A 55970-nucleotide genomic window follows, 5' to 3' on the forward strand; every position below is an offset into this window, starting at 1 on the left:
CGCAGCGTCACGTGCCAAGCTCGATCACAACGCTGCGCCTGCTGCTGAGCGTCGCACTCGCAAGCGCCCTGGGTCATTGCCCGCATTGCCATTGGATAAGTCCGAGACTAAACTTATGACACAGTAAGACTAGCGACGATACACCACCGAACCACGCGCAAGCTGATGAAAGTGGCCGACGAAACCGCCAGGGGCCGCGTGGTGTCTGTGCGTGAAGGCGGCTACAGCCTGGGGCCTGACCAGCGGCACGGCGGCGCAGGTGCGCGCGCTGAGGGGCGGCTGCGGGGCGGCTGCGGGCGTGGCGCTCCTCTAAAATAGCGCCCATGGAACGCAAACTCCGGATCGGCCAACCCATCACTCCCGAGGAGTTCGACGAACTCTCCGACGCGCAGCTTGAGCGTCTTGTGCCCAAGGCGCACAGGGAGTTTTTTCCCGGCAAGGATGACTGCGCCGACGGCTATTTTTATTTGCACGACGGCACCGCGTGGAGTTTCTACAAGGGAGGGTTCCTGGATGACTGATCTGGCCAAAGAGTTCGCGCCTGCGGGCACGCTGCGCGCTTCGCTGAACATGGGCAACCCGGTACTGGCGCACAGCCACACGGCCACGGAAAAGCCGGCCGGCGTCACCATCGACCTGTCGCGTGAATTTGCGCATGAGCTGGGCGTGGCGGTTGATTTTTTGCAGTTCGACACCGCCGCCAAATCGGTCGCTGCGCTGGCCAGCGGCGAGGCCGACATCGGCTTCATGGCGATTGATCCGCTACGCGCCGAGACCACGCATTTCACGCCGGCCTATGTGCAGATCGAGGCTTACTACCTCGTTCCTGGAGGCTCGCCGATTCAGACCAACACCGACGTGGACCGCGCCGGCACGCGCATCGTGATGGGCGCGGGAAGTGCCTACGGCCTGTACCTGCAGCGGCACATCCAGCACGCCACACTGGTGCCCGTGCCGACCTCGGAAGCCGTGGTCGATGCCATGCTCAAGGACGGCATGGAAGTGTCGGCCGGCGTGAAGCAGGGTCTGGAGGCGGACGCCCATCGTGTCGGCGGCGTGCGCCTGCTGGGCGAGCGCTTCATGGTGATCAATCAGGCGATGGCCATGCCGAGGGCGCGCAGCGCTGCAGCGGCCGCCTTTCTGGATGATTTTGTCGCCCGCATGAAACGCAGTGGCTTTGTTGCTGCTTCGCTCGCGCGCCATGCGATTGTGGGCGCTACCGTCGCCGACCATTGACCTCCTGCTGGCCAGGGCGCTCTTCTTTTGATAGCTGTGAGCGACCGCCGGTAATGGAGAAAGGTCCATTTGGCGACGTGGACAGGAACGAGTCTGCGTTTTCCCCTCAGCAGATGCACGCTCTATGCGTCTTTTGACATCAAGGACAGCGTGACCGAACCCAGTATGCATCGCTCACGAAACTCGGAAGGCGTCATCCCACAACGCTCCCGGAAGAACCGGTTGAAAGGACCGGTGGATCCAAACCCGGCTCGATCAGTGGGATGTTTAACAGATCCAGCCATAAGGGAGGGGCCGTTCGCTGGAGGTAGACCTCGACCATGATCACGGCCAGGCGGTAGAAACCGAGCGCGCCAATCACGGAAATTTCACAGGTTGACAAACAATCTAACAAACGTTAGATTAATGGCATGAGACAAATCAAAGACCATTTGTACGAGCAGGTTGCCCGTATCGGCAAGGCTGTGGCCAGCCCCAAGCGCCTGGAGCTTATTGAGCTGCTGTGCCAGGGCGAGAAAACCGTCGAAGTGCTCGCGGCGCAGTCTGAAATCAGCGTCAAGCTCGCGAGCGCCCACCTGAAGCAGCTGCGCTTGGCGCGACTCGCCGAGACGCGCAAGGAGGGCAAATACGTCCTGTACCGCCTGGCCAGCAACAGCGTGGCCGACCTCTGGGTGAACCTGCGGTCCGAGGCGGAGGAGCGACTCGTCGAGCTCCAGATGGCGCTGGCCTCCATCGTCAATCATGGCGATGAACTGGAGGGCGTCGACCGCGCCGCCATCCTGAAGAAAGCCAAGGCCGGTGAGGTCCTGGTTCTGGACGTACGGCCGCAAGAGGAGTTCGCCACCGCGCATTTGCCACATGCCCGCTCGCTGCCCATGGACGAACTGCGCAAGCGGCTGAAAGAGCTTCCCAAAGATGTGCCGGTCGTCGCCTATTGCCGCGGGCCCTTCTGCCTGATGGCCAGGGATGCGGTCGAGCTGTTGCGCAAGAAGGGTTACAGCGCGTTTCACCTGACCGACGGCGTGGCGGAATGGCGCGCCAGTGGCCTGCCCATCGAACAGTCAAGCTGAGGTATCGCCATGAAGACACTGCTCATCCTGAACGACGCACCCTACGGCAGCGAGCGCACTTACAACGGCTCCCGCCTGGCCGGTGCACTGGCCAAGCAAACCGGCAATGAGGTTCGTATCTACCTCATTGGTGACGCAGTGTCGGCTGCGCACCGGCTCCAGAAGGTGCCCAGCGGCTTTTACAACCTCGAAGTCATGCTCGGCGCGGTGGTGAGCCACGGCGGCGTCATCGGTGTTTGCGGCACCTGCATGGACGCACGCGGTATCGGTACCGACGACCTGGTCCCCGGCGCGCACCGAAGCACCATGGACGAACTCAGCCATTGGACGGTCTGGGCCGACAAAGCCCTGGTGTTCTGATTCAGGAGACAAACATGTTCTTTAAACAACGACCGGCGGAAAACGCCACCCTCTCTTACTTTTTTGGCTGTGCAGGCCTGGCGAAAGCGGTGGCCGTTGACGTGGTTGCCGGTGACGAAGACTGGTTCCTGGCCGAGGCAGAGAAGGCGGGCGTCAGGATTGCCCACGTCATCGACACCCATGTGCATGCCGATCACTACTCGGGCGGCCCGGCACTGGCAGGGTTGGCCGGTGCGCCGTATTACCTGCACGAGAGCAACAAGGAGCGGGTTTCCTTCGGGTTCGCGCCGTTGACGGATGGCCAGCGTCTGGAGGCGGGCAATGTGGTGATCGACGTGCTGCACACGCCGGGTCATACGCCAGACAGCATCTGTCTGCTGGTGCGCGACCTGCGGCGGAGCAACGAGCCCTGGTTCGTCATCAGCGGCGACACCTTGTTTGTGGGCGCGGTGGGCCGCCCCGACCTGGCAGGCCGCGCGCGGGAGATGGCGGGCCAACTGCACGACAGCCTGCATGCCAAACTGCTGACCCTGCCCGCCGACCTTGAAATCTATCCCGGTCACCAGGCCGGCAGTGCCTGTGGCGCCGGCTTGTCCGGTAAGCCCGCATCGACCATAGGTTTCGAGAAACGCTTCAACCCCGTGCTGTCGATGTCGCGCGAAGCCTTCGTGAACGCAGTCACGGCAGACATCCCGCAGCCGCCCCAGGACATGGCCCGCATCATGGATGCCAATCTGCATGGAACGGCCCCGGAGCCGGCGCTTGCCTGAGCCGGGCGCAGATGGACTACGGTATCCGCACCAACCTCGGCCAGGTGCTGCAGCAGTTGCTGCAGGTGCTGTTCGTGGGCATGACCATCGGGATGATGCGCAACGTGGTTCCGGCGCTGGCTGAGACCGAGTTTGGCGTACCGCGTGGCTCCTTCATGCTGTTGGTGGCTTTTGTCGTTGCCTTTGGTTTCGTCAAGGGCGCAATGAACTTCGTCGCAGGCCGCCTGGCCGAGCGCCTGGGCCGTCGGCGCGTGCTGCTGGTGGGCTGGCTGGTGGCGCTGCCCATTCCGCTGGTCGTTTACTTCGCAACGTCCTGGAGCTGGATTGTGCTGGCAACCATCCTGCTGGGTGTGAACCAGGGCCTGACCTGGTCAATGACACAGACGGCCAAGCTCGACATCACCCGCGCCGACCAGCGCGGGCTGGTCATCGGGCTCAACGAGTTTGCCGGTTATGTAGGTGTTGCCATTGCCGGTGTGGTGACGGGTTATGCCGCCTCGCTGCTGGGCCCCCGCGAAGGTCTGCTGTGGTTTGGTGCGGTCGTCATCGGCCTGGCAACGCTGCTGGCCTGGTTGGGCGTGAAGGAGACGCTGCCCTGGGCCCATGCCGAAGTTAAACGCCACGCGGCAGCACCTTTGGAACAAGCTTTTCGGCCGCGTTATCCGACGGGTGTCAGTGCGCAGCCATCGACCCGGGAAATGTTTGCCCTCATGAGCTGGCGAGACCGCCGCATGGCAGCGCTGTGCCAGGCGGGAATGGTCGAGAAGTTTGTTGATGCGCTGGTCTGGGCGTTCTGGCCGCTCTATCTGCATCAGCAAGGCGTCAGCCTGCCCGGCATCGGCTGGATCGTCGGTGTTTACGGTTTCACCTGGGGCGGCGCCCAGCTTGTCACCGGCAGGCTGTCCGACCGTGTGGGCCGGCATCACCTGAACGCCTGGGGCATGTGGCTGTGCGGCGCTGGCGTTGCGCTGCTGCCGCTGGGCCACGGGTCGGCGTGGTGGAGCGCCTCCGCCGCAATTGCCGGACTCGGCATGGCCATGCTGTACCCCAACCTCAGCGCGGCGGTGGCCGACATTGCCCACCCTAGCTGGCGTGCTTCTGCGATTGGCATTTACCGTTTCTGGCGCGACCTCGGTTACGGCATCGGTGCCCTGGGCTTGGGTGCGGCTGCGGCCTTGGGCGGTCGCATCGAAAGCGCTTTCTGGTTTGTTGCCGTGGCGATGTTGCTGTCTGGTGCCGTGCTTTACCACTGGGGCGAAGAGACCCATCCCCGGCTCAACCCCGCGAATTGATTGACCCAAACCCACTTCAACCTGGAGACATCCCTTGACCCTGAACTTCTTCACCATGGGTTCGCGCCGCCTGGCCGTGTCCGCCGCCCTGGCCGCGTGCGCCGCGCTACCGCTGGCCGCGCACGCCCAGCTAGACAAGGCCAGTACCGAGGCGCTGGAGTCCTACTTTGAATTTGCCGACTACAACAGCGGCACCATTGCAGCCGAACAGATTCCGTCAGAGGACTACAAGCGCTTGTATGTGCTTGACGTGCGTGATGCGGGTCAATTCGCGAAGGAGCACATCCCGGGCGCGGTCAACATTGAATGGCGCAAGGTCTTCGCCGAGCGCTCTAAACTGCCCAAGGACAGGACCATTCTGGCGTACTGCAATACCGGTTCGTTCTCTGGTCAGGTCGCCATGGCGCTGCGAATGGCAGGTTACGAAAACGTGCGCATCCTGCACGGCGGCTACGCAGAGTGGAAAGCCCGCAGCGGGCTGGATGCGTATGCCCGCGCCACCAAAGACCGCAAGTGAACCGTATAACAGAAAGACAAGCATGAAAACCACAACCAAAACTCTGGCTGTCGCTGCGATAGTGTTGCTTTCGCATCTGCCGGGCCTGGCCCAAAACCCGCCCGGCCCGATCGAAATCGATGGCCGCAAGGTACTCACTCTGGTGAGCAACGACCCGCCGGGTCTGCGCTGCAATAACAACATCCAGGTCGCCGCCGAGCTGGCCAACGCCTACAAGGTGCCCATCCTCGTGTACCCGGTGTCGTTCATGCCGCCGGGTACCAAGGCGCCCATCGTGTGGTTCGGGGGTGAGAACATCGCGCAGAGCGGCGGCAAGCTGAACGGCATGATTTTCTACACCGAACTGGCGGACCGCTTTGAGGTCGAAGGTGTCGCCAAGCAGGACAAGACAGGTCTGTTGCTGACCCCCAAGGTCAACAGCAGCTTCGAGGCCTTGAAGCAAAGCATCAAGGGCCAGTGAGCCGCGTTGTGGGCTGCGACAGCGAGAAAATCCGCGTTTTACGCGACCACCTTCAGCTGAGTCAGGCCGTGCTGGCTTCTGTTTTGAACACCAGCCTGTCAACCGTGCGCAAATGGGAAGGCGGCGAAAAGCACCCCCAGTGGCACCCCTCTGAAATTGCTCAGTCTGCTGGACCGCAAAGGCCTGGAAGCGGTTCTTTGACGAGTTGGGATCAGGGTGAGGTTTAGTTACCGATAAAACGCTTCGACCTTGCCTTTCAGCTTGATCATCAGCGGCTGGCCCTTGCGGTCCAGCGCCTTGCCGGCCGGCACCTTGACCCAGCGCTCGCTGATGCAATATTCCTGGACATCGGAGCGCTCCTTGTCGTTGAAGCGGATGCCCACCTCATGGTCGAAAACGGCGGCGACGTGGTGGGGGCTGCGCGGGTCAACGGACAGACGGTCGGGGGAGGGGGCAGTGGGGGGCGTTTAGTGGCTTCGTTCATGGATATTTTTTCAATTAACGCGAATCGGTAGTAATTTTCCGTGATGTGGTCTTGCCGGCCTCAGCCCGCCAAACCCGCAAAGACATTCTGTACATCGTCGTTCGCATCGATGGCGGCGAGGAAAGCTTCCACTTCTTCCATAACCGAGGCGCTCAGAGTGGTGGGGTCCACCGGGTTCTTGGCCTTGTAGCCGAGCTTGGCGGACAACACGGTGAAGCCCTGCGCCCGCAATGCGCGGCTGACCAGATCAAGATCGGTGGCGTCGGTGAAAAACATCGTCACGCCTTCTTCGTCGCCGGGCTCAAAGTCCTGGGCACCAGCTTCAATCGCGGCCAGCTCGGGGTCGGCGCCCGTTGCCGTGGGCTCGGCCTCGATCATGCCGACATGGTCGAAATCCCAGGACACCGAGCCGGAGGTGCCCAGCTGCCCCTTGCGGAACAACACGCGCATTTCGGGGGCGGTGCGGTTCAGGTTGTCGGTCAGGCATTCGACCATGACGGGGACGCGGTGCGGTGCGAAACCTTCGTAAATCACGTGTTCATAATGAACCGTATCTCCCGTGAGGCCGGCACCTTTCTTGATGGCGCGCTCCAGGGTCTCCTTGGGCATGGAAACCTTGCGGGCCTGCTCGACAACCAGCCGCAGGCGTGCGTTCGATGCCGGGTCGGCGCCATTGCGCGCCGCGATCATGATGTCCTTGGCCAGTCGGCCAAACAGTTTGCCCTTGGCATTGGCTGCCAGTTCCTTGCCTTTTGCTTTCCACTGCGCGCCCATGCTTGAAATTCCTTGGTGTTGCGGCGCTTGCATGCGCCTGGCTGGTTCGGGGTGATGGGGTCATGCGCGTTTTTTGAAATGCCGCGCATCACCCAAGGCTTCTGGTTATACACCCATCCCCGGGGCGGTTCCGGCCGTCTGCGGAGGGGCGGGCGTAGGGGACCCTATTCCTGGCCGGTTAAACGCAGACTCGTCTACCATCCGAAAATGAGAGCCATGCCGCCGTGGCCGCCACTTGCCTAAACCCGGACCGAAAAACAGGCCATGCCCACTCCAGCGCCTCACCGGCCCCAGCCCCCCAGCGGCATGCCCGAGGCATTTTCCCGCCAGGGCCTGAGTGCAGGCGAGGCCGCACGCCGCCTCGCCGATCAGGGGCCCAACCTGCTGCCCGGCAGCGAACCCAAGTCCACCGCTGCCATCGTGCGCGAAGTGGTCACCGAACCGATGTTCCTGATGCTGCTGGCCGCCGGTGGCATCTACCTGGCGCTGGGCGACCGGGGTGAGGCGCTGTTCCTGTTGAGCTTTGTGTTTGTGGTCATCGGCATCACGCTGGTGCAGGAGCGCAAAACGCAGCGCGCGCTGGAGTCGCTGCGCGACCTGTCGGCCCCGCGTGCCCTGGTGATACGGGACGGCCAGGAGCAGCGCATTGCCGGACGCGAGGTGGTGCTGGGTGACTTGCTGGTGTTGCACGAGGGCGACCGCATTGCCGCCGATGCGCTGCTGGTGGACGGCCAGCTGGAGGTTGATGAATCGCTGCTCACGGGCGAGGCCGCGCCTGTGACCAAGCTGCCGGCACTGGGGGCCGGGGATGCCACCGCCCCCGCGCCGGGCGGCGACGGCACGCCAGGCCTGTTTGCCAGCACCGTGGTCACGCGCGGCGTGGGTCTGGCCGAGGTTTGCGCCACCGCTGCCCACACCGCGGTCGGGCGCATCGGCACCGACCTGGCCGCCACCACCGAGCCGCCTTCGGCGCTTCAGCAGCGATCGCGCAAGCTGGTGCGCCAGCTCGGTGTGGCCGCGCTGCTGCTGGCCAGCGCCCAGGTCCTGCTGGGCTGGTGGTGGAACGACCGGCCGCTGCTGGAGAGCCTGCTCTCCGGCATTGCGCTGGCCATGGCCATCCTGCCCGAGGAGATCCCGGTCATCCTTACCGTTTTCCTGGCGCTGGGCGCGTGGCGCATCTCCCGGCACAAGGTGCTGACGCGGCGCGTCACCGCCGTTGAGGCGCTGGGCGCCATCACCGTGCTCGCTGTGGACAAGACCGGCACGCTGACGGTGAACCGCATGGCGGTGGCCGAGCTCGCCACGGCCGACGCGAACTTCCGGCCGGAAGATGCCGACAGCCTGGTCGAAGAATTCCACCCACTGGTGGAATTTGCCATGCTGGCCACGCCCGGTGATCCGTTCGACCCGATGGAAAAGGCCATCCAGCATTTTGGCCACCACTGGCTGGCCGGTACCGAGCATGTGCACCACGGCCGCCAGCCCGAGTTTGAATACGCGCTGTCCGGAGAAATTCTGGCTATGACGCGCGTGTTTGCCAGTGCCGACCCCTCGCAGCACCTGCTGGCCACCAAGGGTGCGCCTGAGGCCGTGGCCGACCTGTGTCACCTCGACGCGGCGCAGCGCGATGCCATCGGCCGGCAGGTGGAAATCATGGCAGAACGCGGTCTGCGCGTGCTCGGCGTGGCGCGCGGGCGCTGGAGCGGGCAAGCCACCGCGCCGGACGCGGCGCCACCCTGGCCGCAAAGCCAGCACGATTTCGATTTCGAGTTTCTCGGCCTGGTCGCCCTGGCCGACCCGCCACGCGCCGAGGTGCCTGCCGCGCTGGCCGAATGCCGGCAGGCCGGTGTGCGCGTGATCATGATGACCGGCGACCACCCCGCCACGGCCCTGGCCATCGCGCGCCAGGTCGGCCTGTCGGAGCGCCCCGACTTGATGACCGGCGCCGAGATCGAAGCCCTGGACGATGCCGCCCTGCGCCAGCGGCTGCGCCATGTGGACCTGTGCGCGCGCCTGAAACCCCAGCACAAGCTGCGCCTGGTGCAGATGCTGCGCACCGATGGCGAGGTGGTGGCCATGACTGGCGACGGCGTCAACGACGCGCCCGCACTCAAGGCCGCAGACGTGGGCATTGCCATGGGCGAGCGTGGCACCGACGTGGCACGCGAGGCCGCCGCGCTGGTGCTGCTCGACGACAGCTTTGCGCGCATCGTGGCCGCCATCCGCCAGGGCCGGCGCATTGACGACAACATCCGCAAGGCCACGCGCTTTGTGTTTGCCGTGCACGTTCCCATCATCGCACTGGCGCTGGTGCCCACGCTGCTGCAATGGCCTGCGTTGTTGCTGCCGGTGCATATCGTGCTGCTACAGCTGTTGATCGACCCGACCTGTGCGGTGGTTCTGGAGGCTGAGCCTGAAGCCCCCGGCCTGATGGAGCGTCCGCCCCGCCCGGCGAGCGACTCCCCCTTTGCGCCGGCTGCGCTCGCCTACGCGGTGTTGCAGGGCGTGGGCATCGCGGTAGTGCTGCTTCTATGCACCGCGTGGTTGAGCGCCCATGGCGGGAGTGCTGCGCAAATCCGGACAGTTGTGTTTGGCACGCTGGTGCTGAATGTACTGCTGCTGATTTTGGCCAACCGCAACCCGGCCCGACCTGCCTTTCTGTCGGCAATGGCGCCAACGACCTGGCTATGGCGCATTGCCTCTGCGATGGTCACGCTATTGGTGGCGGTGCTCGACCTGCCGTGGCTGCGGGGCCTGATGGGGCTTGATGGGGCTTGCCCTGCCGGGCGCCCGGGAACTGGCGCTCGCGGCCGTGCTGGTGGCACTGTGTCTGGTCTGGCTGGAACTGGTGCGGATGCTGGGGCAGCGCCTGGGTCGTGCAAGGCGTGGCAACTAGAGCCCAGCTGAACCCTGTTGTGCGATTCATGCCCTGTGGACTTTGCCCACAGGCATGGCGGTCATGTCCGCGCCGGTATGCCCAGACCCTTGATGACCGCCGGCCGCGCCACAAAGGTTTCCAGCACACGCAGCACGTTCGGAAAGTCCTTGATGCCGACCAGCTCACCGGCCGCGTAGAACCCGATCAGGTTGCGCACCCAGCCGAAGGTGGCGATGTCGGCGATGGTGTAGTCGTCGCCCATGATCCAGGTCCGGCCGGCCAGCCGCCGCTCCAGCACACCGAGCAGCCGTTTCGATTGGGCCACGTAGCGGTCGCGCGGGCGCTTGTCGTCGTAGTCCTTGCCGGCGAACTTGTGGAAGAAGCCGAGCTGGCCGAACATCGGGCCGATGCCGCCCATCTGGAACATCAGCCACTGGAGGGTTTCATAACGGCCGGCGGCGTCAGGCGGCAGGAATTTCCCGGTTTTTTCGGCCAGGTAGATCAGGATGGCACCGGACTCGAACAGGCCCAGCGGCTTGCCGCCCGGGCCGTTCGGGTCGAGGATGGCCGGGATCTTGTTGTTGGGGCTCAGCGAGATGAACTCCGGTGACATCTGGTCGTTGGTGGCAAAGTCCACCAGGTGCGGCTCGTAGGGCAGGCCGGTTTCTTCCAGCATGATCGAGACCTTGACGCCGTTGGGCGTGGGCAGTGAATAAAGCTGGATGTGCTCGGGATGCAGTGCCGGCCATTTACGGGTGATGGGAAAGGCGGAGAGATCGTTCATGGCGGGGTGGTGCTGTCCGGGGTCGGCTGTTGTTTGAACGGCAACTGTAGCCCAAGCCCGCGACAGGTGTGTTCGTATTCCGCGCTGCGGCGGGACCGCCGGTGTGACAGGCTTTTGGCGACGCGGCCCGGTCAAACGCGGTTGCGCAGGGTGAAGAAACCCCGGTACAGCGCCACACTGATCACCATGCCCCAGGTCATGCCGACGATCATGCCGCCCAGCATGCCCGGCAGGGTACTTGTGCCGGTGGACAGTTGCCAGCGCGAAAACCACAGCGCGCCCGCAGTCATGCCGGCCAGCATCCAGCCGGAACACAGCAGGTTCTGTGCAAACAGCGAACACAGATACCGGCCACAGTGCGGCCTGAGCAGCCGCAGGCTGGGGATGGCGAGCAGCCCTCCGGCCAGCATGCCCGCGTGCATGCCGGGCAGCAATTCAAGGTGCAGCCGGAAGCTGTCCACGAAACCAAGAGAAGCTGATTGTGCGCACAGGCTGTCCAGTCTGGCGGGGCCTGCATGGTAGATGTCGTAGAGCAGGCCCAGCAACATGCCGCCGAAGCCGAGCGACAGCATCACATGGGGCGGTGACAATCCGGCGCGTTGCGGTCGGACCCAGGCCAGGGCGGCGCATCCTGCCGCCACCGCCGCAAGTGTGAGAACAACAATCGCGGGGAGGTTTTTGTTGCCCACCGGGCCGTACTGACCAAGCGACCAGAGTGTGAGCCCAGCCAGCAAAACCAGAAGGGCCGGGGTCAGGGCGGCCGAGCCGATGCCGCGCGCCAGCCAGTGAGGGTGGGTATTCATCGGTGGAGAGTCATTGAAGCCATCCTGCCGTCAGGGGTGAGCGCGCAGGGCGTCTGAATTCGGGTAAACCCCATGGCAACACCGACGTGGCCGCATCAACATCCTGTAGCTGGTGGACAAAAGAGGGGAGCAGTTGCTTCTTCATGAACCAAAACTTTAGCCGCTGCATGGCTTTGCCGCCCAGCGTGTTAACGAAGCGCGCCTGGAATGCATGAGTGTCCGTTTGGGGGCACGAAAGCGGTTTGCGGTGGCGCTGGCTTGACTACAACATGGTATTTTGATGAAAACCTGCCCCACTGGCTCCGCTTCCGCCGCACCTTCAAGTTCATGGCTTTATCTGCTGGAGCGATTTGACGTCGGCGTGGTTCATCTCGACCTCGAATTGCGGGTAATGGGCATGAATGACTATGCGCGGCGCAGCTTGCCCGTGCAGGACAAAATGCCGTTTGGCAAGCTCGTGACCTCTTTTCATCCCGAAGCAGCCCAGGCCAAGGTGAAGTTTCTGCTGGGGCAAGCGGAGTGCCCGGTGAACAACGCGCCGCCCATGGCCATGATGATCAATATTCCGGACCGGGTGTTGTTGATCAAGGTGTCCAAGATCGGGGATGCCCAGGGCGCCACCACGGGCTATACCCTGGTTTTCTATGACATCACCGAGGTGGTGAGCCAGGAGGTGGATGGCGGCGCCACGCGTAGCACGCGTGAAGGCGGGCAAAAGCGTCAATTGCGCAAGATTCCGACCATCAAACAAAACAGGGTGCTGCTGGTGGATGTGCCCAGTGTCTCGTTTATCCGCTCGGAAGGGCATTACACCTGGGTGCATACCGGTCATGGCAGCCAGTTCTGCAACCTCAATATTGGTGACCTGGAGAGCCGGCTCGATCCGCAGCTGTTCCTGCGGGTGCATCGCAGCTACATCGTCAACCTGTCCCATGTGGATGAAATCGTGCGTGGCGACGGCCGCATGACGCTGCGCATGATGGGGTCCCCGCCGGTCGAGATTCCGGTGTCGCGCGCAAGTGCGCCGCGCCTGATGGAGCACCTGGGGCTGACAGACGCGGTTGCGGTCAAGGCCTGATCTTTCGGTTGGCCGAAAACCGGTTTTTCACGACGTATTTTTCATTCGTGCGCTCTCGTTGCCGTTCGTGCGGCGTGAACGACGGTTGATTGCTTAGCTTCCCCAGCTGAATCGGCTGGCGCTAGAGTGCGCTTCTAAAGGTCCTCGGGCCGTATAAGGAGACAAAGTGATTCCCCCCTCATTTGCCTACCATGCGCCTCGCTCCATTGGCGAGGCGCTTTCGCTGCTGACTGAGCTGGGCGACGATGCCAAGCTTCTGGCCGGCGGACACAGCCTGTTGCCCATGATGAAGCTGCGTTTTGCCCAGCCGGGAGCGCTGATTGACATCAACCGGATTCCCGAATTGCGTGGCATCCGGGAGGAAGGCGGCCAGATCCGCATCGGCGCGATGACGACTGAAAACGAGCTGATAGCTTCCAGACTTTTGCAGGACCGCCTGCCGCTGTTGCCCGAGGCGGCCCTGCTCATTGCCGACCCTCAGGTGCGTAACCGCGGCACCATCGGCGGTGACATTGCCCACGGCGACCCCGGCAACGACCATCCCGCGATAGCGATGGCGCTGGATGCTACGTTTGTACTACAGGGGCCGGCTGGTGAGCGTCGGGTTTTGGCCGTTGATTTCTTCCAGGGCACCTACATGACGGCGCTGGCCGAGAACGAAATTCTGACCGCCATTCTGGTGGCTCCGTTCCTGCCCGGTACCGGTTATGCCTATCAGAAGCTCAAGCGTAAAACGGGGGACTGGGCGACCGCCGGTGCGGCAGTGGTTCTGCGCATGGCCGGTGGCGTGGTGACGCAAGCCAGCATAGCTCTGACCAATGTGGCGCCGACTGCGCTGCGCGCCCGTGATGCCGAGGCGGCCCTGATCGGCAAGCCCGTGAATGACGCCACGCTGGACGCTGTGGCCAAGGCGGTGCGCGCTGTCTGCGACCCGGCGGAGGACCTGCGTGGCGACGTTGAGTACAAGACAGCGATGGCGGGCCAAATGACCAAGCGAGCGATCAGCGCCGCTGCCGCCCGCTGCCGCTGAACCCAAAGAAGAACAGGAGACACAAGCGATGACCAAGAAAATTGTTTCAATGACCATCAATGGCCGCAAGGTGGAAGAGGCGGTCGAACCGCGCACACTGCTGGTGCATTTTCTGCGCGAGAAGATGAACCTGACCGGTGCACACATCGGTTGCGAAACCAGCCACTGCGGTGCCTGTACGGTGGACATCGACGGTCAATCCGTCAAGTCTTGTACCCATCTGGCCGTGCAGTGTGATGGCAGCGACATCAAGACCGTCGAGGGCTTGGCCAATGCCGGTGTTCTGCATGCGGTGCAGGAGGGCTTCTACAGGGAGCACGGGCTGCAATGCGGCTTCTGCACCCCGGGCATGCTGATGCGTGCTTACCGTTTCCTGCAGGACAACCCCGACCCGACCGAGGAGGAAGTGCGTTCCGGCATGTCGGGCAATCTGTGCCGTTGTACCGGTTACCAGAACATCGTCAAGGCTGTGCTGCACGCAGCCCGGGCACTGCAACAAAACAAGGTCGCCGCGTAAGCGCGGACGTCCATCAAGGAGACAGGTATGAACGCACCAATGAGTGACCGTGAAAAAGCCCTGATGGGCATGGGTGAGTCCCGCCTGCGCAAGGAAGATGCGCGCTTCATCCAGGGCAAGGGCAACTACGTCGATGACATCAAGCTGCCCAACATGGTGTTCATGGACATCGTGCGCTCGCCGGTGGCCCATGCCCGGATCAAGCGCATCAACAAGGAAGAAGCGCTCAAAATCCCCGGCGTGATTGCGGTGCTGACCGCCGACGACCTCAAGCCGCTCAAGCTGCACTGGATGCCTACCCTGGCCGGTGACGTGCAGGCGGTGCTGGCCGATGAAAAAGTGCATTTCCAGATGCAGGAAGTGGCGGTGGTGATTGCCGAAGACCGTTATGCGGCTGCCGACGGCGTGGAAGCCGTCGAGGTGGAATACGAGGAACTGCAGGCCGTGGTGGACCCGTTCGAGGCACTCAAGCCCGGCGCGCCGGTGCTGCGTGAAGACCTGGCCGGCAAAACCGAGGGTGCGCACGGCAAGCGCTACCACCACAACCATATCTTCACATGGGATGCCGGCGACAAGGAAGCCACCGATGCGGTTTTTGCCGGTGCGCCCGTCACGGTCAAGCAGGACATGTTTTATCCCCGCGTGCACCCATGTCCGCTGGAGACCTGTGGTGCGGTCGCCTCGTTTGACCCGGTGCGCGGCGAACTCACCACCTGGCTGACCAGCCAGGCGCCGCACATCGTGCGTACCGTGGTATCGATGCTGTCGGGCATTCCGGAGTCGAAGGTGCGCATCATCTCGCCGGACATCGGTGGCGGCTTTGGCAACAAGGTGCCGATCTACCCCGGCTATGTGTGCGCCATCGTCGCCTCCATCGTGCTGGGCCGGCCGGTGAAATGGATCGAAGACCGCATCGAGAACATCTCCAGCACCGGCTTTGCCCGCGACTACCACATGACCGGCGAGCTGGCCGCCACGGCCGACGGCAAGATCCTGGCACTGCGCACCAATGTGATCGCCGACCACGGCGCCTTTGACGCCTGTGCCGACCCGACCAAGTTTCCGGCCGGCATGTTCCACATCTGCTCGGGCAGTTACGACATTCCCAGCGCCTACTGCCGGGTCGATGGGGTCTACACCAATAAGGCGCCGGGTGGCGTGGCTTACCGCTGCTCGTTCCGTGTGACCGAGGCGGTCTACCTGGTCGAGCGCATGGTCGATGTGCTGGCGCAGAAGCTCAATATGGACAAGGCCGAGATCCGTGCCAAGAACTTCGTCAAGCGTGAGCAGTTTCCCTACACCTCGGCGTTTGGTTTCGAATACGACTCGGGCGACTACCAGACCGCGCTGGACAAGGTGCTCAAGGCGGTGGACTACAAGGGCTTGCGCGCCGAGCAGGCGCTCAAGCGCGCGGATCCGAAATGCCCGACGCTGATGGGCATCGGCCTGGTCACCTTCACAGAGGTCGTCGGCGCGGGGCCGAGCAAGATGTGCGACATCCTGGGCGTGGGCATGTTCGACTCGTGCGAGATCCGTGTGCACCCGACCGGCAGCGCGATCGCCCGCATGGGCACCATCTCGCAGGGGCAGGGGCACCAGACCACCTATGCGCAGATCATTGCCACTGAACTTGGCATTCCGTCCGAGGTGATCCAGGTCGAGGAGGGTGACACCAGTACGGCACCCTACGGGCTTGGCACCTATGGTTCGCGCTCCACGCCGGTGGCCGGCGCCGCGATTGCGATGGCCTCGCGCAAGATCCACGCGAAAGCCAAGAAGATCGCCGCGCACCTGCTGGAAGTCAGCGAAGCCGATCTCGAATGGGAAATCGACCGTTTCAAACTGCGTGGCAATGACGACAAGTTCAAGACCATGAAGGACATTGCCTGGGCTGCCTACAACCAGCCGCCACCCGGACTGGAGCCGGGGCTGGAGGCTGTGCATTATTACGACCCGCCCAATTTCACCTTCCCCTTCGGCGTCTACCTGTGCGTGGTGGACATCGACAAGGGCACGGGCGAGACCAAGATCCGCCGCTTTTATGCGCTCGACGACTGCGGCACCCGCATCAATCCGATGATCATCGAGGGCCAGATTCATGGGGGTCTGACCGAGGGTTTTGCGGTGGCGATGGGGCAACTGCTGTCCTTCGACAAGCAGGGCAACATCCAGGGTAACTCGCTGATGGACTACTTCCTGCCGACGGCTGTGGAAACGCCGAAATGGGAAACCGACTTCACGGTGACGCCTTCGCCGCACCACCCTCTGGGTGCCAAGGGTGTGGCCGAGTCCCCTCACGTGGGCAGCATCCCGACGTTCACGAGCGCCATGGTCGATGCGTTTGCGCATCTCGGGGTAACCCATTTCAACATGCCACACTCGGCCTACCGCGTGTGGCAGGAACTTAAAAAGGCCGGCATCGCCATCTGAGATCAGCTTGACCAGGGCGGGTGCATTGCGGTGCACCCGCCCTCTTGTATTTTTAGAAAGAATCCATGGAAGTTGTCCTCGATAAAAAGTACCCGGTTGCCGCCGGTCTTGATGCCGGCTGGGCTGTGCTCTCGAATATGCATGAACTTGCCACCTGCATGCCCGGTGCGCAGATCACCGAGGAAATTGATGCCACCCATTACAAGGGCAGTGTTCGGGTCAAGGTAGGCCCGGCGGTTGCTGCCTTTTCCGGCACCATTGAAGTTTTGACGCTGGACCCGGCGACACGCACACTGAAGATGATGGGCAAGGGTGCCGACAAGAGTGGCTCCTCCGCTTCGATGGCGCTGACGGCCAAACTAGTGGCGGCGGAAGATGGCAACAGCACCCTGGAGGGTCATGCCGAGGTCATCGTCAACGGCAAGTTTGCCCAGTTTGGCGGCCGCATGATGACGTCTGTGTCCGACATGATCCTGATGCAATTCGCCGAGGTTTTCTCGCAAAAGGCGCAAGCGCTGCAAGGGGCTGCGACATCTGCGGAGGGTACCGGGGCTGCGTCGGCGGCAGTATTTGCTGCGCCGATCATGGCCAAGGAATTTAACGCGCTAGCCTTCATTTGGGCCTTGATCCGGAAATTCTTTGCGGACTTGTTCAGCCGCAAATCCTGAGGTCACTCCGCACCATGCCGCCGACTGATGCGCTGCCCACACCGATCGGGTTGCGTGAGCGCCTGTTCAAGGCGGGCTATATTGCCGACGAAGACTTGGCCAGCCTGATCTGGATGGGGCTGACGCTGGAACGTCCGCTGTTGATCGAAGGCGAGGCCGGCGTCGGCAAGACCGCCATTGCAGGCGCCTGTGCGCGCGCGCTGGGCCGGCCGCTGTTGCGCCTGCAGTGCTACGAAGGCCTGGACCTGAGTCAGGCCGTTTATGAGTGGAACTACAGCCGCCAGTTGCTGGAGATCCGGCTTGCCGAAGCGGGCCAGGGGGACCGCGCGGCGCTGCGTGACAACCTTTTTTCAGAAGCCTTTTTGCTGGAGCGGCCGCTGTTGCAGGCGATCCGCTCACCCCAGCCCTGCGTGCTGTTGATCGACGAGATTGACCGTGCCGACGAAGCCTTTGAGGCCTTCCTGCTCGAAATGCTGTCGGAGTACCAGGTGACCGTCCCCGAGATTGGCACACTCACCGCGCGCAGCAAGCCGCTGGTGATTCTGACCAGCAACGGCACGCGCGACTTGTCGGATGCCTTGCGCCGGCGCTGCCTGTTTCACTACCTGGATTTTCCGACGCTGGTGCGCGAGATGCAAATCGTTCGCACACTGGTGCCCGAGGCGGCCAGCCGGCTGGTCGAAGAAGCGGTGACTTTTGTCCAGCGCCTGCGCAAGGAAGACCTCGACAAGACGCCCGGCGTGGCCGAAACGCTGGACTGGGTGCGCGTGCTCTTTCATCTCGGTCATGGTGAACTGCCGGTGGACCCGCAGTCGCTGGTGCCCACGCTGGCCGCCTTGCTCAAGACGCGCAATGACCGCTGGCAGGTCACCGCCGAACGTGTGGGCAAGCTGGTCGATGGTCCGCGCATAGCGCAGGACGTCGGTGTGGCTGGTGCGATGAAATAAACCATGGCAATGGCTGCTGCCGTTACCACCGCCACGGACCCGAGGCAGCGCCTCGGCGAGTTTGCCCACTACCTGCGCGAACACGGCTTTGCGCTGAGTTATGCCGAGGTCGGGTTGATGGCCCAGGCTGCAGCCGCCTTGCCGCTGTCGCAGTGGCCCCGTATCGAGGCCTTGTGGCGCGGCATCGCCTCCGGCAGCCACAAGCAGTGGCTCAGGTACCCGGATTTGCACCAGGCCTTCTGGTTCCCGCACAAGGTCCGGGGCGCTGTCCGCAGCTCGGGCATGAGCCGGCGCGCCCGTTCGCTGCCGGAACTGGTGCAGCAGATGCACAGCGAGATGGGCAACACTGCACCGGGCGAAGCCCGGTCCACGCTGGGCATGGCCGACCAGCCGGGCGAGGGCGAGCTTGAAGCCAGCGACGCACCGCCGCGTGCCCAGGGAGGCGCCAGCCGCACCGATGCGTTCGAGGAGCGTGATTTTGCCGACTGGCTGCTGTCCGACATGGACCGCTTCGAACCCCTGGTCGAGGCTTTCAAGCGGCGGCTGCGTACCCGCCTGCTGCGCCGTCTGCAACGCCACCGGGATAGCGGCGTCATTCATCTGCGGCGTTCGATGCGTTCGGCGCTGTCCACCGGCGGGGAACTGGTGCAACTGCACCATGTGCGCCACCAGCGCCGCCAGCCGCGGGTGGTGGCGCTGGTGGACGTGAGCCGTTCCATGGAAGTGCACGCGCAGTTTTTCCTGCGGCTCACGCGCGCCTTTGTCGAGGTCATGGATGCGCGGGCTTTTGTGTTCCATACCCGGCTCGCCGAGGTCACGCCGCTGATGAAGCGACGCAGCGAACGTGTGCAGGACAAGATCAACGCGGTGACCTTCGGCTTTGGCGGCGGCACCCGCATTGCCAGTTGCCTGCACGAGGCGTTGCACCAGCACTTGGGCCGTTCCCTGGGCCGTGGTGACCTGTTCATGGTGTTCAGCGATGGTTTTGACACCGATGAACCCGAGGCCCTGGCCGGGGTACTGGCGCAGGTGCGTGCCCGCGGTGCCCGCGTCTGCTGGTTGCATCCGACGGTGCAAGTACCCCAGTCGGCGGCGATGGCACTGGCTGCGCCTCATGTCACGCGGTTCATGCCGGCGCACAATCTGGCCAGCCTCGAGCGCCTGTCCGGGCTGCTGGCGTGAAGCATTTTTCTGACGTTCACAACTTCTGGAATCACAACCATGGGATGCCTGCTTAAACAAGGTGGCGGACTGTATGCCCGCCTGCGGGTCGGCGCGGTGTTGCTGGCCGCCGGCGAGGGGCGGCGTATGGGCGGCGTGAGCAAGCCTCTGATCCGCCTGCAGGGCGTGCCCCTGATCAACCGGCAACTGATCGCGCTCAGCGGCGCCGGGGTGGACGAGGTCGTGGTGGTTACCGGCCATGCGCGTGATGCCATCGAGGCGCAGATCCGGAGTTTCCCGGTCACGCTGGCGCACAACGCCGACCACGCCCAGGGCCAGCAAAGCTCGGTGCGGGCCGGCCTGGCGGCGCTTCGCGGCAATTTTGACGCCGTGTTCGTCGTGTTGGCCGACCAGCCCCTGATCGGGTCGGCCGACCTGGTCGAACTGATGGCGGCCTTCAAAAAGCGCCCCTCGGGCAATCTCGTGGTGCCTGTCGTCAAGGGCCAGCGCGGCAACCCGATCCTGCTGGACGACGTGGCGCTGGCCCAGGTTCTGGCCAGCGACACCCATCTGGGTTGTCGCCAGCTCATCGAGCGTCAACCCGAGCTGGTGTATGCGTTTGAAACCAGCAATACCCGTTTCACCACCGACCTGGACACCGTCGAAGATGTGCTGCAACTGGCACAGCGTACTGGCTGGAAGCTGGAGCTGCCTTCCGGTGAGCTTGCTGCGTGAAGCTGGCTGTGGCCGACGGCGCGCTGCAGTGGCATTGGCCGGTCCCACTGGCCGTGCACCGCTTTGCAGGTGCTTCCGAAGTCAATCCGGTGCTGGCCCGGGTGTTTGGCGCCATGCGTGCGACCGACACGGCGGCACCGGGTGGCAGCTTCTACGCGAGCGCCGACGATCTGCTGCGCCGGGTGGATCTGCCGGAGTTCCATGCACTGCTCGAGTTCATTGCCGCGTCCCTGCAGGCCACGGCGCAACAGGCCAATGCCGGCGTGTGGCCGGCGGGCCGTCACGGGCTGCAGCTTGAACTGATGGGGGTGTGGTTCCAGATCCAGAACGGTGCAACTTTCCATGACATTCACACCCATGGGAACTGCTCGTGGTCGGGGGTGTATTACGTGCAGATCGATCCGCTGGCGCGGCGTCGGCAGCACCCCGACTTCGGCGACCTCAACGGCGCCACGCGCTTTTACAGCCCGATGTTCCCATTGCTGGGCGGTGCACACATCGACACGGGCAATGCCTGGTTGCAGCAGGCCACCCTAGACGTGACGCCGCAGGAGGGCGAACTCGTCCTGTTTCCCGCCATGCTGGCGCACAAGGCCATGCCTTACGCCGGTGAGCGGGACCGCATCATCGTTTCCTTCAACGCGCAAATTCGCGCACCGGACGGGGACCAGCTGTTCCACTACGCGGGCACTTGAGTCACCGGGCAGTCGCCGAGCGGACGGGCCGCAAGCCGCGCCCGGGTTAGCATGAGGAATGCCTGACACCACCTCTTCCTGCGCTTCCGCCGTCCCCGATGGTTTTGTTCCTGTTCGTGTCGGTGGCCCCTTTATCGAGGTCAACGGCCCGTTTCACGCGAGGCTGGAAGGCCAGCGGCTGCTGCTGGGTTTTCGCGTCGAGGAGCGCCACAGCAACCCGCTGCAGATGTGCCACGGCGGCATGCTGGCGTCGTTTGCGGACATGCTGCTGCCCTGCGCGGCGATGTACCAGACCGACACCGACAGGCGCTTTCTGCCGACCATCAGCCTGCAAATCGATTACCTGGCGCCGGCCAGGCTGGGGGCGTGGGTGCAAGGCCAGGCCGACATCCTGCGCAGCACGCGCAACATGATTTTTATTCAGGGCCTGGTGACGGCCGACGGTGAGCCGGCCTTGCGCATCAGCGGCATCTTCAAGCAGGGCCCGCTGATTAGCGACGGCAAGGATCGCGACCCATTTTTGCTACGAAGTTGATAGCTGCTGACGCAAGCAAATAAAGGGCTGGAGGCTTCTTTTGCTTGAAATGAATCAGGCGGCCTCGGTCAGCAGACCGGCGGCACGCTGCACCTCGATGCGGATCTCTTCGGTCAGCCGCGCCTTCAACTCCATGAACACCGGCGTGGTTTTGACCGAGTAGTGGCGCGGGTGGGCAATCGGCACCGGCAGGTCGCATTTGATCCGGCCGGGACGTGCGCTCATCACCACCACGCGGTTGCCCATGAAAATGGCCTCGTCGATGTCGTGGGTGACAAACAGCACGGTTTTTTGCTCGGCTTCCCAGATGCCCTGGAGCAGCTCCTGCATCAGCTCACGCGTCTGGTGGTCCAGCGCGCCGAAAGGCTCGTCCATCAGCAGCATGCGCGGGTTGTTGGCCAGCGCACGGGCCAGTGCCGTGCGCTGCTGCATGCCACCCGACAGTTGTTTGGGAAAGTGGTTTTCAAAACCGGTCAACCCCACCTTGCCGATGAAGGGCCGGGCAATGGCATGTTGCTCGGCCAGCGGCAGGCCTTTTTCGCGCAGGCCGAAGCAGACATTGTCAAGAATGCTGAGCCACGGAAACAGCGTGTAGCTCTGGAACACCATGCCTCGGTCGGCGCCGGGGCCGCTGACGGGTTTGCCGTCCAGCGTGATGCTGCCGGTGCTCGGCGTATCCAGGCCGGCCACCATGCGCAGCAGCGTGCTTTTGCCGCAGCCCGAGGGGCCGAGGATGGTGATGAAGTCGTTCTCGGCGACGCTGAGGTCGGTGGCCTGCAGCGCGACCGTGCTGCCGTTGGCGCCGGCGAAGGTTTTGGAAACCTGGGAGATTTGAAGGATGGTCATGGGTTTTGCTCCCTCTCCCGCTGGGAGAGGGAATCATTCGGGGCGTGGGGGCACATAGGGTTTAGAGCCTTGCCCACGGGAACAGCTTTCGGTTCAGGGCCTTGAACGCAAAGTCGGTGACGAGCCCGATGACACCGATCACGATGATGCCGAAGATGATCTGGTCGGTCGCCAGCAGCGCCTGGCTGTCGGTGATCATGTGGCCGATACCGCTGGACGCGCCTATCAGCTCGGCGACGATCACATAGGTCCAGGCCCAGCCCAGTACCATGCGCAGCGTCTCGGCAATCTCGGGCGCGCTGCTGGGCAGCAGTACACGCGTGACGATGCCGCGGTCGCCCGCGCCCAGGGTATAGGCCGCCTCGACCAGATCCCGCCGCGTGTTGCCCACGCTGACCGCGAACATCAGCACCAGCTGGAAGAACGAACCGATAAAAATCACCGCGAGCTTTTGCGCCTCCCCAATGCCGGCCCAGAGGATCAGCAGCGGGATGAAGGCTGAGGCCGGCAGATAACGTGCAAAACTCACGAAGGGTTCAAAAAATGCTTCGATGGGTTTGTAGGCGCCCATCAGCACGCCCAGCGGCACGGCCAGCACGGCAGCAATCAAAAAGCCGCCCAGCACCCGCCACACCGTCATCCCGATGTCGTAGGCAAAGCCCTGGTTGACGAGCAGGTCGTAACCCGAGCGCACCATGGTTACTGGGTCGGCCAGGAAAGTCTTGGAGATGAAGCCACCGAAAGTGGCGGCGGCCCATACGGCGAAGAACAGGACGAAGAAACTGATCCCCAGCACGACACGCGTGCCAGGGGCCACGGCTTGCAGCGGCTTCATTTATTTCAAGAAGCGGGTATCGGCCAGCTTGCTCATGTCGGGCAGGGCCTTGATCACACCGGCTTCGAGCAGCAGGTCGGCGGCTTCCTTGCTGAAGGCAGCGTGTTCGCCGGCAAAAAACTTCTGGTTGGCGGCGCGGTCCTGCCAGCGCAGGTATTTCTGGCTGGCTTCGAACTGGTCAGCCGACTGCTTGACGTCGGCGCCCATGATTTCAAAACTCTTTTGCGGCTCCTTGGCGATCATCTCCAGCGCTTCGAAGTAGCTGTCGGCCAGGGCCTTGGCGGCTTTCGGGTTGTCGGCGAGGAACTTGGGTGTGCAGCCCACGGTGTCCATGATCATCGGGTAGTCGAGGGTGGTGGCAATGATCTTGCCAGCTTCCGGCTTGGCGCGCACGGCGCCGAGGTAGGGCTCGTAGGTCATGGCGGCGTCAATGCCGCCGATGCCGGCAATCATTGCGTTGGCGGCGGCTTGCGGCTCGAGGTTGACGATCTTCACGTCTTTCGGCGTCAAGCCGTTTTTCTTGAGCATCCAGGCCAGCGTGAACCACGGGGCGGTGCCAGGCGCGCTCGCCGCCACGGTCTTGCCCTTGAGGTCGCTGATCTTGGTAATGTTGGGTTTGACCACCATGCCGTCGGCGCCATAACTCTTGTCGAGCTGGAAGATTTGCGTGGTGGCGACACCGTTGGCGTTCCAGACGATCCAGGTTTCCACCGTGGTGGCGGCGCACTGCACGTCACCCGACGCTATCGCCAGGTGGCGGTCTTTTTGCGGGATCTTCTTGATCGACACATCGAGGCCATTTTTCTTGAAGATGCCGGCTTCCTTGGCCAGGGTCAGCGGCGCAAAGCCGGTCCAGCCGGACATGCCCAGCGTGATTTTGGTTTCTTGCGCCTGTGCGGAGACACAGGCCAGTGCGACGAGGGACAGGGTGAGCAGCTTTTTCATGGGAACTCCTGGGGTTGGCGGTTGAAGGGAAGGGGGATCGATACGTATGCAGTGTTCATGCCAGCTTCAAGGCATGCAGCTCGGGCATGTCGGCATCAAGCGCTGCCGCCATGTCGCCGCTGGCTACCAGATGCTGCACGGCTTCCATGTCGCGCGCCAGGCTGCGGTCTTCCATCATGGCCGGCGAGACGATGCGGATCAAGCGCAACACGCGCTCCAGCGGCGCCGAACTTGTGAGCGGGCGCAAAAATTCGATACCCTGAGCGGCAGCCAGCAATTCGATACCGACGATGTAGGCCGTGTTGCGCAGCATCGGCTGCAGGCGGCGCGCCGCAAAGGTGGCCATGCTCACATGGTCTTCCTGGTTGGCCGAGGTCGGCAGGCTGTCCACGCTGGCGGGGTGCGCCAGCGACTTGTTCTCGGAGGCCAGCGCAGCGGCTGTGACGTGCACGATCATGAAACCGGAGTTGAGGCCGGCATCGGGTGTCAGGAAAGGCGGCAGGCGCGAGGCCACGGTATCAACCAGCATCGCGATGCGGCGCTCGGTGATGGCGCCGATTTCAGCAATGACCACGGCCAGCGCGTCGCAAGCCAGGGCCACGGGTTCTGCGTGAAAATTGCCACCGGAAACAAGCTCCCCCCCGAAGCGCCCTGGGGCCGCCTCCCCCTCGAGGGGGAGGCGCCTCTGGCCCGGCGAAGCCGGCTCCACGGCCCCTGCTTGCAAGGCACTGCTGCTGGCCGCAAACACCAGCGGGTTGTCGGTCACCGCGTTGGCTTCGATCACCAGCACCTGGGCGGCATAACGCATCTGGTCCAGGCAGGCGCCCATGACCTGGGGCTGGCAGCGCAGGCAGTACGGGTCCTGCACGCGATCGTCGTTGTCGAGGTGCGACTGGCGGATGCCGCTACCCACCGTCAGCGCGCGATAGGCGGCGGCACAGGCGATCTGGCCCGGCTGACCGCGCACCGCGTGGATGCGCGGATCAAACGGACCATCGCTGCCACGCGCCGCATCGAGTGTCAGCGCGCCCGAGATGATGGCGGTCTCGAACAGACGCTCGGTCGCGAACAGTGCGTCGAGTGCCAGCGCGGTCGAGACCTGTGTGCCGTTGATCAGCGCCAGGCCTTCCTTGGCAGAAAGCTCAAGCGGCTTCAGGCCGGCCCGTGCCAGCGCCTTCGCGGCCGGTAGCCGCTGGTCCTGGTAGAACACCTCGCCTTCACCCACCAGCGGCAGGCACAGATGCGCCAGCGGCGCGAGGTCCCCTGAGGCGCCGACCGAGCCCTGGCAGGGAATCACCGGGCAGATGCCGTGGTTGTGCAAATCGAGCAAGGCGTCTATTACTTTTTCACGCACACCTGAATACCCGCGCGCCAAACTGGCCGCCTTGAGCAGCAGAATCAGGTGCACCACCCGCGTCGGAAGCGGCTCGCCGACACCGACCGCGTGGGAGCGCAGCAGCTTGAGCTGCAGGATGGCCAGGTCCTTTTTGTCGATACGGGTGTTGGCGAGCTTGCCGAAGCCAGTGTTGACACCGTAGACTGCCGCTCCGCCACTGGCGGCCCGGTGCACCAGCGCGGCACTGGCGCGCACATCGGCGCGGCAGGCGGCGTCGAGCCGGACCGGCGCAGGCAGTGGCGCGCAGAGCCGGCGCAACTGCGCCATGGAGAGCTGGCCGGGGATGAGGAGTTCTTTGAGAGGCATGGTGTTGTATCTGTCCGTTCGCCCTGTGCTTGTCGAAGGGGCGTCCTGCAAATTCAAGGCAGGCTTCGATCCTTCGTCGAGCTCAGGACAGGCTTCGGTGGGTTCAGCCCATCATCGGCAGGTTCAGGCCGTTGTCTTTGGCGCTGGTCTTGGCGATGTCGTAACCTGCGTCGGCGTGGCGCATCACGCCGGTGGCCGGGTCGTTGAAAAGCACACGTTCAACGCGCTCGGCCGCTTCATCGGTGCCGTCGCAGACGATGACCACGCCCGAATGTTGCGAGTAACCCATGCCGACGCCGCCGCCGTGGTGCAGGCTGACCCAGGTCGCGCCGCTGGCGGTGTTGAGCAGCGCGTTGAGCAGCGGCCAGTCGCTGACGGCGTCGCTGCCGTCCTTCATGGCCTCGGTTTCACGGTTTGGCGAAGCCACCGACCCGGAATCCAGGTGGTCGCGACCGATCACAATGGGCGCCTTGAGCTCACCGGACTTGACCATGGCGTTGAAGGCCAGGCCGGCCAGGTGCCGCTCGCCGAGGCCGATCCAGCAGATGCGTGCCGGCAGGCCCTGGAAACTGATGCGTTCTTCGGCCATGTCCAGCCAGCGGTGCAGCGGTTTGTTGTCGGGGAAGAGCTCCTTCATCTTCGCGTCGGTCTTGCGGATGTCTTCCGGGTCGCCGCTGAGCGCCACCCAGCGGAAGGGGCCGACGCCGCGGCAGAACAGCGGCCGGATGTAGGCCGGCACAAAGCCGGGGTAGTCGAAGGCATTGGCCACACCGAAGTCCTTGGCCACCTGACGCAGGTTGTTGCCGTAGTCCACCGTGGGAATACCCATGGCGTGAAAGGCCAGCAGGGCCTGCACATGGACAACGCAGGATTCGCCCGCAGCCTGTTTGAGTGCGGCATGCTGCGCCGGGTCTTTTTGCGCGACCTGCCACTGCGCCACGCTCCAGCCGGCCGGCAGGTAGCCGTTGATGATGTCGTGGGCCGAGGTCTGGTCGGTGACCATGTCGGGGCGCATGCCGCCGGCTGCGGCACGGCGCGCCAGCTCGGGCACGATCTCGGACGCGTTGCCGCACAGGGCAATCGACATGGCTTCCTTGCGGCTGGTGTGATGTTTGATCAACGCCAATGCCTCATCGAGGTCTTTTGCTTGCTTGTCGACGTAGCGGGTTCTCAGACGGAAGTCGATGCGCGACTGCTGGCATTCGATAGTGAGCGAACAGGCGCCGGCAAAGGTGGCCGCCAGCGGCTGCGCCCCGCCCATGCCGCCCAGGCCGGCGGTCAGCACCCAGCGGGCGGTTAAATCTCCATTGAAATGCTGGCGGCCAGCTTCGACAAAGGTCTCATAGGTGCCCTGCACGATGCCTTGCGTGCCGATGTATATCCAGCTACCCGCCGTCATCTGGCCGTACATCATCAGGCCGGCGCGATCAAGCTCGTTGAAGTGCTCCCAGGTCGCCCACTTGGGCACCAGGTTGGAGTTGGCGATCAGCACGCGCGGCGCGCCCGTATGGGTGCGGAACACGCCGACTGGTTTGCCCGACTGCACCAGCAGGGTTTCGTCGGCCCTGAGCTTGCGCAGCGAGTCGAGGATGGCGTCGAAGGCCGGCCAGTTGCGCGCCGCCTTGCCAATGCCGCCGTAAACCACGAGTTCATCGGGGTTCTCGGCGACGTCCGGATCCAGGTTGTTCTGGATCATGCGGTAGGCGGCTTCGATCTGCCAGTTGGCGCAGGACAGCGCGCTGCCGCGCGGCGCGCGCACCGGCCGGGCTTTGCTGTCGAGAAACGGGGTTTGCGAAAGGTCTGACATGGTGCTTCCTTGGCTGCGGCATTTCCGGGTCCCTCCCGGCTTGCAAGATTTGTTTCGGTAAATGCTAGTTGTCTATACAACTTGTGTCAACTGGGGTAATCTACGCCCATGGCAAAAGTTTTATTGCCTGCCTATGAGCAGGTCAAGGCCTTCATCAAGACCCATATCAGTGCGGGAACGTGGAAGCCGGGGGACCCGGTGCCCAGCGAAGCGGCGCTGGCGGCCCAATTCGGTATCAGCCGCATGACGGTCAACCGCGCCCTGCGCGAGCTCACGGCAGAAGGGCTGGTCACACGCATCCAGGGCTCGGGCACGCGGGTGGCCGAGCTGCACCGCATTTCGTCGCGCCTGACGATTCGCGACATTCATGAAGAAGTGGTCGAGCGCGGCCATGTGCACACCACCCGTGTGCTTTTGGTAGAAGCCGAAAAAGCCAGTGCCGACCTGGCGAAGTCGCTGGGCCTGCGCACCGGCGCGAGGATTTTTCACACCGTCTTGGTGCACCTGGAAAACGGGGTACCCATCCAGTACGAAGACCGCTACGTCAACCCGGCTGCCGCGCCTGATTTCCTGAGCACCGATTTCACCGCTACTACGCCCACCCACCACCTGTTGCAGCACGCGCCCCTGACCGAAGCCAGTTATTCGATCGAGGCCTGCCTGCCGACCGTGCAGGAGGCCAAACAACTGGGTATTCGGCGTACCGAGCCCTGCCTGGCCATGATGCGGCGCACCGTCAGCGGCGCCAACGTGGCCAGCGTGGCGCGGCTGGTTTACCCTGGCACGCGTTACAGCTTTGCGGGACAATTCCAGGCATGAAGACAGCCCACAGCGCGGAGGTGAGCCCATGAGCTGGCAGATGATTCCCCTTGAAGAAGTCGCGCCCACCCCCTGGCGCAATGGCGGCGGTGTGACGCGTGAGCTGATCGCCTGGCCCACGCCGCAGGACTGGGATTGGCGCATTTCGGTCGCTGAGGTCGAAAAAAGCGGACCGTTCTCGCGCTTCGAGGGTGTGGAGCGCTGGTTCGCCGTGCTCGGCGGCGCCGGCGTACGGCTCACGGTTGACGGGCAGACGCACGAGATGACCGCGCAAAGCGCGCCGCTGCGCTTCGACGGCGCGCAGGATTGCGCCTGCGAGCTGATCGACGGACCCACCGAAGACTTCAACCTGATGCTCAAGCACGGACACGCGCATGCGCGTCTGGTGCGCGTGCAAGGCGCGCTTGATGTGGTGGTCAAGCCCGGCACGCGGGTGGCGGTGTATGCCTGGGACGAGCCGGTGCGGGTGCAGGTCAACCGGAAGTTTGCGACCGTGTCGCCGCACACCCTGGCCTGGCGCGCGCTGGCCAACGGCGCGTCGGTACGCATCGAGGCGCCCACAGCACTGTGGATGGAACTGGCCCGATGACGGTGCAGCTCTGGACGCATTGCCGCATCGCCACGCTGCAGGCCGGGCATTCTGCGCCTTACGGCCTGATCGAAAACGCTGCGCTGGCTGTCGATTCCGGCCAGATCGTTTGGGTCGGCCCGCGCAGCGAACTGCCTGCCGAACTGGCGGCGTGCAAAACGCGTGAACATGACGCCGGCGGCGCGCTGATCACGCCGGGCCTGATTGACTGCCACACGCACCTGGTCTACGGCGGCGACCGTGCGCAGGAGTTCGAGCTGCGCCTGCAGGGCACCAGCTACGAAGATATTGCACGTGCAGGCGGCGGCATCGCCTCGACCGTCCTGGCCACACGCGCCGCGAGCGAGGAGGAACTGGGGGCGCAAAGCCTCAAGCGTTTGCAGGCACTTCTGTCTGAAGGCGTGACCAGCCTGGAGATCAAGTCCGGCTATGGGCTGTCGCTGGCCCATGAGCGTAAGACCTTGCGCGTGGCGCGCTCGCTTGCCGGCAACCAGCCGGTCGAGGTATGCACCACCTTTCTCGGTGCGCATGCACTACCGCCCGAGTTTGCCGGCCGACAGGACGCCTATGTGGACGAGGTGCTTCGCATGTTGCCGCTGCTGCATGCAGAAGGCCTGGTTGATGCAGTGGATGCCTTTTGCGAACGGATTGCCTTCAGCGTGGCGCAGACCGAACGCGTGTTTCAGGCTGCGCAGGCGCTGGGTCTTCCGGTCAAGCTCCACGCCGAGCAGCTCAGCGACAGCGGCGGCGCCGAACTCGCCGCGCGTTACGGCGCGCTCAGTTGTGACCACCTCGAGTGGCTCAGCGAGCAGGGCGCGGTGGCGATGGCAAAAGCCGGCAGCGTGGCCGTGCTGTTGCCGGGCGCGTTTTATTTTTTGCGCGAGACAAAGCTGCCGCCCGTGGCCATGCTGCGTTCGCACCAGGTGGCGATGGCGATTTCAACTGACTGCAATCCCGGCAGCTCGCCCTGCACCTCGCTGCTGCTGATGCTCAACATGGCCTGCACACTGTTCCGCCTGACGCCCGAGGAGGCGTTGGCCGGCGTGACGCGCCATGCGGCCACCGCATTGGGATTCAGTGATCGCGGCGTCATCGCTGCGGGCAAACGCGCTGACTTTGTGCTCTGGGATGTCGCGCATCCGGCGCAATTGGCCTATGCCTTCGGCGCCAACCCGCGCCTCAAAACTGTATTCAAAGGTGAAGTTGTATGAGTTTCAGCCTGCACCAGGGCACGGTGCCCCTGCTGGTCAGCATGCCGCACACCGGCACCGGGATCCCGCCGGAGTTGCAGGGCGGCTATGCCGAACGCGCGCTGGGCCTGGAAGACACCGATTGGCATCTGCACCAGCTCTATGACTTTTTGCCGGAACTGAGCGCCAGTGTGCTCCGGCCGATCTATTCGCGTTATGTGATCGACCTGAACCGTCCGCCCGACGATGCACCCATGTATCCCGGTGCATCCAACACCGAGCTGTGCCCGACGCGTTTTTTTAATGGCGATGCGCTGTATCGGGAAGGCAGGGCACCCGATGCGGCCGAGCGCCTGCGCCGCCGCGAGACCTGGTGGCAGCCTTACCACTCGGCGCTGGCCGCTGAACTGGCGCGCATCAAGGCCCAGCACGGTTTTGCGCTGCTGTGGGACGCGCACAGCATCTGCTCCGAGATTCCCTGGCTGTTCGAGGGCCGCCTGCCCGACCTCAACATAGGCTCGGCCAACGGCACAGCCGCGCATGTCTCTATTACGGATGCCGCTGCGGCCGCCTGTGCCGGCGCCCCCGGTGTCAGCAGCATCGTCAACGGTCGCTTCAAGGGTGGCTACATCACGCGCCAGTACGGCCGGCCGGATCAGGATGTGCACGCGGTCCAGCTTGAAAAGTGCCAGAGCCTGTACATGCAGGAAGCGGCGCCTTTTGCCTATGACGAAGCTCTGGCGAAGAAAATCCGGCCGGTGCTGAAAAACATGGTGACCGCCAGCCTGGCCGCTGCACGCGCTTTGTATGGCCGCTGAGTCCACACGCTACTTCGCAGCGCAGGCCTGGGTCGATGGCGCGTGGGCACAGGATGTGTTGCTGACCGCCGGTAGAGACGGCCACTGGCTGAGCATCGAGCCCAACGCCGCGCCGGAAGCATTGCGCGGCGCAGAACGCCTGAGCGGCCCGGTGTTGCCCGGCCTCGTCAACGCGCACAGCCACGCCTTCCAGCGCGCCATCGCCGGGCTGACCGAGCGATCAAACGGCAGCGACGACGATTTTTGGAGTTGGCGCGACCGCATGTACAGCGCTGCGCTGCGCATCACACCCGATCAGCTCGAAGCCGTGGCCGCCTTGCTGTATGCCGAGTTGCTGCAGGCCGGCTACACCCAGGTCTGCGAGTTTCACTACCTGCACAACAACACCGACGGCCGGCCTTATGCCGACCCGCTGGCCATGTCGCTGGCCCTTGTGCGGGCGGCTCAGCGTGTGGGCATGGGTCTGACCCTGTTGCCCACGCTGTACATGCGTTCCGGTTTCGGCGCGGCGGGTCTGCGCGAAGACCAGCGGCGTTTTGCCTCGACGCCCGAGTCCGTGCTGCGCCTGGCCGAAGGTGCACTGGCCCTGGGGTATGACCGCATCAACGCCGGCCTGGCATTACATTCGCTGCGCGCTGTGGACGCCGCAGCCCTGCTTGAAGTAGCGGCAGCAGCCCGCGCCCAAGGCATGGCGGTGCACATCCACATCGCCGAGCAGATGCAGGAAGTCGATGCCTGCGTGGCAGCCACTGGCCAGCGGCCCCTTGACTGGCTGCTGTCCCATGCGCCCGTGGATGCGCGCTGGAACTTGGTGCATGCGACCCAGGCCAGCGGCGCCGAACTGCAGGGCGTGCAGCGCAGCGGCGCGACCGTCGTGATCTGCCCGACCACCGAAGCGAATCTGGGCGACGGCGTGTTCGACTTGCCCGCATATGCGAAGGCCGGTGGCCGCTGGTCCATAGGCTCAGACAGCCATGTCACGCGCAGCTGGCAAGAAGAGCTGCGCGTGCTCGAATACTCACAGCGCCTGAGCCTGCGCCAGCGCAACATCGCATCGCGCGTGTTGGGCGGGCCCTCAAGCGCGGCCATGCTTTTTTCTGCAGCGCTGGCTGGCGGCTCGGCGGCGACCTCCTTGTCTATGGTCGGCCTGGCCGTAGGTCAGCGCGCCGACTTCGCCGTGGTGGACTTGAGCTCAGCAGCGCTGCTCGGTGTGCCGGCCGATCATGTGCTCGATGCCATGGTGTTTTCCAGCCCCGACACGCGCCTGAGCGAGGTGTTTGTGGCCGGCCGGCGCGTCGTCAGCGGCGGGCAGGTGACCGACTGGCCGCGGCTGGCGGCGGATTTTTCGCAGGCCATGAAGGTGTTGTGGGCCTGATGCTCCGGGGAAAACACGGCACTTGACAACAGACTTGTTACTATTAAATTAATAGCTGCAAGCCCTTTTCTGACATAGGCCGAAGGCCAATTTTCCTCTCAACCAGCCAGCAGTTCTTCCACCGCCGCACCCAGCGCCAGCAGCTCGCGGTCGGCGCCGCGCTGGCCCACCAGCATCAGCCCGACGGCCAGTCCGCCTTGGCGCGGCAGCGGCAAGGACAAGGCTGGCAGATCAAAGAAGTTGAAGACCGAGGGGTTGCGCAGCAGCAGGGCGTTGGTGCGCAAAAACACATCTTCATCCTGCACCGCGTTGATTAGCGGCGCCAGCAGCGGCACGGTCGGCAACACCAGCGCGTCGAGGCCGGCCATGCGAGCATCGAGCGCGGGCAACAGCGCGGCGCGGGCCTGCTGAATGCCGATATAACTGGCGGCGCTCAGCGTTTGGCCGCGGCGGATGCGGCCCAGCACGATGGGGTCGTAGGCCTCGGGACGGGTCGCGACCCCGTCACGGTGGATCCAGGCGGCTTCGGCGGCCACCAGGGTGCCGCGCTCCTGCAGGCGGAAGGGTTCGCCGAGCAGCTCATCGAAGGCCTCATTGCTGACCGTCGCGCCAGCATGCAGCAGGGTGCCGAGCGCCTGCTCCACCGCAGCCAGCACCGCGTCCTGCGCCTGGCTGAACAGCAGGCCGCGCGGCACACCGAGCCGCAGGCCGCCCACCGCTCGGGCCAGCAAAGTCTGGTGGGCGATGCCGGCCAACACACAGTCAGTTGCTGCTGCGTCTGCCACGTTGCGGCACAGCGGGCCCACGCAGTCCAGGGTGAAGGACAACGGGTAGGCGCCGTCGCGCGGCACCCTTGCCTGAGTCGGCTTGAAGCCGACCAGCCCATTGAGCGCCGAGGGGATGCGCACCGAACCGCCGGTGTCGGAGCCGATGGCGATTTCGGCCATGCCAAGCGCTACCGAGACACCGGCCCCCGACGATGAGCCGCCGGGGATTCGGCTGGGGTCCAGCGCATTGCCGGGCGTGCCGTAGTGCGGGTTGATGCCCACGCCCGAAAACGCAAACTCGGTCATGTTGGTTTTGCCGATGACCACGGCGCCGGCGGCGCGCAGACGGCTCACCACCAGTGCATCACGCGTGGCCGGCGCGGCACCCTGCAGCAGTTTTGATCCGGCCGTGGTGGTCTCGCCCGCCACGTCGAACAGGTCTTTGATGGAAACAATGCGGCCGTCGAGCGGGCCCACCCGCTTGCCTGTGCTTCTGCGCAGGTCAGAGGCCTTGGCGGCATCGCGGGCGGTGTCTGCGTAAACGCGGGTAAAGATACGCTGGCCTTCGTCGCCAGCGGCGGTGATGGCCGCCAGAGCGGTTTCGAGCCGCTGGATGGCGGGGCTGTCGGAGGGTTGCGGTGTCATGGCGCGATTATCTGCTTCCTCACCCGCCTGGAGTCAGGTACCTACCGCCGGCGCACACTGCGGCCTATCATCGCCCGATGACCACGCCCGCCCCTTCTCTGCGCTTCTTGTTCGACACCCAGCACCGCGCCAGCCGCGCGCAAATTGATGTGCCGCTGGCCTTGCGCCGCGAGCGCTTGCTGCGTGTGCGCCGCCTGCTCGATGAGCATGGCAGTGCGCTGGCGCAGGCCGTGCAGCAGGACTTTGGCGTGCGCTCGCCGCAGCTCACCGAGATTGCCGACCTGTTTGTGCTGCGCTCCTTGCTGTCGAACAGCTTGAAAAACCTGGCGACATGGATGAAACCCGTGAAGGTCGGCACGCCGCTGTACCTGCTGCCGGCGCGCGCTTTTTTGCAGCGCCAGCCGCTGGGCGTGGTGGGTGTGGTGTCGCCCTGGAACTACCCGGTGCAGTTGTCGCTGGGCCCGGTCATCACCGCGCTGGCGGCCGGCAACCGCGTGATGCTCAAGCCGAGCGAGCTGACACCGGCCACCTCTGCGCTACTGGAGAAACTGCTGGGCGAGGTGTTTGCGCCTGACGAGGTGTGTGTGGTGCAGGGTGACGGCGCGGTGGCGGCAGAATTTGCCAGACTGCCGTTTGACCATTTGTTCTTCACCGGCTCCACCGCCGTGGGCCGCAAGGTGGCCGAGGCCGCCGCCGTCAACCTGACGCCGACCACACTGGAGCTCGGCGGCAAGTCGCCTTGCATGGTCGATGCGTCCTGCGACCTTGACGCCGCCGCCATCAAGATCGCCCACGGCAAGCTGCTCAACGCGGGGCAGACCTGCATTGCGCCCGACTATGTGTTGTTGCCCAGCGGCAAGGAAGCCGCGTTTGGCGAAGCCTTTGCCCGTGCCGTGGCCACGCTGTTCCCCACCATTGCAGGCAACCCCGACTACGCGGCCATCATCACCCCGCGCCACCATGAGCGTCTGCAGGCTTTGCTGGCCCAGGCCGAGGCCGGCGGCGCACGCTTGCAGGTGGTGAATCCTGGCAATGCGGCAGCCACCGATTCACGGCAGATGGCGCCTGTGCTGGTGTTCAATGTCGCCGCCGACGCCAGGCTGCTCAGCGAAGAAATATTTGGCCCCATCTTGCCGGTGCTGGGCTACGGAACCCTGGACGAAGCCGTCAACTACATCAACGCCCGGCCGCGCCCGCTGGCGCTGTACTGGTTCGGTACCGATGCGGCGGCGCGCGACGCCGTGCTGGCCCGCACTGTCAGCGGCGGCGTGACCGTCAACGACACGCTGATGCACATTGCCCACGAGAATCTGCCCTTCGGTGGCGTCGGCGACAGCGGCTGGGGCAGCTACCACGGCGAGGCCGGCTTTCTGCGCCTGACGCAGCAAAAACCGGTGCTGGTGCAGTCGAAATGGGCGAGCGGGGATTTGTTTTACCCGCCTTATGGCAAGCGGTTTGATCAGGTGATGGGTTTGCTGAAGCGGTTGATTTGATGATGCCGGAGGTGGTTGTCGCATCTCATACAGGTAGGTTCACCGCCCAGCCCCAAACACCTGCACCCAGTAAATCGCCGACGTGCTCCAGGTGTTCACCACAAACGCGGCGCCCATTTCAACAAAAGCCGGCGACATGATGTTGGCGCAGTGGCTGGGGCTGTCCAGCCAGCCTTGCACGGCCAGGTCGGGCGTCATCTGGCCGGCGGCCAGGTTTTCGCCGATGCTGCGCCAGCGGTAGCCCATGCGTGTGGCGCGACCGGCCACCGTGCTGCCGTCCCGCGCGGTGTGGTTGAAGTAGCTGTGCCGCGCCATGTCGGCGGCGTGGCCTGCGGCAACTTCTGTCAGCAAGGACTGGTGCAACAGGGGCGGCACGGCGACAAACAGCTCGCTACCGCAGCGCCTGGGCTGGGCGCGTGCGGCGTTGACCAGCGCCAAGATGCGGGCTTCGACTTGCTCGCCCTGCGCGGCGGCGGGCGCGGCAAAGGGTTGGGCCACCACCACCCAGAGATGGTTGCCGCGCTGGTGAAAACCGGCGTCTGTCATGGGCAGGTGCATCACCGCCGCGCAGGCCTTGCCCAGTGTTTTTGGCAGCAGTACCGCCGGCCCGGTCGATGAGCGTACGGTAATTTGTGTGGCATGCACCGAGCGGTAGTTTGCGGCTTTGAGGGCATCGTCGAGCTTGCTGCCATCGGCCAGCAATGCAGCGACGCGCGACAGGGCTGCGTTTTCACGCAGCGCCGGCGTCCGCGCCGGGCCTTCACCGCAGCCCTGCTGCCGGATGGTGTTGATTGCGCGCAGCAGCGTCGGGTGCTCCGGCGCGGGCGACTGCGCGTAAAGCGGTGTACTGATTGCCAGCAGGCTGAAAGCGAGGCAAGCCGCCGCTATCTTGCTGGTTGTTGTGCAGACCGGGAAGTTCATCGGGCCATGATAGCTACGCGGGGCGGCTTCACAGTTCCGACGCCCTGGTCAGTTGTCAAGATGCTCTGTTTTTGATAGCTGTTCACGCCCGCTGGATATGGGCTAGAGGCCTTTTTTGTTCTGAAAGTAACTCGGCGACTGACCCATGGCGGCCTTGAACATCGCCGAAAACGCGCTGTCACTGGCGTAGCCACTGGCCGCTGCGACCTGGCTGACCGGCGTGCCGCGCGCCAGCAGTGGCAGCGCATGCGCCAGGATGGCCTGCTGGCGCCATTGCTGGTAGCTGGTGCCGAGTTCGTCGCGGAACAGGCGCGCCATGGTGCGTTCGCTGGCGCCCATGTCGGCCGCCCACTCGGCCAGCGTGGCGCGCTCGGCTGGCGCGCGCAGCACGGCCTCGCACAGCGCGCGCAGGCGCTTGTCGCCATGCTCCGCGTGTGGCATGGGCACACCCAGCGGCTGGGTGTCGGCGTGGGTGATCTCGTCGATCAACAGGCCGCTGAGCATGGCCTCGCGCGTGACGCCCAGACGGGAGTCTTCGTGTGCGTCAAGGGCCAGCACCATTTCCCGCAGCAGCGGCGACACCACAATCACCCGGCAACCTTGCCAGCCGGCGGGCGTGGTGTCGGCATGGAGGTAGAGCGTGCGGAACTCCGCAGCCTCCAGCACGTTGATGGCGTGCAAGGCGCCGGGCGCGATCCAGACCGCGCGGGAGGGCGGCACGATGTAGGTGACTTCATCCGGCGTGGCGGCTGTCACCTGCAGGATGCCGCTGGCGCAGTAGGCCAGTTGCGCCCAGCCGTGGCGGTGCGGCTTGAAGTGGGTGTCGGCCGGCATGCTGCGGGCGCGCACACGCACCGGTCGCGCCGGGCTGGGCGTGAAGGCGTCAATGCCGTCCACCGAGATCAGGGCCGGACGTGCAGGGAAGGGGCTGGAAGGGCGTGGCACGGTTTGGCTGAAATTCGCTAAATTATGTCTTTCTGTCGCATTCAAGAATCCAGGCCCGATATTACGATAGCGCCATGCGCATCACAAGCACCCTGAATCCGCCGGCGCTCAACCCCGTCAGCCTGCGCCAGGACGCCGGCGTGATCGGCCTGGTCGGCCTGGCGCACATGATCAGCCACTTCAGCCAGCTGCTGCTGGCGCCGCTGTTTCCCTGGCTCAAGGAAGAATTCGGGGTGAGTTACGCAGAGCTTGGTTTTTTGATGACGATTTTTTTCGTGGTGTCCTGCGCGGTGCAGACGCTGTCGGGTTTTGTGGTGGACCGTTTCGGCCCGCGTCCGATTCTGTTCGCCGGCCTGAGCCTGCTCGGCATTGCGGCCTTTGGTTATGCGGCCAGCACCAGCTACTGGATGCTGGCGGCCTTCGCCGTGGTCGCGGGCATAGGCAACGGCGTGTTCCACCCGGTGGACTACACGCTGATCAACCGCAAGGTCAGCGCGCCGCGCCTGGGCCACGCCTACAGTGTGCACGGCATCACCGGCAGCCTGGGCTGGGCGCTGGCGCCAGCGCTGGTGGTGACGCTGACCTTTGCATATTCGTGGCGCGTTGCGCTGATGGCCGCCGGCGCGCTGGCCTTTGGGGTGCTGGCCGTGCTGCTGTTCAACCGCGACAAGCTCACACTCGTGGTGGCGCCGCCGGTCAAAGGTGCGGCGGCGGTCGACGGCTCGCTGGACTTCCTCAAGATCCCGGCGGTGTGGATGTGTTTTGCGTTTTTCTTCTGGTACGCGATTGTGCTGAGCGTGGTGCAGACCTTTGCGCCGGAAGCCGCGCGCCAGTTGCATGACGTGCCTCTGGGCCTGGTGGCCATGTGCCTGACGATTTACATGGTGTGCAGCGCCGGCGGCATGGTGGCGGGCGGTTTTCTGGCGTCCGACCCGGCGCGCTGCGAGCGCATCGTCGGTGCCGGCTTCGGCATGGCTGCGGTCATGGCGCTGGTGCTGGCACTGGGCAGCTTCCCGGCCTGGGTGGTGCCGGTGCTGTTTGGCTTGATGGGTTTTTCGTCGGGCATCGCCGGGCCGTCGCGTGACCTGCTGGTCAAACGCTCGACCCCTGAAAACGCCTCGGGCCGCGTCTATGGCGTGGTCTACGCGGGTCTGGACATCGGCCAGGCCGTGTCGCCGCTGATCTTCGGTCTGATGATGGACCACCAGATGTACCGTGGCGTGTTGCTGGGGCTGGCACTGATGCTGGGTGTGCTGATTGCCAGCGCCTTTAACGTGCGGCGTGCGCGGCGCACGCCGCTGGTCATGGCCTGAACATCATTTTGTGTAAACGCTTCAAGGTGCTCATGCAGGAGGCGCCTGCGCAGCCGGCGCTCGCCGCTTCTCACTGACCAGCACGTACAGGCCGGAGGCTATCAACAGCGCGATGCCGAACCAGGCCAGCGTGTTCGGCACCTCGCCCCACACGCCGTAGCCCAGCACCAGCGCAAACAGCAGGCCGCTGTAGCGAAAGGGCGCAACCAGCGTCATCTCGCCGTGGCGCATGCTGTTGATGATGAAGTAGTAGCCACCTGTGAGGAACACGGAGGCCAGGCCCAGGAGCCCGAACTCGAACAGGCCGAAGGACTGCCAGCCCTGCAGCAGCGAGCCCACGCCCGACACCACCGTGACCGCGACCGCCGTGGCCAGCGTGATCAGGATGGACGGAATGCCGGCGTGAATGCGGCGCGTCATCAGGTCGCGCGCGGCATGAAACAGCGTGCCCAGCAGGCAGACCAGCGCCCAGGTGTTGAAGCCTTCCGCACGCGGCTGGATCACCAATAGCACACCCAGGAAGCCGAAACCGACCGCCAGCCAGCGCGCGCCGCGCACGCGCTCGGCCATGAAGAGCGCGGCAAACATTGTCATGAACAGCGGCGCAGCCAGGTTGATGGCGGTGGCGTTGCCGATCGGCAGGTGAAACAGCGAGCCCAGGTAAAGCATGGTGGCGATGGCATCCACCAGCGCGCGGACCGCAACCCAGCCGCGCGTGGCTTCGCGCAGGCGGGGCGTGGCGCCCAGCGCGTGGGCGACGGCCAGCACCAGCAGCACCGACATGAAGCCGCGAATGAAGATCAGTTGCGCACTGGGCATGCTCTGGCTGGCAAATTTGACCAGCGCGTCGTTGGTGACGAAGCAGCCCATCGCACCCACCATGCAAATGATGCTGCGCCGGTTGGCGGCGGCTGCGGCAGAATTGAGCAGGCTCATGGCGCGGCGGCCAGGCCGCAAGTTTTGATTCGTCCCGACCTCGCCATGCGGCTTCCTTGAAAAAATGAAAGGCCTGTTTATACCCCGCTGCCTTGCCGCGTGATGCCGTTGTCCAGCACCTCGCCGCCGGACGTCGCGTGTTCCTTCGCTTGGTGGATGGGCAAAACGACACGGGGTAGGCGTGACCCCGCATCAACGACCGGCCAGGAATTGCGTCATGCGTTGCAACTCGTCATCGAGCGCCGCGCGAAATCCTGCATCGCGCGGCTTGGCATTGGCATAACCGAAGGTCGTTTGCAGCCCGCCCGCAGTATTCGTCACATTGGCCCAGCCGATCACACGCTCGTGCCACAACAGGGGCAAGGCGTAGTAACCAAACTGCCGCTTGGGCGCCGGCATATAGGCTTCGAACTTGTACGTCCAGCCCCACAACAGCTCAAAGCGACGCCTGTCCCACACCAGCGGATCAAAAGGCGCGAGCAGGCGCACCGCTGTATCGGGTGCATGTTTTCGCGAAACCGGGTTTTCATCGGCTGGCCAGTACCAGGTGGTGCCATCAATGCGGCAGCTCGCCAGTTCTTCGCGTGCCATTTTGAGGGCCGCCTGTGTTTGAGCCGACAGATGCGACGCGCCGTAGCCCAGCAGGCGCACGAGGTAGGTCAGGCTCGCCGCCGGCAGCGGCGCGTACTTGCGCACCACCAAGGCAATCAGCGCTGCGGCGCGTTGCGCGCAAGCGGCGGCGCTGTCATCGGCTGGCGCGTGTGCCACGGTTTCGTAGAGACGTGTGCCGCTGTCACGCCCTGCCACGCGCAGCAGGCCGCGGTAGTGCAGGCTATCGAGCAGGTGGGTGCTTGCGTTGCTGGAGCCGCCCCAGTAGTTTTTGACGCGGCCATGCGCGAAGTGTTGCTCCACCTCGCGTGGATGCACAGTCCCGCGCTCGCGCACAAAGGCCAGCACGTCCTCGGCCTTACGCCGCGTATCGGCATCCCAGGCACGCCTGGCCTGCCGCGGATGCATTAACGCCAGATGTTCGCGTGGCAGAAAGCCGTAGTTGACGAGGCAGTCTTCCTTGATCGCTAGCTTGGTGTAACGGCTTTCCATATCACCCGCGCGGTAGTCTTTCACGCGGTGGCGCAGCGTGAGGTCTTGCGCACGCGCCGGCGCGCGTATCGGGTCGGCCTGCACGAAGCCCAGCCGCCGGATCACGCGCAGCAGTGTGGTGGGCGGAAAAAGGGTGCGCGCCACGGCGTAGCGGCGTAGGTCGTCAAGGGTTGAGTCAGCCATGCAGTGAATTTCAGCACATTCGACTGCAATCCGCTGAAGCTGGCTCGATCAGACGGCGCTGCGATGCCGTTCGATGCAGACGTCCAGCGTTTCGGCGCCGGGGCGTTGCCACCAGTCGAGTGTCGAAAAAATTTCAACCTCGCTGAAACCGGCGAAACCCGCGTCTTCCACCCAGCCGCGAATCTTTTTGAGTTCCACCACGCCATCACCCATCATGCCGCGGTCGGAGAGCAGGTCGCGCGTCGGCGTGAGCCAGTCGCACACGTGGTAGGCCAGCAAGCGTTCCTTGCCTGCGCGGGCGATTTGCTGCTGCAGCTTGGGATCCCACCAGACGTGATAGATGTCGAGCGCCACACCCAACATGCCGCTTTTGCCGGCGTCGAGTTCGTCGCAGAGGTCGAGTGCATGTTCCAGCGTGTTGATGCAGGCGCGGTCGGCCGCCTGCATGGGGTGCAGCGGTTCTATGGCCAGCGGCATGCCGACTTCGCGTGCATACTCGAGCGAGGCGGCGATGCCGTCACGCACCTCGTTGCGGGCGCGGGTCAGGTCCGTGTAGGCGGCCTTGCCTTCCAGTGCGCCGGGCAGGGCGCCGACGACCAGCACCACACAAGGTGCGTTCAGTGTCTTGGCCTCATCGATGGCGCGGCGGTTGTCGTCCAGCGCGGCTTTTATGCCGGTGGCATCGGCAGCGGGGAAAAAGCCGCCGCGGCAGTAGCCTGAGAGGCCTATGTCGTGTGCCTTCAACTGCTTGGCGACCTTGTCGAGTCCAACAGCCTCCACCTGGTCGCGCCAGGGGTTGATGGCGCGTATGCCGCGTTCGGCGCACTGGTCGATGATGCGGTCCAGCGGCACCTCGGCGCCCGCTTGTTTGCGCACCGTGGCGGTGTTGATGGACAGCCAGTTGTGGCCCTGGGAGAAATCACGCATCGGATCAGCCTTCCACGCCGTGCAGGGCCAGCAGTGTTTGCATACGATGCACCGCCAGCTCGGGCTGTTTCAGCAGGTTCGCCGCATCGGCCAGGCGGAACAACTCGGCGAAGTGTTGCAAGGAACGTGTGCTTTGCTGGCCACCCACCATGGTGAAGTGGCTTTGGTGGCCGTTGAGCCAGGCCATGAAGACCACGCCAGTCTTGTAGAAACGCGTGGGCGCAGCAAAGATGTGGCGCGACAGCGGCACGGTGGGGCCGAGGATGGCGTGGAATTTGTCTACCTTGCCCTGGGCCAGTTCACCGAGTGCCGCGCTGGCGGCTGGCGCAATCGCATCGAAGATGCCCAGCAGCGCATCACTCTGGCCGTGGAACACTTCGCTGCCCTGGCCGTCACCGGCGATCAGCTCGGCGTAATTGAAGTCGTCGCCGGTGTACATGCGCACGCCGGCGGGCAGACGGCGGCGCATGGCGATTTCCTTGCCCTTGTCGAGTAGCGAGATCTTGATGCCGTCAACCTTGTCGGGGTGGGCGTTGATGATGCCCAGCGCGGTGTCCATTGCCGCGTCCACATGCTTCGATCCCCAATAGCCGGCCAGCGCCGGGTCGAACATCTCGCCCAGCCAGTGCAGCACCACCGGCTGTTTGGCCTGGCTCAGGATTCGGTCGTACACACGTTCATAGTCGGCCGGTGATTTGGCCACGCGGGCCAATGCGCGGCTGGCCATCACGATCAGTTTGCCGTCGAGTTTTTCAATCGCAGCCATCTGCTCTTCGTAGCCGGCAATGACTTCGTCAACTGTCTTGACGTTCTCCAGCAGCAGGTGGTCGGTGCCGCAGCCTGAAGCGACCAGCGCCCCCGGAATATCCTTGGCAGCTTCGAGTGAACAGCGGATCAATTCGAGCGAGGTCGGCCAGTCCAGGCCCATGCCGCGTTGCGCCGTGTCCATGGCTTCGGCCACACCCAGGCCCAGCGACCACAGGTGGCGGCGGTAGGCGATGGTCGCGTCCCAGTCGATGGCGCAGTGGACCCAGGGGTCCACCACGGCCAGCGGGTCGGCGACGACGTGCGCCGCCGAATAGGCGATGCGGTTGAAGGCCACGCCAGCCGCTGGCCGGACGGGTGCGGTGCCGCGCAGCGCGTACTGCTGGAGGGTGCCGGCCTGCGTGGGCAGGGTGAGAGTCAAAGCCATGAAATCTACCTGTTGATGCAACTACTAAAGTCCGATCCCCTCTCCCTTTGGGAGAGGGTTAGGGTGAGGGCTGGTGGTCCACTGACATTCCATGCACACGCCAGCCCTCACCCCTGCCCTCTCCCAGAGGGAGAGGGAGTGAAACGGATGCGGGCGAAAACTTTATGCATCAAATATGCCTCTAGCCCTTGTCCAGAGGGCGTAAGCAGCTATCAAACTTATAGCGGATGAATATCCACCCAGCGACGCTCTTTCCAGCTTTCGAGCGCGGCCTCGACCAGTTGCACGCCTTTGGCGCCTTCGGGCAGCGTCCATTGGTAGGGCTCGTTTTCCACCACATGGCGGATGAAATGCTCCCACTGGATCTTGAAGCCGTTGTCGTAGGTCTGGGTGTCCGGCACGTCCTGCCACTGGTCGGAAAAATTCATCGTCTGTTTTTCGTCCGGGTTCCACACCGGGCGCGGCGTATTGACCCGCGACTGGGCCTTGCAGGAGGACAGGCCGGCGACGGCCGACCCGTGGGTGCCATCGACGTGGAAGGTGACCAGATCCTCGCGGTTGACGCGGGTGGCCCAGGACATGGTCATCTGCGCAATCACCTGCTCGCCGCCGTGGCCGATCAGCTCGGCCGTGGCGTAGGCCGCATCGTCGGCGGTCGCCTTGTAGGGCTTGCCGGCTTCGTCCCAGCGCTCGGGTATGTGGGTGGCGCCTATGCAGGAGATCGACTTGACCTCGCCGAACAGGTTGTCCAGCACGTAACGCCAGTGGCACATCATGTCCAGGATCATGCCGCCGCCGTCTTCGGTGCGGTAGTTCCAGCTCGGGCGCTGGATCGGCTGCAGGTCGCCTTCGAAGACCCAGTAGCCGAACTCCAGGCGCACCGACAGCATCTTGCCGAAGAAGCCGGCGCGGCGCAGCATGTCGAGCTTGCGCAGGCCGGGCAGGAACAGCTTGTCCTGCACCGCGCCATGTTTCAGGCCGGACTTTTCAGCCAGACGCGCAATTTCAACGGCTTCGTTGAGGTTGGTGGCAATCGGTTTTTCGCAGTACACGTGTTTGCCGGCGCGTATCGCCTTGGCCAGCAGCGTGGGGCGCATCTGCGTGGTGCCAGCGTCGAAGAAGATGGTGTCGTCCTTGTTCTTCAGCGCCTCGTCGAGGTCGGTGCCCCAGCGTTCAATGTTCCAGGCCTTGGCCAGGGCCTCGATTTTTTCGGCGTTGCGGCCGATCAGGATCGGGTCGGGCACACACAAGTCGCCGTTGGAGAGCAGCACGCCGCCCTGCTTGCGGATCGCGACGATGGAGCGGATCAAATGCTGGTTCATGCCCATGCGTCCGGTCACGCCGTGCATGATGATTCCTAGTTGTTGGGTGGCCATGGGCTTCCTTTGGGGCGGGTGGGGAATGCGGCGGCCGCACCGGACCGGTGTGGCGAAAGCCCAGGGGCCTCCGCCGACCCGCGCCGGTGCGCGCGGTCGCGGGAGTTACTGCGGGGACAGGCCGGCGGCTTTGACCAGCACGGCGTTGCTCTTGATCTCGTCCCTGATGTAGCTGTCGAACTGCTCGGGTGACAGGGTCCAGGCATCGGCGCCGAGGGTGGCGAAACGCTCCTTGACTTCAGGCGTGTTGAGCGCCTTGACAACTTCGTCGTGCAGGCGGTTGACGATGTCGCGCGGCGTCTTGCTGGGAGCCATCATGCCGATCCAGAAATTGAACTCGGAACCAGGCACGCCTGCTTCTGCGGTGGTCGGAACCTGTGGCAGGGCGGTCGCGCGTTTGGGTGAGCCGACTGCCAGTGCGACCAGCTGGCCATTGCGGATTTGCCCGATCACCGGCGCAATCGGCGAGAAGTAGTAGTCGACCCGGCCGGACATCACCTCGGTCACGGCCTCTGCAGACCCTTTGAACGGTATGTTGACCGCATCAATCTTGGCGGCCAGCTTGAACTTTTCGGCGTTCAGGTGCGTGGCGCTGCCCTGGCCGGCCGAGGCAAAGTTCATGCTGCCCGGCTTGGCCCGCGCAGCGACCAGCAGTTCCTGCAAGGTCTTGATGTTTTTCGACGGCGAGATCACCAGTACGTTGGGTGTGCTGGAAATCGGTGTCACGCCCACGAAGTCGGCGGTGGTGTCGAAGGGCAGTTTGGCAAAGGTGGATGGGCTGACTGTGTGTGATGACGAGTGGACCATGATGGTGTAGCCATCCGGTGCGGCGGTGGCCACGGCCTGCTGGCCGATGGTGCCGCTGGCGCCGCCACGGTTGTCGATCACCAGCGTCTGCCCCATGCTCTGGCCCATCTTGTCGGCGATAGCGCGGGCAATGATGTCGGTGGTGCTGCCTGCGGCAAAAGGCACGATCACACGAATCGGTTTGTTCGGGTAAGCCTGTCCTGCGCTTGTCGAAGGACCGCCCTGGGCGCTGGCGGCCAGCGGCGACAGCGCGGCCAGCACAGTGAGGGATGTGAGCGAAGCCAGGGCGGCGCGGCGTGCAAAAGTCATGGTTGCATCTCCTGAAGGGCATTTTGAAGAACGAGAGTCCGGCAAACACAAGCAGGCCGGAGTTTACGCTTAATTCACCATTAAGTGAATTAAAAATTGTAAAACACTCCCGACACCGCCTTGATGCGGTGATGCCTCAGTTTCTAAGGACATACCCTAGGATCACGTCGCACATGTGCGAGAGTCGCTCGTGGTGTGCCTTGGGCGTCATCAGGTCGCGCCCGAAAATCGCCGACAGCGTGTGGTTGTTCGACAGGTAGAAATAGGCCATGCCGGCAATCGACACATATAGCTGTATCGGGTCGATGCCGCCGCGAAACAGCCCCTCGCTGCGCCCGCGCTCCAGGATTTCGGCCAGCGTCTGGATCAGTGGCGAGTTCATCTCGCGCACCCGCCCGGACATCGCCAGGTGCCGACCCTGGTGCAGGTTTTCACTGTTGAGCAGCGTGAGGAATTCAGGGTGCGCAATGTAGTACTCCCAGGTGAACTGGGTCAGGCGCTGGATCGCCTGGGCCGGCGGCATGTCGCGCAGGTGCAGCTGGTTTTCGGCCTCCCGGATATCGGCATAGGCCTGCTCCAGCACGGCCAGGAACAGCTCGTCCTTGCTGGTGAAATAGTAGTAAATCAGACGCTTGTTGACATCGGCGCGTTCGGCAATGCGGTCCACCCGCGCGCCGCCCAGGCCGTGCTGCGCAAACTCGTCGCGAGCCGCCTGCAGGATGGCGAGCTGGGAGCGGTCGGCATCGCGCGAGCGGGGTTCGGTGGCTTTGGCGGGTTTGGCTTTGGCGCTTGGCATGGCGAGTAATTTAACTGTTTGGTGAATTAGTGCAAGCCCGTTATGCGCAGATGCCTGAGGTAGCTTGGTCCGATAGCGGCATTAGATGACAGGCACTGTAACAAGCGCGCACCCATAATGAGGCAGGTAGCGGCCATCGGCGCCGTTGCCACTTCAAGGAGACGGCCATGAGTGATTCGACCCCCCCGAAAGACGGCGACTTCGCGAGCTGGGTTGACGAAAAGTCCGAGGCGCTCAAGTTTGAACTCGGCGAGAAGTTTCCGGTACCGCCGACCGAGCTGCATTCGCCCTCGGTGCATGTGGAGACCGGCCGGCAGAAACTTGAGGAAGTGCTGCTGGAACATGAGGAGCCCACGCCGGAGTTCCTGGAAGAGCTCAAGGCGCTGGAAAATGCAGCGCCGCTGAGCGACGACGAACTAGCCCGGCAGGCGCTGGAAGCGGGCGGTGACGACGGCGACAACAAGACCCCTGAATAGTCCCGCGCCGCACGGCCTTGGTCTTTATCAGCCGGGGCTGCGGAACCGGCTTTGCCGGGCCGCAGGCGCAGCGCCCCCTCGGGGGGCAGAGAGCTACGCGTAGCGAGCGAACGTGGGGGCACAATAGTCAGATGACCCAACAACTTGCCGGCCATCTTCTTGTTCAATGCCTTGTGGCCCAGGGCGTCACCCACGCGTTTGGCGTTCCCGGTGAAAGTTATCTTGCGGTGCTTGATGGCTTTCATGCTTATCCCGATCAGATTCAATTCGTCACCAACCGGCAGGAGGGCGGCGCCGCCTTCATGGCCGAAGCCCATGGCAAGCTGACCGGCCGGCCCGGTATCTGTTTTGTGACGCGGGGTCCGGGTGCGACCAACGCCTCCATCGGGGTACACACGGCTTTCCAGGATTCCACGCCCATGATTTTGTTTGTTGGCGATGTGGCCAGCGACACGCGCGACCGCGAGGCTTTCCAGGAGCTGGACTACAGCAGCTTCTTCGGCCCTTCTACCAAAGGCATGGCCAAACGGGTAGAGCGCATTGACGACGCGCGGCGCATCCCCGAGTATGTGGCGCGCGCCTTTGCCACCGCCATGAATGGCCGGCCTGGCCCGGTGGTGCTGGTGTTGCCTGAGGACATGCTGACCCAAACGGTGGACGTGGCACCGCTGCCGCGCGTGGAAGCGGTCGAGGCCTGGAGCGACCCCGGTTCGCTGCGCCGGCTGCGCGAGATGCTGCTGCAATCAGAGCGGCCTTTGGTGATTGCCGGCGGGGGCGGCTGGACGCCGCAGGCGGCGCAGGCGCTACAGCGTTTTGCCGAAAACTGGTCGCTGCCGGTCGGCAATGCCTTTCGTTTTCAGGACACTTTTGACAACCACCACCCGCTGTACGCAGGCGATGTCGGCATTGGCCTGAACCCCAAGCTCGCGGCACGCATCAAACAGGCCGACCTGATTCTTGCGATTGGCCCGCGCCTGGGCGAGATGACGACTGGCGGCTACACGCTGATCGAGGCGCCCAGGCCGAAGCAGAAGTTGGTGCACATCCATGCCAGTGCCGAAGAGCTGAACCGCGTGTTCCAGGCCGATCTGGCCATCAACGCGACCATGAATGCGGCAGCGCGATCACTGGAGGTGTTGACGGCGCCGCTGTCCGTCCCCTGGCAGGCCTGGGCCGAGTCCGCCAACGCAGACTACCTCGCCAACATCGACCCAGCCAACGGCGGCGTGGTGCTGCCGGGCAGCATCGACATGCCGGCCATCGTCGCGACGCTGAAAAAGCTGCTGCCAGCAGATGCAGTGCTGACCAATGGCGCTGGCAACTTTGCCAGCTGGGTGCACCGCTTCTTCCAGCACCACGGCCTGGTCAAGGGTCTGAAGACCCAGCTGGCGCCCACCGTGGGCGCCATGGGTTACGGCGTGCCGGCCGGCATCGCGGCGGCCATCACTACCGGCAGGACGGCCTTCACGATGGCCGGTGACGGCGACTTCCTGATGAACGGCCAGGAGCTGGCCACTGCGGTGCAGCATGGCGCCAAAAGCATCATTGTGCTGCTCAACAACGGCATGTACGGCACCATCCGCATGCACCAGGAGCGTGAGTACCCGCGTCATGTCAGCGGCTCCAGCCTGCAGAACCCGGACTTCTGCGCACTGGCGCGGGCTTACGGCTACACCGCCACACGCATCACGCGCACCGAAGAGTTTGAAGCCGTCATGCGCCAGGCGCTGCAGGGCAAGGAGGGCGCGCTGATCGAGATCATGCTGGACCCGGAAGTCATCAGCACGCGTGGAACACTGTCGGCAATTACCACCACAGCGCTACAGAAACAATAGCGGCTTGTGGCTGTGGGATATGGGCTACAGCCTGTTTTGATATAAAAAAAGGGCCACTTGCGTGGCCCTTTCAGCGAAGTCCGCGTGAACGCGGAAGGTCGCTTCGAGTTACTTGACGTGCTTGCCGATCAGGCCAGCCATCTCGAACATCGACACCTGCGCCTTGCCGAAAACGGCGCGCAGCTTTTCGTCGGCATTGACCATGCGCTTGTTGATCTTGTCCTGCAGACCCTTGGCCTTGATGTAGACCCAGAGTTTGCGAACGATCTCGGTACGGGGCAGCGCAGCAGCGCCAACCACGGCCGACAGGGCAGGGCTCAATGTCAGTGGCTTCATGAACGCTGCGTTGGGCGTACGCTTTTTGGCGGGCGCTTTTTTTGCAACGGCCTTTTTTGCCACTACTTTTTTTGCAGGGGCTTTCTTCGCCACTACTTTTTTAGCCGGTGCTTTCTTCGCAGGGGCTTTCTTTGCTGGAGCTGCTTTCTTCGCAGCTACTTTCTTTGCCGGAGCAGCCTTTTTTGCGGCTGCTTTTTTTGCCGGTGCTTTTTTTGCAGTTGCCATGATTGATTTTCCTTCTAGAAGTTGATAAATCACCAATGCAGATAACTACTCTTCACTGGCAAGGGGGATGCTACTGGAGAAAACCGCTGTTTCATAGGGAAAACGCAATTTTTTTGGTCTTTTTTGTTGCTGACTTACCTCTGAAAATCAAAAAACACCCAATGGAAATCTCGCGAAAGCCGCACTGCAGTGCCTCTCACGCATACCTCAGACACGCCGCCACACTGAAAAAACGCAGCGACCACCAACACTTTTGGTCGCACCGAATGCTCGCACATGACGCCACACCGCCCTCATGCAGCACAGCAGGTAGCGCGCTTAACACCGCGCCAGCACACGGCATTTCCCCGCGCTTGCCGCCGGGGTAGCGGATTATCCATGGAGACCATCCGTGCTGTGTCCTACATCCTCATGGCGATGCTGCGCAGTGCACAAGCTGATTCCAAGCTCCCTCCGAAAGGCTGCTTCCCCATGACAACAACGTTCGCCACCTGCGATTTGTGTGATCTCCGAAAAGCGACAGCTCAGGCCGTTTCCACGTGTTGCCGCCGGTGTTTCGCGATTTCGGGGGTGTGCACACCTTTTGCGGGCCGAGGGTCACGTTCAGGTGTTTCGAGGATAGCCCACTCGTCAAAGCTGCGGTGGACGGCAGCGGCAGGGTGGCCACGCCACGGCGCCCGGTGTCCGAACTGTTGTTGCTCGACAAGTGGAGCGCAGCTCGCGACACTGGAGGCCTTGAATCAAGCAACAGGACAGACCATGGCTGAATTCACCGCCGACATTGTGTGGGAGCGCGGCGCGCAGGATTTTTTGAAGGGCCGTTACAGCCGGCGCCACCTGATGCGTTTTGATGGCGGTGCCGAAGTGGCGGGATCTTCGTCGCCCCACTCGGTGCCATTGCCCATGTCGGACGCTGCAGCAGTCGATCCAGAAGAGGCTTTTGTGGCCTCGCTCGCCAGCTGTCACATGTTGTGGTTTCTGGCGATCGCCGCGAAACGCAAATTCTGTGTGGATCGTTATACCGACGGGGCGGTCGGGATCATGGCAAAGAATGCGCAGGGAAAAGTGGCGATGACGGTGGTCACCTTGCGGCCCGAGGTGGCTTTTTCAGGCGAATACCTGCCAACACGCGAGCAACTGGACCAGTTGCATCACGAAGCGCATGAGGAATGTTTCATCGCGAATTCGGTGCGTACCGACGTGCGTTGTGAACCGGTGTACGGCAATGCATGAAACGGTGGCCGCGCAGCCTGCCCATGCCATAGCGGCAGTCACCCACCCGGACCCCTATTCTTATTACCGGCAACTGCGTGAAGAGCGGCCACTGTATTTCGACGCCAGTCTGCAGCTCTGGGTCGCCAGCAGCCAGGTGGTGATCGCCGAAGCCCAGGGCTACCCTGCGTTCAACGTGCGTCCGCCGTGCGAGCCGGTGCCTGCAGCGCGGCAGGGCACAGTGGTCGGTGAGGTGTTTGTACGCTTGGTGGGCGAGTTTGTTTGGCGAGGTCGAATCGTCGCAGCCTGGGCTTCGGTGCAGGCATCCACGCCTGCGCAGGCGCCGCCATTGCTATCGAAACAGTAGCTGCCTGCGCGCGCTGGTTATGGGCTGAAGGCCAATTTGACTCATATTTGGGGCGGCAAACCGGGCCTCGCCCGCTGGGCATTGCCTGCATTCCGGTTTTTGATGAATGAAAAATTGCCAACAAAGGAAAACACCATGGTTTCAGTGATTTTTGAGGTCTGGCCCGACCCGGCCCACCGCGAGGGCTACCTGAACTGGGCGGCCGAGCTCAAGACCGAGCTGCTCAAGATGGACGGCTTTATTTCCATTGAGCGCTTCCAGAGCCTCACCGAACCCGACAAGTTGTTGTCGCTGCAGTTCTGGCGCGACGACGCTTGCCTGACCGCCTGGCGCAACCTGGAGGCACACCGCGCCGCGCAAAACGCAGGCCGCAGCACCATGTTCAAGGATTACCGCTTGCGCATTGCCGAAGTGACGCGCGACTACGGCCTGAAAGAGCGTGAGGAGGCGCCCGCCGATTCACGCCGGGCTCACGGCTAAAAAAGCCGCTCGCCCTGAGCTTGCCGAGGGGCTTCGACAAGCTCAGCCCGAACGGGCCTCTTTCAAATGCCTGCTAGCGCGACCGAGTTTTCCAGCGCCTGGCCGCCGCCGTAGCTGTCCTGAACCGGCGGCACACCGCCCAGCGTGACGCGGATCGCGCAGTACTTGAACTCCGGGATCTTGGCAAACGGGTCCAGCGCCGCGTTGGTCAGCTTGTTGATCGCTGCCTCGTAGTAGCAGAAGGGCACAAACACCGCCCCGCGCGGCGAGCTTTCGTCGGCTCGTGCGTAGAGCGCGACCGTGCCACGGCGAGATTCAATCGTCACCACATCGCCAGGTTTGCCACCCATGTCGGCCAGGTCCAGCGGGTGCACCAGCGCCACTGGATCGGGCTCGATCGCGTCGAGCACGGTGGCGCGCCGCGTCATGCTGCCGGTGTGCCAGTGTTCGAGCTGGCGGCCGGTGATCAGCACCATCGGGTAGTCGGTGTCCGGGCGTTCGTTGGCCGGGATGATGTCGGCCGGCACAAAGCGGGCACGGCCAGTCTCGCGCGGGAAGCTGTCCACAAACACCACCGACTGGCCGGGGTCGCCCTCTTTCATGCAGGGGTAGGTGACCGAATGCTCGCGCTCCAGCCGGTCCCAGGTGATGCCGCCTATGCTGGGCATGGTGTGGCGCATCTCGTCGAAGACTTCGCTGACGTGCTGGTAATCCCAGCCGCAGCCCAGCCGGTTGGCGATCTGCTGGATGATCCACAAGTCCTGGCGCGCGTCGCCGGGCGGGTTGATGGCCTTGCGGCCCATCTGCACCAGGCGGTCGGTGTTGGTGAAGCTGCCGTCCTTTTCGGGGAAGGCGCTGGCCGGCAGGATCACGTCAGCCAGGTAGGCGGTCTCGGTCAGGAAGATGTCCTGCACGACCAGGTGGTCCAGCGCCGCCAGCGCTTCGCGGGCGTGGTTGGCATCGGGGTCGGACATGGCCGGGTTTTCGCCCTGCACATACATGCCGCGTATGCCACCCTTCTTGATCGCGTGCATCACCTCGACCACGGTCAGGCCCGGCGTGTCATCCAGCGAGCCAGCCGGCACATTCCAGGCTTTCTCGAAACTGGCGCGCACCGCGGGGCTGGAAACGTGCTGGTAGTCGGGGAACATCATGGGGATCAGGCCCGCATCTGACGCGCCCTGCACGTTGTTCTGGCCGCGCAGCGGGTGCAGGCCGGTACCGGGCCTGCCAATCTGGCCGGTCATCAGCGACAGCGCGATCAGGCAGCGCGCGTTGTCGGTGCCGTGCACGTGTTGCGACACACCCATGCCCCAGAGAATCATCGAACCTTTGGAGGTGGCATACAGCCGCGCCACGTAGCGCAGCGTGTCGGCATCGATGCCGCAGATTGGTGCCATCAGCTCGGGTGTGTAGCCCTCGACGTTCTTGCGCAGTTCCTCGTAGCCGATGGTGCGGCTGTCGATAAAGGCCTGGTCCACCAGGCCTTCGGTCACGATGACGTTCATCATGGCGTTGAGCATGGGCACGTCGGTGTCGGGCTTGAACTGCAGGTGGCGGTGCGCCATGCGCGTCAGGTCCGAGCGGCGCGGGTCCAGCACCACCAGCTTGGTGCCGTTTTTCACGGCGTTTTTTATCCAGGTGGCGGCCACCGGGTGGTTCACGGTCGGGTTGGCGCCAATGATGATCACCACATCGGCCTTGGTCACGTCCATCACCGGGTTGGATACTGCGCCCGAGCCTATGCCTTCGAGCAGGGCGACCACTGAGGAGGCATGGCACAGGCGCGTGCAGTGATCCACGTTGTTGCTGCCGAAACCGGTGCGCACCAGCTTCTGGAACAGGTAGGCCTCTTCGTTGCTGCCCTTGGCCGAGCCGAAGCCGGCCAGTGACTTCTTGCCGTGGGTGTCGCGGATCGCAGCCAGCTTGCCGCCGGCAAATTCGAGCGCTTCTTCCCAACTGGCTTCGCGGAAGACGTCCATCACGCGGTCCGGGTCCATGCTGAAGTCGCCGGTTTTGGGCATGCCTTCGCGGCGGATCAGTGGTTTGGTCAGGCGGTGCGGATGGTGCGCGTAGTCGAAGCCGTAACGGCCCTTGACACACAGGCGGCCATGGTTGGACGGACCATCGCGGCCTTCCACGAAGAGGATCTTGTCGTCCTTGACGTTGTAGGTCAGCTGGCAGCCGACGCCGCAATACGGGCAGACCGACTCGACCTGTTTGTCGGGCACCGCGAGCGCGGCTTCGCGGGCCGGCATCAGCGCGCCGGTCGGGCAGGCCTGCACACATTCGCCGCAGGCCACGCAGGTGGATGCGCCCATGGCGTCGTCCATGTCGAACACGATCTTGGCCTGGTCGCTGCGGAAGGCCAGGCCGATCACGTCATTGACCTGTTCGTCGCGGCAGGCGCGCAGGCAGCGGGTGCACTGGATGCAGGCGTCGAGATTGACGGCAATGGCGGGATGCGACAGGTCCTGACGCACTTGTTGGCGTGCCTCGAAGCGCGGCTTGCCGACGCCGATTTTGGCGGCCCACTGGTCCACCTCGTTGTTGCGTGTGTAGACCTTTTCGGGCATGTCGGACAGCAGCAGTTCGAGCACCAGCTTTTGTGAAGCGACGGCGCGTTCGCTGTCGGTGACGACTTTCATGCCGGCCGCCGGCGCGCGGCAGCAGGAGGGCGCCAGCACCCGTTCGCCGTTGATCTCGACCATGCAGGCGCGGCAGTTGCCGACGGCTTCCAGGCCTTCCTTGAAGCACAGGTGCGGGATTTCCACACCTTCACGCTTGGCCACTTGCAGCAAGGTTTCGGTGGCGCGGCCCTGGACTTCACGGCCATTGAGGCTGAAGCTCACCAGCGGGGCATCGAGCTCGGCCAGTTCCTGTCGGGTAATTGCATTCATGTTGGATCCTTAAAGACATACGGTCAGCGTGAAGCCAGGCCAGCCCCTTTTGTCGTGCAAGGGGCAGCGCACCGCCCAAGGCTCACGAAGTGACAAGCGTGGGGGCTCACAGTTCATGCGGGAAGTACTTGACGACACAGTCCATCGGATTCGGCGCCGCCTGACCCAGGCCGCAAATCGATGCGTCACGCATGACCAGCGACAGGTCGGCCAGCAGGGCCAGGTCCCACTTGGGCTGCTCCATCAGGTGGGCCGCTTTGGCTGTGCCGACGCGGCAGGGCGTGCACTGGCCGCAGGACTCGTGGTGGAAAAAACGCATCATGTTGCGCGCCGCGTCGGTGGCCGTGTCCTTGTCGGACAGTACCATCACGGCGGCCGAGCCGATGAAGCAGCCATAGGGCTGCAGCGTGTCGAAGTCGAGCGGGATGTCGCCCATCGTGGCCGGCAGAATGCCGCCCGAAGCGCCGCCGGGCAGGTAGGCGTAAAAGGTTTGTCCGTCCAGCATGCCGCCGCAGAATTCGTCAATCAGCTCGCGGATCGTGATGCCGGCCGGTGCCAGCTTGACGCCCGGCGCCCTGACCCGACCGGAGACCGAGAAGGAGCGCAGGCCCTTGCGGCCGTTGCGGCCGTGCGAGGCAAACCATTCGCCGCCTTTTTCCAGGATGTCGCGCACCCAGTACAGGGTTTCGAAGTTGTGTTCCAGCGTCGGGCGGCCAAACAGGCCGACCTGGGCCACATAGGGCGGACGCAGGCGCGGCATGCCGCGTTTGCCTTCGATGGACTCGATCATGGCCGACTCTTCGCCGCAGATGTAGGCGCCGGCGCCGCGGCGCAGCTCGACCGCCGGCATGCCGGCCATCAGCGGTGAGGCCCTGAGCTTGTCCAACTCGGCTTCCAGCATGGTGCGGCAGCCGTGGTATTCGTCGCGCAGGTAAACGTAAATTTTCTCGATGCCGACCGCCCAGGCAGCGATCAGCATGCCTTCGAGGAAGCGGTGCGGGTCGCGCTCCAGGTAGACCCTGTCCTTGAAGGTGCCGGGTTCGCCCTCGTCGATGTTCACAGCCATCAGGCGCGGGCCTTTTTCAGCCCGGACAATGCGCCACTTGCGGCCCGAGGGAAAACCGGCACCGCCGAGGCCGCGCAGGCCGGAGTTTTCCATGGTCTCGATGATCGCCTCGACATCCTGCTGGCCGGAAACACATTGCTGCAGCAGGGTGTAACCGCCGGCGGCCTGGTAGGCAGCAAAGTCCACAAAACCCTCGGGTACATGGTTGACGGCGCCTGCGGCAACGGTGGCCATCACGGCTTCGCAAGTGGCTTGCGGCACCGGGTTTTGCCCGACCACCACCGCCGGGGCCTGCTCGCAACGTCCGATGCACGGCGCGGCGATGACCCGGATGTCGCGGCCGAGCAGGCCAGGGAGTTTGGCCAGCAGGTCCTGGGCACCCGCCAGCTCGCAGGACAGGCCGTCACACACCCGCACCGTCAGCGGCGCGGGCGCAGCTTCGCCTTCCTTGACCACGTCGAAGTGGTGATAAAAAGTGGCGACTTCGTACACCTCGGTCTGCGCCAGGCGCATTTCCTGCGCGAGCGCGGCCAGGTGGGCGGCTGACAGGTGGCCGAAGTGGTCCTGCAGCTTGTGCAGGTGCTCGATCAGCAAATCGGCCTGGCGCGACGCGGTGCCCAGCAATCCTTGTACATCGGCCAGCGCCGCCGGGTCGACGCGGCGGCCTTTGGGCGCCTGGCGTTTTCTCTGTTTGGAGGAAACCTCCAGGACGGCGATGGGGATGACGGGATAGTTCATGGGGGCTGCTGACTTTTCTGGAAAGGCGCGGAAAAACCCGCTAGATAACGTGTTCGGTGCGTAACTCGGCGATGTACTCGGCGCTGTAGCCGAGCTGCGTCAGCACCTCGTCCGTGTGTTCACCGAGCAGCGGTGAGCGCGTGACTTCGGTGGCGCTGTCGGACAGCTTGATCGGGTTGCCCACGGTCAGGTACTTGCCGCGCGTCGGGTGGTCCACCTCGACGATGGTGCCGCTGGCCCGCAGCGCGGGTTCTTCGGCGATTTCCTTCATTGACAGGATGGGGCCGCAGGGGATGTCGTACTTGTTGAGGATGTCCATCGCCTCGAACTTGGTCTTGGTCATGGTCCACTGCTCAATTCGGGCGAAGATGGGCTTGAGGTGCAGCAGGCGGGCAGCGGCGGTGGCATAGGCCTCGTCGGTGATCCAGCCTTCCTCGCCGATCACTTTGCACACGGCCGGCCACACGCCGCCCT

The 55970-nt window shown here is 63.9% G+C and carries 54 protein-coding genes (1 of these 54 running past the window's edge); 31 read left to right on the forward strand and 23 right to left on the reverse strand.

What is annotated here, in order from left to right; translation table 11 throughout:
• Positions 1 to 323: 323 nt before the first annotated feature.
• From Q8O29_RS06585 to Q8O29_RS06620, 8 genes are all read left to right on the forward strand, one after another.
• Positions 324 to 521, forward strand: a complete 198-nt coding sequence (locus tag Q8O29_RS06585) for a hypothetical protein (protein WP_305561264.1) — start codon at positions 324 to 326, stop codon at positions 519 to 521.
• On the forward strand, positions 514 to 1236 hold the full coding sequence (locus tag Q8O29_RS06590) for a transporter substrate-binding domain-containing protein (protein WP_305561265.1): 723 nt from the start codon (positions 514 to 516) through the stop codon (positions 1234 to 1236). Before Q8O29_RS06585 ends, Q8O29_RS06590 begins: the two co-directional genes overlap by 8 nt.
• A 410-nt stretch (positions 1237 to 1646) precedes the next feature.
• Entirely contained in the window at positions 1647 to 2306 is a 660-nt protein-coding gene (locus tag Q8O29_RS06595; RefSeq protein WP_305561266.1) for a metalloregulator ArsR/SmtB family transcription factor, read from the forward strand.
• A 9-nt stretch (positions 2307 to 2315) separates the two neighbouring features.
• Positions 2316 to 2666 (forward strand): DsrE/DsrF/TusD sulfur relay family protein, encoded by a 351-nt coding sequence (locus Q8O29_RS06600; protein WP_305561267.1) that lies wholly within the window; start codon positions 2316 to 2318, stop codon positions 2664 to 2666.
• A 14-nt stretch (positions 2667 to 2680) separates the two neighbouring features.
• Positions 2681 to 3436, forward strand: coding sequence for an MBL fold metallo-hydrolase (locus tag Q8O29_RS06605; RefSeq protein ID WP_305561268.1), 756 nt, complete (start codon positions 2681 to 2683; stop codon positions 3434 to 3436).
• An 11-nt stretch (positions 3437 to 3447) separates the two neighbouring features.
• Positions 3448 to 4728: an MFS transporter gene (locus Q8O29_RS06610; protein ID WP_305561269.1), complete on the forward strand. Its 1281-nt coding sequence runs from the start codon at positions 3448 to 3450 to the stop codon at positions 4726 to 4728.
• 34 nt (positions 4729 to 4762) lie between these two features.
• On the forward strand, positions 4763 to 5245 hold the full coding sequence (locus Q8O29_RS06615) for a rhodanese-like domain-containing protein (RefSeq protein ID WP_305561270.1): 483 nt from the start codon (positions 4763 to 4765) through the stop codon (positions 5243 to 5245).
• A 22-nt stretch (positions 5246 to 5267) separates the two neighbouring features.
• Positions 5268 to 5705, forward strand: coding sequence for a hypothetical protein (locus Q8O29_RS06620; protein WP_305561271.1), 438 nt, complete (start codon positions 5268 to 5270; stop codon positions 5703 to 5705).
• Positions 5706 to 5932: 227 nt separating this feature from the next.
• On the opposite strand, the gene Q8O29_RS06625 is transcribed toward Q8O29_RS06620, so the two are convergent.
• Both Q8O29_RS06625 and Q8O29_RS06630 read right to left on the reverse strand, forming a co-directional pair.
• Complete coding sequence (locus tag Q8O29_RS06625; RefSeq protein ID WP_305561434.1) at positions 5933 to 6142, reverse strand: DUF3297 family protein; 210 nt, start codon at positions 6140 to 6142, stop codon at positions 5933 to 5935.
• 107 nt (positions 6143 to 6249) lie between these two features.
• Positions 6250 to 6963, reverse strand: coding sequence for a YebC/PmpR family DNA-binding transcriptional regulator (locus Q8O29_RS06630; RefSeq protein WP_305561272.1), 714 nt, complete (start codon positions 6961 to 6963; stop codon positions 6250 to 6252).
• Between the two features lie 264 nt (positions 6964 to 7227).
• Here Q8O29_RS06630 and Q8O29_RS06635 point away from each other — a divergent pair, with 264 nt between their 5' ends.
• Complete coding sequence (locus tag Q8O29_RS06635) at positions 7228 to 9870, forward strand: cation-translocating P-type ATPase (RefSeq protein ID WP_305561273.1); 2643 nt, start codon at positions 7228 to 7230, stop codon at positions 9868 to 9870.
• 50 nt (positions 9871 to 9920) lie between these two features.
• Here Q8O29_RS06635 and Q8O29_RS06640 read toward each other — a convergent pair whose 3' ends face one another.
• Both Q8O29_RS06640 and Q8O29_RS06645 read right to left on the reverse strand, forming a co-directional pair.
• The gene (locus Q8O29_RS06640; RefSeq protein WP_305561274.1) at positions 9921 to 10625 is read right to left on the reverse strand and encodes a glutathione binding-like protein; all 705 of its coding nucleotides are present in this window, start codon (positions 10623 to 10625) and stop codon (positions 9921 to 9923) included.
• A gap of 131 nt (positions 10626 to 10756) precedes the next feature.
• Entirely contained in the window at positions 10757 to 11428 is a 672-nt protein-coding gene (locus Q8O29_RS06645) for a hypothetical protein (RefSeq protein ID WP_305561275.1), read from the reverse strand.
• 280 nt (positions 11429 to 11708) lie between these two features.
• On the opposite strand from Q8O29_RS06645, the gene Q8O29_RS06650 reads away from it, so the two are divergent.
• The 10 genes from Q8O29_RS06650 to Q8O29_RS06695 all read left to right on the forward strand — a co-directional run bounded on the left by Q8O29_RS06650 (position 11709) and on the right by Q8O29_RS06695 (position 21224).
• Complete coding sequence (locus tag Q8O29_RS06650; protein WP_305561276.1) at positions 11709 to 12506, forward strand: LytTR family transcriptional regulator; 798 nt, start codon at positions 11709 to 11711, stop codon at positions 12504 to 12506.
• A gap of 166 nt (positions 12507 to 12672) precedes the next feature.
• Complete coding sequence (locus Q8O29_RS06655; protein WP_305561277.1) at positions 12673 to 13536, forward strand: xanthine dehydrogenase family protein subunit M; 864 nt, start codon at positions 12673 to 12675, stop codon at positions 13534 to 13536.
• A gap of 28 nt (positions 13537 to 13564) precedes the next feature.
• A complete protein-coding gene (locus Q8O29_RS06660; RefSeq protein ID WP_305561278.1) occupies positions 13565 to 14053 on the forward strand; it encodes a (2Fe-2S)-binding protein in 489 nt (162 codons plus the stop codon).
• A gap of 27 nt (positions 14054 to 14080) precedes the next feature.
• Positions 14081 to 16483, forward strand: coding sequence for an aerobic carbon-monoxide dehydrogenase large subunit (locus tag Q8O29_RS06665; RefSeq protein WP_305561279.1), 2403 nt, complete (start codon positions 14081 to 14083; stop codon positions 16481 to 16483).
• A 65-nt stretch (positions 16484 to 16548) separates the two neighbouring features.
• Complete coding sequence (locus Q8O29_RS06670) at positions 16549 to 17151, forward strand: CoxG family protein (RefSeq protein WP_305561280.1); 603 nt, start codon at positions 16549 to 16551, stop codon at positions 17149 to 17151.
• 14 nt (positions 17152 to 17165) lie between these two features.
• Positions 17166 to 18098 (forward strand): MoxR family ATPase, encoded by a 933-nt coding sequence (locus Q8O29_RS06675; protein WP_305561281.1) that lies wholly within the window; start codon positions 17166 to 17168, stop codon positions 18096 to 18098.
• Positions 18099 to 18107: 9 nt separating this feature from the next.
• The gene (locus tag Q8O29_RS06680; protein WP_305561282.1) at positions 18108 to 19280 is read left to right on the forward strand and encodes a VWA domain-containing protein; all 1173 of its coding nucleotides are present in this window, start codon (positions 18108 to 18110) and stop codon (positions 19278 to 19280) included.
• Positions 19281 to 19319: 39 nt separating this feature from the next.
• On the forward strand, positions 19320 to 19994 hold the full coding sequence (locus Q8O29_RS06685; protein ID WP_305561283.1) for a nucleotidyltransferase family protein: 675 nt from the start codon (positions 19320 to 19322) through the stop codon (positions 19992 to 19994).
• Positions 19991 to 20689, forward strand: a complete 699-nt coding sequence (locus tag Q8O29_RS06690; protein WP_305561284.1) for a TIGR02466 family protein — start codon at positions 19991 to 19993, stop codon at positions 20687 to 20689. The genes Q8O29_RS06685 and Q8O29_RS06690 overlap by 4 nt, the downstream gene beginning before the upstream one ends.
• Before the next feature lie 58 nt (positions 20690 to 20747).
• Positions 20748 to 21224: a PaaI family thioesterase gene (locus Q8O29_RS06695; protein ID WP_096696349.1), complete on the forward strand. Its 477-nt coding sequence runs from the start codon at positions 20748 to 20750 to the stop codon at positions 21222 to 21224.
• Between the two features lie 54 nt (positions 21225 to 21278).
• Here the strand turns inward: Q8O29_RS06695 and Q8O29_RS06700 are convergent, their stop codons facing one another.
• From Q8O29_RS06700 to hutU, 5 genes are all read right to left on the reverse strand, one after another.
• On the reverse strand, positions 21279 to 22070 hold the full coding sequence (locus Q8O29_RS06700) for an ABC transporter ATP-binding protein (RefSeq protein ID WP_305561285.1): 792 nt from the start codon (positions 22068 to 22070) through the stop codon (positions 21279 to 21281).
• 61 nt (positions 22071 to 22131) lie between these two features.
• Positions 22132 to 22905, reverse strand: a complete 774-nt coding sequence (locus tag Q8O29_RS06705) for an ABC transporter permease (protein ID WP_305561286.1) — start codon at positions 22903 to 22905, stop codon at positions 22132 to 22134.
• Entirely contained in the window at positions 22906 to 23850 is a 945-nt protein-coding gene (locus Q8O29_RS06710; RefSeq protein ID WP_305561287.1) for an ABC transporter substrate-binding protein, read from the reverse strand.
• Positions 23851 to 23905: 55 nt separating this feature from the next.
• Positions 23906 to 25552, reverse strand: a complete 1647-nt coding sequence (gene hutH / locus Q8O29_RS06715) for a histidine ammonia-lyase (protein ID WP_305561288.1) — start codon at positions 25550 to 25552, stop codon at positions 23906 to 23908.
• A gap of 103 nt (positions 25553 to 25655) precedes the next feature.
• Positions 25656 to 27359: a urocanate hydratase gene (gene hutU / locus Q8O29_RS06720; RefSeq protein ID WP_305561289.1), complete on the reverse strand. Its 1704-nt coding sequence runs from the start codon at positions 27357 to 27359 to the stop codon at positions 25656 to 25658.
• A 108-nt stretch (positions 27360 to 27467) separates the two neighbouring features.
• Here hutU and hutC point away from each other — a divergent pair, with 108 nt between their 5' ends.
• The 5 genes from hutC to Q8O29_RS06745 are packed head-to-tail and all read left to right on the forward strand — an operon-like array spanning position 27468 to position 32150.
• A complete protein-coding gene (gene hutC, locus Q8O29_RS06725) occupies positions 27468 to 28178 on the forward strand; it encodes a histidine utilization repressor (RefSeq protein ID WP_305561290.1) in 711 nt (236 codons plus the stop codon).
• A 28-nt stretch (positions 28179 to 28206) separates the two neighbouring features.
• Positions 28207 to 28767, forward strand: coding sequence for a HutD family protein (locus Q8O29_RS06730; protein WP_305561291.1), 561 nt, complete (start codon positions 28207 to 28209; stop codon positions 28765 to 28767).
• The gene (gene hutI, locus Q8O29_RS06735) at positions 28764 to 29978 is read left to right on the forward strand and encodes an imidazolonepropionase (protein WP_305561292.1); all 1215 of its coding nucleotides are present in this window, start codon (positions 28764 to 28766) and stop codon (positions 29976 to 29978) included. The genes Q8O29_RS06730 and hutI overlap by 4 nt, the downstream gene beginning before the upstream one ends.
• Positions 29975 to 30775: an N-formylglutamate deformylase gene (gene hutG, locus Q8O29_RS06740; protein WP_305561293.1), complete on the forward strand. Its 801-nt coding sequence runs from the start codon at positions 29975 to 29977 to the stop codon at positions 30773 to 30775. The genes hutI and hutG overlap by 4 nt, the downstream gene beginning before the upstream one ends.
• Positions 30765 to 32150: a formimidoylglutamate deiminase gene (locus tag Q8O29_RS06745; protein WP_305561294.1), complete on the forward strand. Its 1386-nt coding sequence runs from the start codon at positions 30765 to 30767 to the stop codon at positions 32148 to 32150. The genes hutG and Q8O29_RS06745 overlap by 11 nt, the downstream gene beginning before the upstream one ends.
• Before the next feature lie 98 nt (positions 32151 to 32248).
• Here the strand turns inward: Q8O29_RS06745 and Q8O29_RS06750 are convergent, their stop codons facing one another.
• Positions 32249 to 33562 (reverse strand): amidase, encoded by a 1314-nt coding sequence (locus Q8O29_RS06750; RefSeq protein WP_305561295.1) that lies wholly within the window; start codon positions 33560 to 33562, stop codon positions 32249 to 32251.
• Between the two features lie 77 nt (positions 33563 to 33639).
• Between Q8O29_RS06750 and Q8O29_RS06755 the strand changes: the two genes are divergently transcribed.
• Positions 33640 to 35055: a coniferyl aldehyde dehydrogenase gene (locus Q8O29_RS06755; RefSeq protein WP_305561296.1), complete on the forward strand. Its 1416-nt coding sequence runs from the start codon at positions 33640 to 33642 to the stop codon at positions 35053 to 35055.
• 39 nt (positions 35056 to 35094) lie between these two features.
• Here the strand turns inward: Q8O29_RS06755 and Q8O29_RS06760 are convergent, their stop codons facing one another.
• Both Q8O29_RS06760 and Q8O29_RS06765 read right to left on the reverse strand, forming a co-directional pair.
• The gene (locus Q8O29_RS06760) at positions 35095 to 35976 is read right to left on the reverse strand and encodes a CAP domain-containing protein (protein WP_305561297.1); all 882 of its coding nucleotides are present in this window, start codon (positions 35974 to 35976) and stop codon (positions 35095 to 35097) included.
• A gap of 102 nt (positions 35977 to 36078) precedes the next feature.
• Positions 36079 to 36921, reverse strand: a complete 843-nt coding sequence (locus Q8O29_RS06765; protein WP_305561298.1) for a helix-turn-helix domain-containing protein — start codon at positions 36919 to 36921, stop codon at positions 36079 to 36081.
• Positions 36922 to 36995: 74 nt separating this feature from the next.
• On the opposite strand from Q8O29_RS06765, the gene Q8O29_RS06770 reads away from it, so the two are divergent.
• Positions 36996 to 38234 carry an MFS transporter gene (locus tag Q8O29_RS06770; protein WP_305561299.1) on the forward strand — a complete coding sequence of 413 codons (1239 nt, stop codon included), beginning with the start codon at positions 36996 to 36998 and terminating at the stop codon, positions 38232 to 38234.
• Between the two features lie 30 nt (positions 38235 to 38264).
• Here Q8O29_RS06770 and Q8O29_RS06775 read toward each other — a convergent pair whose 3' ends face one another.
• The 7 genes from Q8O29_RS06775 to Q8O29_RS06805 all read right to left on the reverse strand — a co-directional run bounded on the left by Q8O29_RS06775 (position 38265) and on the right by Q8O29_RS06805 (position 45861).
• Positions 38265 to 39170, reverse strand: a complete 906-nt coding sequence (locus Q8O29_RS06775) for a DMT family transporter (RefSeq protein ID WP_305561300.1) — start codon at positions 39168 to 39170, stop codon at positions 38265 to 38267.
• Positions 39171 to 39362: 192 nt separating this feature from the next.
• The gene (locus Q8O29_RS06780) at positions 39363 to 40454 is read right to left on the reverse strand and encodes a DNA glycosylase AlkZ-like family protein (protein WP_305561301.1); all 1092 of its coding nucleotides are present in this window, start codon (positions 40452 to 40454) and stop codon (positions 39363 to 39365) included.
• Between the two features lie 48 nt (positions 40455 to 40502).
• The gene (locus tag Q8O29_RS06785) at positions 40503 to 41381 is read right to left on the reverse strand and encodes a sugar phosphate isomerase/epimerase (RefSeq protein WP_305561302.1); all 879 of its coding nucleotides are present in this window, start codon (positions 41379 to 41381) and stop codon (positions 40503 to 40505) included.
• A gap of 4 nt (positions 41382 to 41385) precedes the next feature.
• The gene (locus Q8O29_RS06790; protein ID WP_305561303.1) at positions 41386 to 42573 is read right to left on the reverse strand and encodes a dihydrodipicolinate synthase family protein; all 1188 of its coding nucleotides are present in this window, start codon (positions 42571 to 42573) and stop codon (positions 41386 to 41388) included.
• 218 nt (positions 42574 to 42791) lie between these two features.
• Positions 42792 to 43949 (reverse strand): Gfo/Idh/MocA family protein, encoded by a 1158-nt coding sequence (locus tag Q8O29_RS06795; protein ID WP_305561304.1) that lies wholly within the window; start codon positions 43947 to 43949, stop codon positions 42792 to 42794.
• 105 nt (positions 43950 to 44054) lie between these two features.
• Positions 44055 to 45065 carry a tripartite tricarboxylate transporter substrate binding protein gene (locus tag Q8O29_RS06800; protein WP_305561305.1) on the reverse strand — a complete coding sequence of 337 codons (1011 nt, stop codon included), beginning with the start codon at positions 45063 to 45065 and terminating at the stop codon, positions 44055 to 44057.
• 136 nt (positions 45066 to 45201) lie between these two features.
• A complete protein-coding gene (locus Q8O29_RS06805; protein ID WP_305561306.1) occupies positions 45202 to 45861 on the reverse strand; it encodes a TetR/AcrR family transcriptional regulator in 660 nt (219 codons plus the stop codon).
• A 167-nt stretch (positions 45862 to 46028) separates the two neighbouring features.
• On the opposite strand from Q8O29_RS06805, the gene Q8O29_RS06810 reads away from it, so the two are divergent.
• A complete protein-coding gene (locus Q8O29_RS06810; protein WP_305561307.1) occupies positions 46029 to 46337 on the forward strand; it encodes a hypothetical protein in 309 nt (102 codons plus the stop codon).
• 131 nt (positions 46338 to 46468) lie between these two features.
• On the forward strand, positions 46469 to 48172 hold the full coding sequence (locus Q8O29_RS06815; protein ID WP_305561308.1) for a thiamine pyrophosphate-binding protein: 1704 nt from the start codon (positions 46469 to 46471) through the stop codon (positions 48170 to 48172).
• Positions 48173 to 48280: 108 nt separating this feature from the next.
• Here the strand turns inward: Q8O29_RS06815 and Q8O29_RS06820 are convergent, their stop codons facing one another.
• Positions 48281 to 48733: an SWIB/MDM2 domain-containing protein gene (locus Q8O29_RS06820; protein WP_305561309.1), complete on the reverse strand. Its 453-nt coding sequence runs from the start codon at positions 48731 to 48733 to the stop codon at positions 48281 to 48283.
• A gap of 759 nt (positions 48734 to 49492) precedes the next feature.
• Here Q8O29_RS06820 and Q8O29_RS06830 point away from each other — a divergent pair.
• From Q8O29_RS06830 to Q8O29_RS06840, 3 genes are all read left to right on the forward strand, one after another.
• On the forward strand, positions 49493 to 49966 hold the full coding sequence (locus tag Q8O29_RS06830; protein ID WP_305561310.1) for an OsmC family protein: 474 nt from the start codon (positions 49493 to 49495) through the stop codon (positions 49964 to 49966).
• A complete protein-coding gene (locus tag Q8O29_RS06835; protein ID WP_305561311.1) occupies positions 49959 to 50312 on the forward strand; it encodes a hypothetical protein in 354 nt (117 codons plus the stop codon). The genes Q8O29_RS06830 and Q8O29_RS06835 overlap by 8 nt, the downstream gene beginning before the upstream one ends.
• Before the next feature lie 135 nt (positions 50313 to 50447).
• Positions 50448 to 50792 (forward strand): antibiotic biosynthesis monooxygenase, encoded by a 345-nt coding sequence (locus Q8O29_RS06840; RefSeq protein ID WP_305561312.1) that lies wholly within the window; start codon positions 50448 to 50450, stop codon positions 50790 to 50792.
• Between the two features lie 62 nt (positions 50793 to 50854).
• On the opposite strand, the gene fdhF is transcribed toward Q8O29_RS06840, so the two are convergent.
• From fdhF to frc, 3 genes are all read right to left on the reverse strand, one after another.
• Positions 50855 to 53692: a formate dehydrogenase subunit alpha gene (fdhF, locus tag Q8O29_RS06845; RefSeq protein ID WP_305561313.1), complete on the reverse strand. Its 2838-nt coding sequence runs from the start codon at positions 53690 to 53692 to the stop codon at positions 50855 to 50857.
• Positions 53693 to 53798: 106 nt separating this feature from the next.
• Entirely contained in the window at positions 53799 to 55496 is a 1698-nt protein-coding gene (locus Q8O29_RS06850) for an NAD(P)H-dependent oxidoreductase subunit E (RefSeq protein WP_305561314.1), read from the reverse strand.
• 40 nt (positions 55497 to 55536) lie between these two features.
• Positions 55537 to 55970, reverse strand: partial view of a formyl-CoA transferase gene (gene frc, locus Q8O29_RS06855; RefSeq protein ID WP_305561315.1) — the final stretch only. 814 nt of this gene lie beyond the right edge of the window; 434 of the gene's 1248 nt are visible here — the last part of the coding sequence; its start codon lies beyond the right edge, outside the window; its stop codon occupies positions 55537 to 55539.

The sequence above is a fragment of the Polaromonas sp. genome, from assembly GCF_030689685.1.
Lineage (GTDB): Bacteria > Pseudomonadota > Gammaproteobacteria > Burkholderiales > Burkholderiaceae_C > Polaromonas.

Excerpts from the sequence above, each read along its gene's own strand:
- Q8O29_RS06620 (WP_305561271.1), top strand. The coding sequence starts at position 5,268 with ATGAAAACCACAACCAAAACTCTGGCTGTCGCTGCGATAGTGTTGCTT.
- Q8O29_RS06805 (WP_305561306.1), bottom strand. The coding sequence starts at position 45,861 with ATGCCAAGCGCCAAAGCCAAACCCGCCAAAGCCACCGAACCCCGCTCG.
- Q8O29_RS06595 (WP_305561266.1), top strand. The coding sequence starts at position 1,647 with ATGAGACAAATCAAAGACCATTTGTACGAGCAGGTTGCCCGTATCGGC.
- Q8O29_RS06700 (WP_305561285.1), bottom strand. The coding sequence starts at position 22,070 with ATGACCATCCTTCAAATCTCCCAGGTTTCCAAAACCTTCGCCGGCGCC.
- Q8O29_RS06770 (WP_305561299.1), top strand. The coding sequence starts at position 36,996 with ATGCGCATCACAAGCACCCTGAATCCGCCGGCGCTCAACCCCGTCAGC.
- Q8O29_RS06635 (WP_305561273.1), top strand. The coding sequence starts at position 7,228 with ATGCCCACTCCAGCGCCTCACCGGCCCCAGCCCCCCAGCGGCATGCCC.
- Q8O29_RS06600 (WP_305561267.1), top strand. The coding sequence starts at position 2,316 with ATGAAGACACTGCTCATCCTGAACGACGCACCCTACGGCAGCGAGCGC.
- Q8O29_RS06670 (WP_305561280.1), top strand. The coding sequence starts at position 16,549 with ATGGAAGTTGTCCTCGATAAAAAGTACCCGGTTGCCGCCGGTCTTGAT.
- Q8O29_RS06675 (WP_305561281.1), top strand. The coding sequence starts at position 17,166 with ATGCCGCCGACTGATGCGCTGCCCACACCGATCGGGTTGCGTGAGCGC.
- Q8O29_RS06830 (WP_305561310.1), top strand. The coding sequence starts at position 49,493 with ATGGCTGAATTCACCGCCGACATTGTGTGGGAGCGCGGCGCGCAGGAT.
- Q8O29_RS06590 (WP_305561265.1), top strand. The coding sequence starts at position 514 with ATGACTGATCTGGCCAAAGAGTTCGCGCCTGCGGGCACGCTGCGCGCT.
- Q8O29_RS06835 (WP_305561311.1), top strand. The coding sequence starts at position 49,959 with ATGCATGAAACGGTGGCCGCGCAGCCTGCCCATGCCATAGCGGCAGTC.
- Q8O29_RS06605 (WP_305561268.1), top strand. The coding sequence starts at position 2,681 with ATGTTCTTTAAACAACGACCGGCGGAAAACGCCACCCTCTCTTACTTT.
- Q8O29_RS06745 (WP_305561294.1), top strand. The coding sequence starts at position 30,765 with ATGGCCGCTGAGTCCACACGCTACTTCGCAGCGCAGGCCTGGGTCGAT.
- Q8O29_RS06815 (WP_305561308.1), top strand. The coding sequence starts at position 46,469 with ATGACCCAACAACTTGCCGGCCATCTTCTTGTTCAATGCCTTGTGGCC.
- Q8O29_RS06820 (WP_305561309.1), bottom strand. The coding sequence starts at position 48,733 with ATGGCAACTGCAAAAAAAGCACCGGCAAAAAAAGCAGCCGCAAAAAAG.
- Q8O29_RS06755 (WP_305561296.1), top strand. The coding sequence starts at position 33,640 with ATGACCACGCCCGCCCCTTCTCTGCGCTTCTTGTTCGACACCCAGCAC.
- Q8O29_RS06685 (WP_305561283.1), top strand. The coding sequence starts at position 19,320 with ATGGGATGCCTGCTTAAACAAGGTGGCGGACTGTATGCCCGCCTGCGG.
- Q8O29_RS06780 (WP_305561301.1), bottom strand. The coding sequence starts at position 40,454 with ATGGCTGACTCAACCCTTGACGACCTACGCCGCTACGCCGTGGCGCGC.
- Q8O29_RS06640 (WP_305561274.1), bottom strand. The coding sequence starts at position 10,625 with ATGAACGATCTCTCCGCCTTTCCCATCACCCGTAAATGGCCGGCACTG.
- hutI (WP_305561292.1), top strand. The coding sequence starts at position 28,764 with ATGACGGTGCAGCTCTGGACGCATTGCCGCATCGCCACGCTGCAGGCC.
- Q8O29_RS06750 (WP_305561295.1), bottom strand. The coding sequence starts at position 33,562 with ATGACACCGCAACCCTCCGACAGCCCCGCCATCCAGCGGCTCGAAACC.
- Q8O29_RS06650 (WP_305561276.1), top strand. The coding sequence starts at position 11,709 with ATGAAAACCTGCCCCACTGGCTCCGCTTCCGCCGCACCTTCAAGTTCA.
- Q8O29_RS06730 (WP_305561291.1), top strand. The coding sequence starts at position 28,207 with ATGAGCTGGCAGATGATTCCCCTTGAAGAAGTCGCGCCCACCCCCTGG.
- Q8O29_RS06800 (WP_305561305.1), bottom strand. The coding sequence starts at position 45,065 with ATGACTTTTGCACGCCGCGCCGCCCTGGCTTCGCTCACATCCCTCACT.
- Q8O29_RS06810 (WP_305561307.1), top strand. The coding sequence starts at position 46,029 with ATGAGTGATTCGACCCCCCCGAAAGACGGCGACTTCGCGAGCTGGGTT.
- Q8O29_RS06610 (WP_305561269.1), top strand. The coding sequence starts at position 3,448 with ATGGACTACGGTATCCGCACCAACCTCGGCCAGGTGCTGCAGCAGTTG.
- Q8O29_RS06630 (WP_305561272.1), bottom strand. The coding sequence starts at position 6,963 with ATGGGCGCGCAGTGGAAAGCAAAAGGCAAGGAACTGGCAGCCAATGCC.
- Q8O29_RS06785 (WP_305561302.1), bottom strand. The coding sequence starts at position 41,381 with ATGCGTGATTTCTCCCAGGGCCACAACTGGCTGTCCATCAACACCGCC.
- hutG (WP_305561293.1), top strand. The coding sequence starts at position 29,975 with ATGAGTTTCAGCCTGCACCAGGGCACGGTGCCCCTGCTGGTCAGCATG.
- Q8O29_RS06660 (WP_305561278.1), top strand. The coding sequence starts at position 13,565 with ATGACCAAGAAAATTGTTTCAATGACCATCAATGGCCGCAAGGTGGAA.
- Q8O29_RS06680 (WP_305561282.1), top strand. The coding sequence starts at position 18,108 with ATGGCTGCTGCCGTTACCACCGCCACGGACCCGAGGCAGCGCCTCGGC.
- Q8O29_RS06795 (WP_305561304.1), bottom strand. The coding sequence starts at position 43,949 with ATGGCCACCCAACAACTAGGAATCATCATGCACGGCGTGACCGGACGC.
- hutC (WP_305561290.1), top strand. The coding sequence starts at position 27,468 with ATGGCAAAAGTTTTATTGCCTGCCTATGAGCAGGTCAAGGCCTTCATC.
- fdhF (WP_305561313.1), bottom strand. The coding sequence starts at position 53,692 with ATGAATGCAATTACCCGACAGGAACTGGCCGAGCTCGATGCCCCGCTG.
- Q8O29_RS06790 (WP_305561303.1), bottom strand. The coding sequence starts at position 42,573 with ATGGCTTTGACTCTCACCCTGCCCACGCAGGCCGGCACCCTCCAGCAG.
- Q8O29_RS06840 (WP_305561312.1), top strand. The coding sequence starts at position 50,448 with ATGGTTTCAGTGATTTTTGAGGTCTGGCCCGACCCGGCCCACCGCGAG.
- Q8O29_RS06705 (WP_305561286.1), bottom strand. The coding sequence starts at position 22,905 with ATGAAGCCGCTGCAAGCCGTGGCCCCTGGCACGCGTGTCGTGCTGGGG.
- Q8O29_RS06760 (WP_305561297.1), bottom strand. The coding sequence starts at position 35,976 with ATGAACTTCCCGGTCTGCACAACAACCAGCAAGATAGCGGCGGCTTGC.
- Q8O29_RS06775 (WP_305561300.1), bottom strand. The coding sequence starts at position 39,170 with ATGAGCCTGCTCAATTCTGCCGCAGCCGCCGCCAACCGGCGCAGCATC.
- Q8O29_RS06850 (WP_305561314.1), bottom strand. The coding sequence starts at position 55,496 with ATGAACTATCCCGTCATCCCCATCGCCGTCCTGGAGGTTTCCTCCAAA.
- hutH (WP_305561288.1), bottom strand. The coding sequence starts at position 25,552 with ATGCCTCTCAAAGAACTCCTCATCCCCGGCCAGCTCTCCATGGCGCAG.
- Q8O29_RS06665 (WP_305561279.1), top strand. The coding sequence starts at position 14,081 with ATGAACGCACCAATGAGTGACCGTGAAAAAGCCCTGATGGGCATGGGT.
- Q8O29_RS06585 (WP_305561264.1), top strand. The coding sequence starts at position 324 with ATGGAACGCAAACTCCGGATCGGCCAACCCATCACTCCCGAGGAGTTC.
- Q8O29_RS06645 (WP_305561275.1), bottom strand. The coding sequence starts at position 11,428 with ATGAATACCCACCCTCACTGGCTGGCGCGCGGCATCGGCTCGGCCGCC.
- Q8O29_RS06695 (WP_096696349.1), top strand. The coding sequence starts at position 20,748 with ATGCCTGACACCACCTCTTCCTGCGCTTCCGCCGTCCCCGATGGTTTT.
- Q8O29_RS06710 (WP_305561287.1), bottom strand. The coding sequence starts at position 23,850 with ATGAAAAAGCTGCTCACCCTGTCCCTCGTCGCACTGGCCTGTGTCTCC.
- hutU (WP_305561289.1), bottom strand. The coding sequence starts at position 27,359 with ATGTCAGACCTTTCGCAAACCCCGTTTCTCGACAGCAAAGCCCGGCCG.